The 55,057-nt window shown below is 67.7% G+C and carries 54 protein-coding genes, 4 tRNA genes and 1 riboswitch (1 of these 59 cut by a window edge); of the genes, 27 read left to right on the top strand and 31 right to left on the bottom strand.

Features of this window, described 5'->3' with window-relative positions; translation table 11 throughout:
• The 4 genes in view from OP497_RS10710 to OP497_RS10695 are tightly spaced (at most 39 nt apart) and all read left to right on the top strand, a layout consistent with a single transcriptional unit that may run on beyond the window.
• On the top strand, positions 1 to 915 hold the 3' portion of the coding sequence (locus OP497_RS10710) for an alpha-ketoacid dehydrogenase subunit beta (RefSeq protein ID WP_280548216.1). Its footprint begins 108 nt before the window's first position; 915 of the gene's 1,023 nt are visible here — the last part of the coding sequence; its start codon lies beyond the left edge, outside the window; the stop codon is at positions 913 to 915.
• Positions 916 to 930: 15 nt separating this feature from the next.
• Positions 931 to 1,167, top strand: a complete 237-nt coding sequence (locus OP497_RS10705; RefSeq protein WP_280548214.1) for a lipoyl domain-containing protein — start codon at positions 931 to 933, stop codon at positions 1,165 to 1,167.
• An 11-nt stretch (positions 1,168 to 1,178) separates the two neighbouring features.
• Entirely contained in the window at positions 1,179 to 1,949 is a 771-nt protein-coding gene (locus tag OP497_RS10700) for a 2-oxo acid dehydrogenase subunit E2 (protein WP_280548213.1), read from the top strand.
• Between the two features lie 39 nt (positions 1,950 to 1,988).
• Positions 1,989 to 2,708, top strand: coding sequence for a lipoate--protein ligase family protein (locus tag OP497_RS10695; RefSeq protein WP_280548211.1), 720 nt, complete (start codon positions 1,989 to 1,991; stop codon positions 2,706 to 2,708).
• Between the two features lie 163 nt (positions 2,709 to 2,871).
• Here the strand turns inward: OP497_RS10695 and OP497_RS10690 are convergent, their stop codons facing one another.
• The 7 genes from OP497_RS10690 to OP497_RS10660 form a co-directional block, all read right to left on the bottom strand.
• Positions 2,872 to 3,972 carry an aminotransferase class I/II-fold pyridoxal phosphate-dependent enzyme gene (locus OP497_RS10690; RefSeq protein ID WP_280548210.1) on the bottom strand — a complete coding sequence of 367 codons (1,101 nt, stop codon included), beginning with the start codon at positions 3,970 to 3,972 and terminating at the stop codon, positions 2,872 to 2,874.
• Positions 3,973 to 3,985: 13 nt separating this feature from the next.
• On the bottom strand, positions 3,986 to 4,966 hold the full coding sequence (locus OP497_RS10685; RefSeq protein WP_280548209.1) for a DMT family transporter: 981 nt from the start codon (positions 4,964 to 4,966) through the stop codon (positions 3,986 to 3,988).
• Between the two features lie 7 nt (positions 4,967 to 4,973).
• Positions 4,974 to 6,368 carry an FAD-binding oxidoreductase gene (locus OP497_RS10680; RefSeq protein ID WP_280548208.1) on the bottom strand — a complete coding sequence of 465 codons (1,395 nt, stop codon included), beginning with the start codon at positions 6,366 to 6,368 and terminating at the stop codon, positions 4,974 to 4,976.
• A gap of 28 nt (positions 6,369 to 6,396) precedes the next feature.
• The gene (locus OP497_RS10675; RefSeq protein ID WP_280548206.1) at positions 6,397 to 8,013 is read right to left on the bottom strand and encodes an ABC transporter ATP-binding protein; all 1,617 of its coding nucleotides are present in this window, start codon (positions 8,011 to 8,013) and stop codon (positions 6,397 to 6,399) included.
• Between the two features lie 21 nt (positions 8,014 to 8,034).
• Positions 8,035 to 8,871, bottom strand: a complete 837-nt coding sequence (locus tag OP497_RS10670; RefSeq protein ID WP_280548205.1) for an ABC transporter permease — start codon at positions 8,869 to 8,871, stop codon at positions 8,035 to 8,037.
• On the bottom strand, positions 8,868 to 9,845 hold the full coding sequence (locus OP497_RS10665) for an ABC transporter permease (protein ID WP_280548203.1): 978 nt from the start codon (positions 9,843 to 9,845) through the stop codon (positions 8,868 to 8,870). The genes OP497_RS10670 and OP497_RS10665 overlap by 4 nt, the downstream gene beginning before the upstream one ends.
• Positions 9,846 to 9,917: 72 nt before the next feature.
• Positions 9,918 to 11,471: an ABC transporter substrate-binding protein gene (locus OP497_RS10660; RefSeq protein ID WP_280548202.1), complete on the bottom strand. Its 1,554-nt coding sequence runs from the start codon at positions 11,469 to 11,471 to the stop codon at positions 9,918 to 9,920.
• Positions 11,472 to 11,646: 175 nt separating this feature from the next.
• Between OP497_RS10660 and OP497_RS10655 the strand changes: the two genes are divergently transcribed.
• The 12 genes from OP497_RS10655 (at position 11,647) to OP497_RS10600 (ending at position 23,605) form a co-directional block, all read left to right on the top strand.
• Entirely contained in the window at positions 11,647 to 12,333 is a 687-nt protein-coding gene (locus OP497_RS10655; RefSeq protein ID WP_280548201.1) for a GntR family transcriptional regulator, read from the top strand.
• Positions 12,334 to 12,420: 87 nt separating this feature from the next.
• Positions 12,421 to 13,266, top strand: a complete 846-nt coding sequence (locus tag OP497_RS10650; protein ID WP_280548200.1) for an AraC family transcriptional regulator — start codon at positions 12,421 to 12,423, stop codon at positions 13,264 to 13,266.
• Positions 13,267 to 13,350: 84 nt separating this feature from the next.
• Positions 13,351 to 14,424: a TRAP transporter substrate-binding protein DctP gene (dctP, locus tag OP497_RS10645; protein ID WP_280548199.1), complete on the top strand. Its 1,074-nt coding sequence runs from the start codon at positions 13,351 to 13,353 to the stop codon at positions 14,422 to 14,424.
• Between the two features lie 193 nt (positions 14,425 to 14,617).
• Entirely contained in the window at positions 14,618 to 15,079 is a 462-nt protein-coding gene (locus OP497_RS10640) for a TRAP transporter small permease (protein WP_280548240.1), read from the top strand.
• On the top strand, positions 15,076 to 16,353 hold the full coding sequence (locus tag OP497_RS10635; protein WP_280548198.1) for a TRAP transporter large permease: 1,278 nt from the start codon (positions 15,076 to 15,078) through the stop codon (positions 16,351 to 16,353). Before OP497_RS10640 ends, OP497_RS10635 begins: the two co-directional genes overlap by 4 nt.
• Before the next feature lie 11 nt (positions 16,354 to 16,364).
• Positions 16,365 to 17,399 (top strand): histone deacetylase family protein, encoded by a 1,035-nt coding sequence (locus OP497_RS10630; protein WP_280548197.1) that lies wholly within the window; start codon positions 16,365 to 16,367, stop codon positions 17,397 to 17,399.
• A gap of 26 nt (positions 17,400 to 17,425) precedes the next feature.
• A complete protein-coding gene (locus OP497_RS10625) occupies positions 17,426 to 17,782 on the top strand; it encodes a RidA family protein (RefSeq protein WP_280548196.1) in 357 nt (118 codons plus the stop codon).
• Position 17,783: 1 nt separating this feature from the next.
• Positions 17,784 to 18,725 carry an ornithine cyclodeaminase family protein gene (locus OP497_RS10620; protein WP_280548195.1) on the top strand — a complete coding sequence of 314 codons (942 nt, stop codon included), beginning with the start codon at positions 17,784 to 17,786 and terminating at the stop codon, positions 18,723 to 18,725.
• Positions 18,722 to 19,852 carry a class II histone deacetylase gene (locus OP497_RS10615; protein WP_280548194.1) on the top strand — a complete coding sequence of 377 codons (1,131 nt, stop codon included), beginning with the start codon at positions 18,722 to 18,724 and terminating at the stop codon, positions 19,850 to 19,852. The genes OP497_RS10620 and OP497_RS10615 overlap by 4 nt, the downstream gene beginning before the upstream one ends.
• Before the next feature lie 45 nt (positions 19,853 to 19,897).
• A complete protein-coding gene (locus tag OP497_RS10610) occupies positions 19,898 to 20,866 on the top strand; it encodes a branched-chain amino acid transaminase (protein WP_280548193.1) in 969 nt (322 codons plus the stop codon).
• Positions 20,867 to 20,948: 82 nt separating this feature from the next.
• Positions 20,949 to 21,968 (top strand): DUF4105 domain-containing protein, encoded by a 1,020-nt coding sequence (locus OP497_RS10605; RefSeq protein WP_280548192.1) that lies wholly within the window; start codon positions 20,949 to 20,951, stop codon positions 21,966 to 21,968.
• Positions 21,969 to 22,255: 287 nt separating this feature from the next.
• Positions 22,256 to 23,605, top strand: coding sequence for a Na+/H+ antiporter family protein (locus OP497_RS10600; protein ID WP_280548191.1), 1,350 nt, complete (start codon positions 22,256 to 22,258; stop codon positions 23,603 to 23,605).
• Between the two features lie 60 nt (positions 23,606 to 23,665).
• Here the strand turns inward: OP497_RS10600 and OP497_RS10595 are convergent, their stop codons facing one another.
• From OP497_RS10595 to OP497_RS10580, 4 genes are all read right to left on the bottom strand, one after another.
• Positions 23,666 to 24,400 (bottom strand): RNA methyltransferase, encoded by a 735-nt coding sequence (locus OP497_RS10595; RefSeq protein ID WP_280548190.1) that lies wholly within the window; start codon positions 24,398 to 24,400, stop codon positions 23,666 to 23,668.
• A 225-nt stretch (positions 24,401 to 24,625) separates the two neighbouring features.
• On the bottom strand, positions 24,626 to 26,269 hold the full coding sequence (groL, locus tag OP497_RS10590; RefSeq protein ID WP_280548189.1) for a chaperonin GroEL: 1,644 nt from the start codon (positions 26,267 to 26,269) through the stop codon (positions 24,626 to 24,628).
• Positions 26,270 to 26,332: 63 nt separating this feature from the next.
• A complete protein-coding gene (locus OP497_RS10585; protein ID WP_280548188.1) occupies positions 26,333 to 26,626 on the bottom strand; it encodes a co-chaperone GroES in 294 nt (97 codons plus the stop codon).
• A 211-nt stretch (positions 26,627 to 26,837) separates the two neighbouring features.
• The gene (locus OP497_RS10580) at positions 26,838 to 27,377 is read right to left on the bottom strand and encodes an FxsA family protein (protein ID WP_280548187.1); all 540 of its coding nucleotides are present in this window, start codon (positions 27,375 to 27,377) and stop codon (positions 26,838 to 26,840) included.
• Between the two features lie 216 nt (positions 27,378 to 27,593).
• Between OP497_RS10580 and OP497_RS10575 the strand changes: the two genes are divergently transcribed.
• Complete coding sequence (locus OP497_RS10575; protein ID WP_280548186.1) at positions 27,594 to 28,355, top strand: SDR family oxidoreductase; 762 nt, start codon at positions 27,594 to 27,596, stop codon at positions 28,353 to 28,355.
• Positions 28,356 to 28,429: 74 nt separating this feature from the next.
• Here the strand turns inward: OP497_RS10575 and OP497_RS10570 are convergent, their stop codons facing one another.
• Complete coding sequence (locus OP497_RS10570; protein ID WP_280548185.1) at positions 28,430 to 28,720, bottom strand: ComEA family DNA-binding protein; 291 nt, start codon at positions 28,718 to 28,720, stop codon at positions 28,430 to 28,432.
• 214 nt (positions 28,721 to 28,934) lie between these two features.
• Here OP497_RS10570 and pyrF point away from each other — a divergent pair, with 214 nt between their 5' ends.
• Positions 28,935 to 29,636: an orotidine-5'-phosphate decarboxylase gene (pyrF, locus tag OP497_RS10565; protein WP_280548184.1), complete on the top strand. Its 702-nt coding sequence runs from the start codon at positions 28,935 to 28,937 to the stop codon at positions 29,634 to 29,636.
• 6 nt (positions 29,637 to 29,642) lie between these two features.
• Here pyrF and lapB read toward each other — a convergent pair whose 3' ends face one another.
• Genes lapB through OP497_RS10550 form a run of 3 tightly spaced genes read right to left on the bottom strand, consistent with a single transcriptional unit; the run spans position 29,643 to position 31,481 of the window.
• Complete coding sequence (gene lapB, locus OP497_RS10560; protein WP_280548183.1) at positions 29,643 to 30,827, bottom strand: lipopolysaccharide assembly protein LapB; 1,185 nt, start codon at positions 30,825 to 30,827, stop codon at positions 29,643 to 29,645.
• A gap of 1 nt (position 30,828) precedes the next feature.
• Positions 30,829 to 31,134, bottom strand: a complete 306-nt coding sequence (locus OP497_RS10555) for a LapA family protein (protein ID WP_280548182.1) — start codon at positions 31,132 to 31,134, stop codon at positions 30,829 to 30,831.
• Positions 31,135 to 31,184: 50 nt separating this feature from the next.
• Positions 31,185 to 31,481 carry an integration host factor subunit beta gene (locus OP497_RS10550; RefSeq protein WP_040187190.1) on the bottom strand — a complete coding sequence of 99 codons (297 nt, stop codon included), beginning with the start codon at positions 31,479 to 31,481 and terminating at the stop codon, positions 31,185 to 31,187.
• Between the two features lie 201 nt (positions 31,482 to 31,682).
• Between OP497_RS10550 and OP497_RS10545 the strand changes: the two genes are divergently transcribed.
• Both OP497_RS10545 and OP497_RS10540 read left to right on the top strand, forming a co-directional pair.
• Entirely contained in the window at positions 31,683 to 31,976 is a 294-nt protein-coding gene (locus OP497_RS10545; RefSeq protein WP_280548181.1) for a succinate dehydrogenase assembly factor 2, read from the top strand.
• A 49-nt stretch (positions 31,977 to 32,025) separates the two neighbouring features.
• Positions 32,026 to 32,334, top strand: coding sequence for a hypothetical protein (locus OP497_RS10540; protein ID WP_280548180.1), 309 nt, complete (start codon positions 32,026 to 32,028; stop codon positions 32,332 to 32,334).
• 31 nt (positions 32,335 to 32,365) lie between these two features.
• Here the strand turns inward: OP497_RS10540 and nadB are convergent, their stop codons facing one another.
• From nadB to uvrY, 8 genes are all read right to left on the bottom strand, one after another.
• The gene (nadB, locus tag OP497_RS10535) at positions 32,366 to 33,946 is read right to left on the bottom strand and encodes an L-aspartate oxidase (protein WP_280548179.1); all 1,581 of its coding nucleotides are present in this window, start codon (positions 33,944 to 33,946) and stop codon (positions 32,366 to 32,368) included.
• Positions 33,927 to 35,087: an FUSC family protein gene (locus OP497_RS10530; RefSeq protein WP_280548178.1), complete on the bottom strand. Its 1,161-nt coding sequence runs from the start codon at positions 35,085 to 35,087 to the stop codon at positions 33,927 to 33,929. Before OP497_RS10530 ends, nadB begins: the two co-directional genes overlap by 20 nt.
• Positions 35,088 to 35,145: 58 nt before the next feature.
• A tRNA-Leu gene (locus OP497_RS10525) sits at positions 35,146 to 35,232 on the bottom strand.
• Positions 35,233 to 35,265: 33 nt separating this feature from the next.
• Positions 35,266 to 35,339: transfer RNA gene (locus OP497_RS10520), tRNA-Cys, on the bottom strand.
• Positions 35,340 to 35,469: 130 nt separating this feature from the next.
• Positions 35,470 to 35,544, bottom strand: a tRNA-Gly gene (locus OP497_RS10515).
• 61 nt (positions 35,545 to 35,605) lie between these two features.
• Positions 35,606 to 36,157 carry a CDP-diacylglycerol--glycerol-3-phosphate 3-phosphatidyltransferase gene (gene pgsA / locus OP497_RS10510; RefSeq protein WP_280548177.1) on the bottom strand — a complete coding sequence of 184 codons (552 nt, stop codon included), beginning with the start codon at positions 36,155 to 36,157 and terminating at the stop codon, positions 35,606 to 35,608.
• Positions 36,158 to 36,223: 66 nt separating this feature from the next.
• The gene (uvrC, locus tag OP497_RS10505; protein ID WP_280548176.1) at positions 36,224 to 38,038 is read right to left on the bottom strand and encodes an excinuclease ABC subunit UvrC; all 1,815 of its coding nucleotides are present in this window, start codon (positions 38,036 to 38,038) and stop codon (positions 36,224 to 36,226) included.
• A 68-nt stretch (positions 38,039 to 38,106) separates the two neighbouring features.
• Complete coding sequence (uvrY, locus tag OP497_RS10500) at positions 38,107 to 38,754, bottom strand: UvrY/SirA/GacA family response regulator transcription factor (protein ID WP_280548175.1); 648 nt, start codon at positions 38,752 to 38,754, stop codon at positions 38,107 to 38,109.
• A 227-nt stretch (positions 38,755 to 38,981) separates the two neighbouring features.
• On the opposite strand from uvrY, the gene OP497_RS10495 reads away from it, so the two are divergent.
• The 3 genes from OP497_RS10495 to OP497_RS10485 all read left to right on the top strand — a co-directional run bounded on the left by OP497_RS10495 (position 38,982) and on the right by OP497_RS10485 (position 43,985).
• Positions 38,982 to 39,057: transfer RNA gene (locus OP497_RS10495), tRNA-Ala, on the top strand.
• 190 nt (positions 39,058 to 39,247) lie between these two features.
• Entirely contained in the window at positions 39,248 to 42,766 is a 3,519-nt protein-coding gene (locus tag OP497_RS10490) for a DEAD/DEAH box helicase (RefSeq protein WP_280548174.1), read from the top strand.
• 115 nt (positions 42,767 to 42,881) lie between these two features.
• Positions 42,882 to 43,985, top strand: coding sequence for a DUF4236 domain-containing protein (locus OP497_RS10485; protein ID WP_280548173.1), 1,104 nt, complete (start codon positions 42,882 to 42,884; stop codon positions 43,983 to 43,985).
• Between the two features lie 45 nt (positions 43,986 to 44,030).
• Here the strand turns inward: OP497_RS10485 and OP497_RS10480 are convergent, their stop codons facing one another.
• The 7 genes from OP497_RS10480 to argF form a co-directional block, all read right to left on the bottom strand.
• A complete protein-coding gene (locus OP497_RS10480; protein ID WP_280548172.1) occupies positions 44,031 to 45,080 on the bottom strand; it encodes a proline racemase family protein in 1,050 nt (349 codons plus the stop codon).
• The gene (locus OP497_RS10475) at positions 45,077 to 46,210 is read right to left on the bottom strand and encodes a zinc-binding dehydrogenase (protein ID WP_280548239.1); all 1,134 of its coding nucleotides are present in this window, start codon (positions 46,208 to 46,210) and stop codon (positions 45,077 to 45,079) included. The genes OP497_RS10480 and OP497_RS10475 overlap by 4 nt, the downstream gene beginning before the upstream one ends.
• A 316-nt stretch (positions 46,211 to 46,526) precedes the next feature.
• Positions 46,527 to 47,330, bottom strand: coding sequence for a thiazole synthase (locus tag OP497_RS10470; protein ID WP_280548170.1), 804 nt, complete (start codon positions 47,328 to 47,330; stop codon positions 46,527 to 46,529).
• Positions 47,330 to 47,539: a sulfur carrier protein ThiS gene (gene thiS, locus OP497_RS10465; RefSeq protein WP_280548169.1), complete on the bottom strand. Its 210-nt coding sequence runs from the start codon at positions 47,537 to 47,539 to the stop codon at positions 47,330 to 47,332. The genes OP497_RS10470 and thiS overlap by 1 nt, the downstream gene beginning before the upstream one ends.
• The gene (gene thiO / locus OP497_RS10460; RefSeq protein WP_280548168.1) at positions 47,536 to 48,633 is read right to left on the bottom strand and encodes a glycine oxidase ThiO; all 1,098 of its coding nucleotides are present in this window, start codon (positions 48,631 to 48,633) and stop codon (positions 47,536 to 47,538) included. Before thiO ends, thiS begins: the two co-directional genes overlap by 4 nt.
• A gap of 62 nt (positions 48,634 to 48,695) precedes the next feature.
• A riboswitch (TPP riboswitch) is annotated at positions 48,696 to 48,818 on the bottom strand.
• An 81-nt stretch (positions 48,819 to 48,899) separates the two neighbouring features.
• Positions 48,900 to 49,205: a hypothetical protein gene (locus OP497_RS10455; protein WP_280548167.1), complete on the bottom strand. Its 306-nt coding sequence runs from the start codon at positions 49,203 to 49,205 to the stop codon at positions 48,900 to 48,902.
• Positions 49,206 to 49,474: 269 nt separating this feature from the next.
• Positions 49,475 to 50,395: an ornithine carbamoyltransferase gene (gene argF, locus OP497_RS10450; protein WP_280548166.1), complete on the bottom strand. Its 921-nt coding sequence runs from the start codon at positions 50,393 to 50,395 to the stop codon at positions 49,475 to 49,477.
• A gap of 191 nt (positions 50,396 to 50,586) precedes the next feature.
• Here argF and grxD point away from each other — a divergent pair, with 191 nt between their 5' ends.
• Positions 50,587 to 50,931 (top strand): Grx4 family monothiol glutaredoxin, encoded by a 345-nt coding sequence (grxD, locus tag OP497_RS10445; protein ID WP_280548165.1) that lies wholly within the window; start codon positions 50,587 to 50,589, stop codon positions 50,929 to 50,931.
• Positions 50,932 to 51,266: 335 nt separating this feature from the next.
• On the opposite strand, the gene rnt is transcribed toward grxD, so the two are convergent.
• On the bottom strand, positions 51,267 to 51,935 hold the full coding sequence (rnt, locus tag OP497_RS10440) for a ribonuclease T (RefSeq protein ID WP_280548164.1): 669 nt from the start codon (positions 51,933 to 51,935) through the stop codon (positions 51,267 to 51,269).
• Between the two features lie 143 nt (positions 51,936 to 52,078).
• Here rnt and OP497_RS10435 point away from each other — a divergent pair, with 143 nt between their 5' ends.
• The 3 genes from OP497_RS10435 (at position 52,079) to OP497_RS10425 (ending at position 54,876) form a co-directional block, all read left to right on the top strand.
• Entirely contained in the window at positions 52,079 to 53,299 is a 1,221-nt protein-coding gene (locus OP497_RS10435; RefSeq protein WP_280548163.1) for an argininosuccinate synthase, read from the top strand.
• An 81-nt stretch (positions 53,300 to 53,380) separates the two neighbouring features.
• Positions 53,381 to 53,695, top strand: coding sequence for an HlyU family transcriptional regulator (locus OP497_RS10430; RefSeq protein WP_280548162.1), 315 nt, complete (start codon positions 53,381 to 53,383; stop codon positions 53,693 to 53,695).
• Between the two features lie 53 nt (positions 53,696 to 53,748).
• Positions 53,749 to 54,876, top strand: coding sequence for a DUF294 nucleotidyltransferase-like domain-containing protein (locus OP497_RS10425; protein WP_280548161.1), 1,128 nt, complete (start codon positions 53,749 to 53,751; stop codon positions 54,874 to 54,876).
• Positions 54,877 to 55,057 lie beyond the last annotated feature (181 nt).

Below are 55,057 nucleotides of genomic sequence, written 5' to 3'. Positions count from 1 at the left end.
GTGGGCCCACTCGGCGGCGTCTTCGGTAACACTCGGGGCCTGCATGAGGAGTTCGGGGCCGAACGTGTGCGCGATACCCCGATCTCCGAGACCGCCTTTATCGGCGCCGCAGTGGGAGCGGCCTCCGATGGCATGCGCCCCATCGTCGAGTTGATGTTCGTCGACTTCTTCGGCGTTTGCATGGACGCCATCTACAACATGATGGCCAAGAATACCTACTTCTCCGGCGGCAAGGTCAAGGTGCCGATGGTGCTGATGACCTCCACCGGTGGCGGCTATTCCGACGGCGGCCAGCACTCCCAGTGCCTCTATGGCACCTTCGCCCACCTGCCGGGCATGAAGGTGGTAGTGCCGAGCAACGCCTATGACGCCAAGGGACTGATGACCGCGGCGATCCGCGACGACAACCCGGTTGTCTTCATGTACCACAAGTCGTTGCAGGGCATGGGCTGGCTGGGCACCGAGAAGGGCGCCACTGTGGCGACGCCCGAGGAGAGCTATACCGTCGAGATCGGCAAGGCCTCCGTGGTCAAGGAAGGCGGCGACCTTACCCTGGTCAGCCTGGGTGCCGGCGTGCATCACTGCCTGCGCGCCGCGAAGGCGCTGGGCGAGGAGGGCGTCGAGGCCGAGGTGGTCGACCTGAGGAGCCTGGTGCCGCTGGACCGCGAGACGGTTCGCGCCTCGGTGGCCAAGACCGGTCGACTGATCGTGGTCGACGAGGACTACCACAGCTATGGCGTCAGCGGCGAGATCATTGCCAGCGTGGTCGAGCACGACACGTCCTGCCTGAAGGCGTCCCCCCGGCGAGTCGCCTACCCGGATATTCCGATCCCCTTCGCGCCGACCATGGAGCAGTGGGCGCTGCCCAATGCCGACAAGATCGTCGATACCTATCACCAGATGATGGGCCAATAACAGGAGACACCGCTGATGAGTACCGCGATTACCGTACCGGAGGATCTCTGGGAAGGCGACAATGAGGGCGTGATCACCGCCTGGCTGGTCGATGATGGCAGCCAGGTGAAGCAGGGTGACCTGGTGGCCGAGGTGATGGTCGAGAAGGCCCAGTACGAGATCGAGGCCCCGGCCTCCGGAGTACTGACCATCGCGAAGCAGGAAGACGAGGTGGTCGCCAAGGGCACCTCCATCGCCAGCCTGGAAACCTGAGGAGTTCCTCCATGCCACTCGACACCCAGAATGCCGCCGCCCCCGAGGGGGCGGCTTACTCGCCATCTGGCGGAAGACGTGAGCCCCGCGAGATCCCGCTGCGCGGCATGCGCGGCATGATTGCCACCAAGATGCGCGAGAGCCTGCAGGCGTCGGCCCAGCTGACCCACCATGCTGGCGCCGAACTCGGTGCCCTGCAGGCCCTGCGTCGCCATTGTCGAGCCGTCGGGTTGACGCCACCCTCGGTGCAGGACCTGCTGCTGCGCCTGGTGGTGCAGACGCTGGCCGAGTTCCCGGCGCTCAACGCGACCCTGGAGGACAACCGCATCACCGAGCACCCCGAGGTGCACCTGGGACTCGCCGTGCCGCTGCCTGACGACCTGCTGGTGGCCCCGGCGCTGTTCGATGCCCAATCAGTCGAACTGGGGGCGCTGCCCGGCGCACGACGCGACCTGGTGGAGCAGGCCCTCGCCGGGAAGCTATCGGTCCGTGAGCTGACTGGGGCCACCTTCACCGTCTCTAACCTGGGGCGCTCACGGGTGCACCATTTCACGCCGATTCTCAACCTCCCCCAAGTGGCGATTCTTGGCATCGGTGGTATCGAGGCGCGGGTGGTGCCCGACGAGGCGGGCGGCGTTCGGTCGGCCGAAGTGATCGGCCTGTCGCTGACCTTCGATCATCGTGCGGTCAATGGCGCGCCGGCGGCGGCCTTTCTCGATGGTCTGGTCGAGCGCGTCGAGAGCATCGCGCCCGATGCCTTTGACCATGAACTGCGCTGCTGACCCGGGGGAACCATGGCCGTTCCGCTAGAAATCTCCAGCATGACCTTGCAATGCCCCACGGTGGAGGAGGGGCTGGCCGCCGAGGAGGCCCTGCTCGACACGGTCTGCCAGGGGGAGGCATCGATCGGCTGGCTGGCCTGGTCGCCCACCGACCGCGCCCTGGTGATGCCCCGGCGCCACGAGCGCCTGGCGGGCTTCCCCGATGCTCGGAACCGACTCGCCGCGATGGACTGGCCAGTGCAGTTTCGCGCCACCGGCGGCACGCCGGTGCCTCAGAGTCCGGCAGTGGTCAACCTGGCGCTCGCCATCCGCTGTCGGGTGGGCGGTTCGGCCGCCCACCTCGAGTGGGGCTATCGCCGCCTGGGCGATCCCTGGTGCGATTGGCTCGGTGTTCTGGGCCTGTCGGACGCCGACCTCGGCCCGGCACCCGGCGCCTACTGCGACGGGCGCTACAACGTGCGCATCGCGTCACGCAAGCTGGTCGGCACCGCCCAGCGCTGGCGGCGGGTGCGGGGCTGTCGCGACATGGCCCTGCTGGTCCATGGCGCCATGCAGGTGGACGATACCCCCGAGGCGCTGGTCGCCGTGGTCAACGCCTTCCAGGCGGCCATCGATGATCCCCAGCGCTTCTTGGCTGGGAGTCACATCGCCCTTCGTGACGTCTTGCCCCAGCTGCAGCTAGCATCCGCCATTCCCGGTCTGGTCGAACGCCTGATGACGTGGCAGGCCCCTCCTGAAGATGGCACATATTGCAAGTGAGCGTGCCAGCTGGCACTAGACGCTTGGCGGTGTCAAGCTCGCAGATGTTGTGGCCCCTGACTGCTGGACGGCTTGTGCAATCTGCACAATTTGCGTGTATAGCCTCAGTCGTAGAGAACGCAGAACCCTGCTAAGGACGCTCCCCATACCGTGTGCGCCGCGCTCACCGCAGGGCGTCTTCCAAGATCTTCAGCCGACCCGGCACCAGGGCATCCTCCACGGCGGTGATGCGCAGCACCTGGCCGAGGTCCGGATGGGCCGGGCGAGCAATCAGCCGCCCGGCCTCGAGCAGTTCGCGGTTGACCCGCTCGGCGAGCTCGGCGCTGGGCAACCGGATGCCGATGAAGTTGGTGGCGCTGGGCAGCACCTCGGCGCCGAGCGCACGGAAGTGCTTGGCCAGGCGCTCGCGGCGCTTGAGTACCGCGGCGATGTGCTCGCGGGTCTCGTCGGGATGGTCCAGCACTAGCTCGGCGGCGGCCAGGGTGAGCGTCGAGACCGCATAGTGGATGCGTACCTTCATCATCATCGCCAGGGTCTCGGGCTCGGCGATGGCATAGCCGATGCGCAGCCCCGCCATGCCGTGGGCCTTGGAGAGGGTGCGCAGGCGGATCACGCCGGGCAGGACCTCGCGGGCGAAGGGGGACTCGGCATCCTCGCGGAAGTCGTGGTAGGCCTCGTCGAGCAGCAGCCAGCAGTCGTCGGGCAGCGTCTCGCGCAGGCGGCGAATGGCCGTGTCGTCGTGCAGGTGGCCGCTGGGATTGTCGGGATTGGCCAGATAGACCAGCCGGGCCTGTTCGCGTCCGGCAGCGGCCGAGAGGGCCTCGAGATCGGGGGCGAGGCGGCCCGGCGCTGCCTCGTAGGGCACCTCGACCAGCCGGCAGCCCTGGCCCCGGGCAAAGTAGCCAAAGGTGGGGTAGGTGCCGGCGGTGGCCACCACGGCGGTGCCGGGCTCGGCCACGGTGCGCAAGGCGAGGGCAATCAGGCTGTCGGCGCCGGCGTCGACCAGCAGGGCCTCGAGCGGGATGCCCTGCTGCTCGGCGAGCCGCCGGCGGACGCCCAGCGCCTCCGAATCCCCGTAGCAGTAGGCATGCTCGACCATGGCGTCGCCGAAGTGCGCGCGCAGGGCGCGGTGGGGCATGTCGAGTCCCTCGTTGGAGCCCAGGCGGTGGGGGATCTCGCGGCCCAGGCGGCGCTCCAGCACGCGGATCCCGGGGAAGGGGTTGGTGGGACCGTCGCCGGTCAGGTGGTCGGGAAAACGGGGCATCGTGAACTCCCAGTCAGGTGTGGTCCGAGGGCATTTCGTCGCGATCGGTCGGAGGCGGATCTTGTTCAGGGCGGCGCCTGCCGAGCATGACGACGGCAATCGCCGCCAGGATCAGCAGCAGGGCTATCACCACCTGCAGCGTCAGCGGCTCGCCCAGCAGCAGGCTGGCGCTGAGAACACCGACGACCGGAATGATCAGGGTGCTGATGGTGGACTGGCCCAGGGTGAGACGGTTGACGTTACGGAACCATAGCATCTGCGCCAGGCAGATCGAGAACACCAGATGGTAACCGAGGGCCAGCCAGGTCGTGTCGAGCCAGTCGCCGGGCGGGGGCGGCGACTCTTGCCATGCCGCTAGACCGATCATCGGCACAGCACAGAGCGCGAACTGCCAGCCGGTGATCACCACGGGGTGACTCTCCCAATGACCTCGTCGCTTGATCAGCACGGTGCCAAGCGCCCAGGAAAGAGCAGCACCGAGCACGATGACGGGCCCGACGAGGTCCTCGGTCCGGGCTGCCAGCGCCGCGGGCCCGAGCAGCACGACCAGCCCCAGCTGGCCGGTGGCCAGACCCAGCCACTGGCGTGGCCTGACGCTTTCGCCGAGCAGCCCCCACGCCATCAGCAGCGCCCAGCACGGCATGGTGAAGGCGATGATAGCCGCCTGTGAGGTCGGCATGCGCAGTTGGGCAAAGGCGGTGGCCAGGTTGAAGCCGAGGATGGTGAAAAGTCCGGTGACGGCGAGCCATGGCCACTCCTGGCCCGTCACACGTAGTGGCAGGCCACGCCATCGGGCCCAGCCCAGCAGCACCAGTGCACCAGCGGTAAAGCCGATGGCGCGCAGGCTGAAGGGCGGCAGGTCGCGGAGGATGAAACGCACCGCCGGCCAGTTACCGCCCCAGAAGAGCCCGATGGCGAGGATCAAGGCCAGCGAGGCGAGTACCGGTCGGGCAGCCACCAAACGGGGCAGGCGGTCAGCGAGTAAGCGTGCCATCGAGCGTTCAGCCCTCCTCCGGAGCGAGTACCTTGTGGCGATTGAGCAGTCCGTGCGGGTCGAGGGCTCGCTTGAGGGTGTGCATCAGTGTGATCTCCTCGGGGGTCCGCGAGAGGGCAAGGTAGTCGCGTTTTTCCAGGCCGATGCCGTGCTCGGCCGACACCGAGCCGTCAAGCTCGGCCAGTGGCGTATAGACGAGCCGTTCGACGGCGCGACGGGCCGCCGGATCGTCGCTGCCGACGGTGATGGAAATATGCAGGTTGCCGTCGCCCAGATGGCCAAAGGTGACCATGCGCCCCCGAGGCCAGTCGCGGGCCAGGGCCTCTTCCAGCCTGGCGACATAGCGATCCATCTCGGGGATCGGCAGGCTGACGTCGAAGGTGAACAGCGGCGAGAGGGCCTGGATCAGCCCCTCGATGTCCTCGCGGATCGCCCAGAGGGACTGGCGCTGAGTGTCGGACTGGGCGATGGCCGCATCACTGATCAAGGCGTCTTCCAGGGCGCGCTCCAGGGCCAGGGAGAACTGGGCGCCATGGCTCTGCGGGTCGCTCCCCAGCGACTCGAGGATCACGTAGAAGGGCGCCTCGGGCGACAGCGGTGGCGTGTGCCGGCCGCTCTCCTCGGTGAGCAGGCGATAGTGGCTCTGCCACATCGCCTCGAAGGCCGCCAGGCTGCCTCCCAGGTGCCGGCCCAGATGGCCCAGCAGGCCGGTCAGAGCCTCGAAGGAAGGGCAGGCGACCAGCGCCGCCTGCACGTCCGGGGTGGGCGGCTGCAGGCGCAGCACCGCCCGGGTGACGATGCCCAGCGTTCCCTCGCTGCCGATGAACAGCTGCTTGAGGTCGAAGCCCGCATTGTTCTTGAGCATGCGGTTCATCGAGCTGACCACGGTGCCGTCGGCCAGCACCGCCTCCAGCCCCAGCACCTGCTGGCGCATCATGCCGTAGCGGATGACCCGGATGCCGCCGGCATTGGTGGCGATGTTACCTCCGATGGTGCAGCTGCCGCGGGCGCCCAGGTCCAGGGCAAACTGGAGGCCGATTGCCTCGGCGGCCTGCTGGACGCTCTCCAGTGGCGCACCCGCCTGCACGGTCAGCGTGGCACCGACCGGGTCGACGGCTTCGATGGCGGTCATGCGCTCGAGCGACACGGCCAGCTCCTCGGGATCCGCCTCGGCCCCATGCACCAGCCCGGTGAGGCCGCCATGGGTGACCACCGGCTGGCGAGCGGTATGGCAGGCACGCATCACCTCGGCGAGTTGCGAGGTCGATCCCGGTCGCACGATGGCCCCGGCGTGGCAGGGCGCACCGGTCAGCCAGTCGACCCGTCGGGCGCCGACATCCTCGCCGGTGAGCACGTTGGCGGCGCCGACGATGGTGGTGATCTCCTTCAAGAGGGCGTCCATGACAGGGGCGGGCTCCGAGTGGCGTGGGTCAGGCGGTGGCCAGGACGTGTGCCCTGCCGGGGATGGCTTCGAGCAGTTCGCGGGTGTAGGCCTCCTGTGGCGAGAGGAAGACCGCTTCGGCGGTGCCGTGCTCGACGATACGGCCGTACTGCATGACGATGATGTGGTCGCAGATCTGGGCGGCGACGCGCAGGTCGTGGGTGATGAACAGCAGCGACAACGAGAGCTTCTGCTTCAGATCCTCGAGCAGCTCGAGGATCTGCGCCTGAATGGACACGTCCAGCGCCGAGACGGCCTCGTCGGCGACGATTAGCTCGGGATTGAGGGCCAGCGCCCGGGCGATGCCGATGCGCTGGCGCTGGCCACCGGAGAATTCATGGGGGAAGCGCTCGGCCGAGGCAGCCCCCAGGCCGACCAGGTCGAGCAGATCGCCGGCCTTCTCGAGCGCCTGTTGCCGGGGCACGCCGTTGGCGATGGGCCCCTGGGCGATGGCCATGCCGACCCGGGTGCGCGGGTTGAGCGAGGCATAGGGGTCCTGGAAGATCATCTGCACCCGCTTGCGTTCGCGGCGCAGGGTCTCGCCCTTGAGACTGGTCAGATCGACGCCGTCGAGCAGCAATTCACCGCTGTCGGGCCGCTCCAGGCGGACCACGCAGCGCCCCAGGGTCGACTTGCCGGAGCCCGACTCGCCGACGATACCCACCGTCTCGCCGCGCGCCATGGTGAAGCTGACATCATCCAGGGCGTGGACCTCACGCGAGGGCTTGAAGAGGCCACCGCGGGAGCGGAAGACCTTCTGCAGGTGACGGACCTCGAGCAGCGGGGCGGTCTGGTCGGCCTCGCGGGCGGCGGGCATGGCGTTGCTGGGAATCGCCTCGATCAGCGCTCGGGTATAGGCATGCCGGGGATGCTCCAGCACCTCTCGGGCCTCGCCGAGCTCGACGATGCGTCCCTCGCGCATCACGCAGACCCGGGTCGCGATCTCGGCCACCACCCCGAAATCGTGGGTGATGAACATCACCGCCATGCCGTGGCGCCGCTGAAGATCGCCGATCAGGTCGAGGATCTGCGCCTGGGTGGTGACGTCCAGCGCCGTGGTGGGCTCATCGGCGATCAGCAGCTCGGGTTCCAGGGCCAGGGCCATGGCGATCATCACCCGCTGGCGCTGGCCGCCGGAGAGCTCGAAGGGATAGGCGCGGATGGCCTTCTCGGGCTGGGGAATGCCCACCTCGATCAGCAGCTCCAGGGCGCGGTTCTGGCGCTCGGCCGGGGTGAGGCGGTTGTGCGCCTCGAAGACCTCGCCGATCTGGGCGCCGACCCGCATCAGCGGGTTCAGCGCGGTCATCGGTTCCTGGAAGATCATGCTGATGCGCAGCCCGCGTAGTTCGCGATGCTGTTTCTCGGTCAGCGTGAGCAGATCCTGGCCATCGAACACCACCTCGCCCGCGGTGGCTCGTACCCCCTTGGGCAACAGACCCATCAGGGCATTGGCGGCCATGGACTTGCCGGAGCCGGACTCACCGACCACACACATGATCTCGCCGCGCGCCACGTCGTAGCTGACGTCCTCCACCGCGAAGTCGCGGTCGGCCCCGTGCGGCAGGGCAATGGTCAGGTGGCGAATGCTCAGCAGGGTGTCACTCATGGAGTTCTCCTTGGCCGCCGTTCATGAGCGCTCGCGGGCGAGCTTGGGGTTGAGGGCGTCGTCGAGGCCTTCGCCCACCAGGTTGAGCGCCAGCACGGTCAGCAGGATCGCCACGCCGGGAAAGAAGCTCAGCCACCAGGCCTGACGGATCACCGTGCGGGCCGCGCCGATCATGTAGCCCCAGGACATCACGTTGGGGTCGCCCAGGCCGAGGAAGGAGAGGGCGGACTCCAGCAGGATGGCCGTGGCGACCATCAGCGAGGCCAGCACGATGATCGGCGACAGGGTGTTGGGCAGGATCTGGCGCAGGATGATGGTGGCGTTGGTCTGGCCGACCAGGCGGGCCGCCTCCACGTACTCGCGGTGCCGCAGCGACAGGAACTCGGCGCGCACCAGGCGGGCCACCGGCGGCCAGCTGACGATGGCGATGGCCAGCACGATGGAGGTGATGCTGGGCTGCATGATGGCGACCAGCACGATGGCCAGGGCGAAGTTGGGGATGGTCTGGAAGAACTCGGTGAAGCGCATCAGGCCATCGTCGACCAGGCCACCGTAGTAGCCGGCGATGGCGCCCAGCGGCACGCCGATGGCCAGGGCCACGGTGGTCGAGACCAGGCCGATCAGCAGCGAGACCCAGGCGCCGTGCATCAGGCCGGCGGCGACGTTACGGCCCATGGTGTCGGTGCCCAGCGGGAAGCCGTCCGCCTCGAGCGGCGCCAGGAAGGGGCGCTGCACCATGCGCCAGGGCGATTCGGGGAACAGCAGCGGAGCCAGGATGGCCATCAGGATGATCGCCATCAGGATGATCAGGCCCACCAGGGCGCCGCGGTTCTGGACGAAGCGGGCGAAGAAGCTCATGACGCCTCCTTGATGCGCGGGTCGGCCAGGCGGTAGACGAGGTCGGTGATGATGTTGAAGACGATCACCAGGGCCGCCGAGAAGAAGAAGATGCCCAGCAGCAGGTTGTAGTCGCGTTGCTGTAGCGCCTCGAACATCAGCCGGCCGATGCCGGGCCAGGCGAAGACCGTCTCGGTGAGGATGGCCCCGCCGACCATCTGGCCCGCCTGCAGGCCGGCCAGGGTGATGATCGGCAGCAGGGCGTTGCGCAGGATGTGGCGTCGCTGGATGACGCTGTTCTTCAGGCCCTTGGCGCGGGCCGTCTTGACGAAGTCCTGCTGGGCGGCCTCGAGCATCGAGGCACGCGTCATGCGGGTGTAGATGGCCATGAAGAACAGCGCGAGCGTGGTGGCCGGCAGGATCAGGTGCTTGGCGACGTCCAGAGCGAAGGCGAACCCTTCAAGGCCGGCACCCACGGTATACATGCCGTAGGCCGGCAACCAGTCGAGATAGACCGAGAACAGCACCACGGCCATCAGCGCGACCCAGAACAGCGGGGTGGCGTAGAAGACCAGCGCCAGGGCCATGATGATGGAGCCCGAGGGCCTCTTGACCCGGGCCGCGGCCAGCGAGCCGGCGACGATGCCCAGCACCAGCGACAGCACGAAGGCGGTGCCGGTGAGCAGCAGGGTGGCCGGCAGGCGGGCCAGTATCAGGTCGAGTACCGGCACCTGCTGGCGGTAGGAAAAGCCGAAATCGAGCATGGCCACGCCGGAGACATAGCGCCACAGCTGCACGTGCAGCGGCTGGTCGAGGCCGAAGCGCTCGGTCAGCTGGCGCAGGAACTCGGCATCGGTGGCCCCGGCCTCGCCGGCCAGGATGGCGGCCGGGTCGCCCGGCGCCATCTGGATGAGGAAGAAATTTAAGATGATGATCATGAACAGCACGATCACGGCCTTGAACAGCCGTGACGCGATCAGCCTGGCATAGAGCATGCCATTACCCCCTGGCGACATGAGACGCGGTGGAACGTCGCAGGGGCGGCCGACAGGGCCGCCCCGCCTGGCTTACCTGTCGAGCCAGGCGTTCTTGAAGCCGTCATTGACGCCCACGCCCGAGGTCACCAGGTTCTTGACGTCGCAGCGGTAGATGGTCGGGAAGCCGAGCTCCAGCAGCCAGCCCACCGGCACGTCCTCCTGGAGGAGCTCCTGGACCTCGTGGTAGAGCGCCTCGCGCTTCTCCTCCGGAAAGGCCGTCGCGGCCTGGTTGAACAGCTCATCTACCTTCTCGTTTTCGTAGCCTTCGACGTTGTTCCAGGGCGAGCCCTTGTCGATGTTGCTCGAGAGGTAGGTGCGCGAGATGCCCAGCGCCGGGTCGCCATACTGATAGAGGTAGGTGAAGGCGAGGTCGTAGTCCCAGTCGCCGAGGCGCTGGTTCCAGCCGCCCACGTCGGTGGCCTCGGTGCGCACGTTGATGCCGACCTCCTTGAGGTTCTGCTGTACGGCCTCGGCCCAGCGTGTCCAGGTCTCGCCATAGGGCAGGGGCAGCAGGCGGACCTCCTCGCCGTCATAGCCCATCTCGTCGAGCAGTTCACGGGCGCGGTCCGGATCATGGTTGTAGGACGCCAGATCCTCGTTCTGGAACTTGGCGTTGGAGCCAAACGCCCCCAGCGGCACCTTGCCCAGGCCATTCCACAGTACGTTGCGGGCGAACTCACGGTCCATGGCGTACATGACCGCCTGCCGGAAGCGCTTGTCGGCGGTGGGGCCCTCGCGGTTGTTCATCCATAGCATGGCGAAGGGGCTGAAGTATTCGTGGCCCTGCTCGGTCACGCAGGTGTTGTCCAGTTCGGTGAGGCGCGGGATGTCGAAGTTCTCGACGGTGCCGTAGGGCAGCACGTCGACGGTGCCATTCTCGTAGGCGACCGCGCGGGAGGCTCCGTCGGGGATGATGTGCCAGTTGATGCCGTCGAGGTAAGGCAGGTCCTCCTCGTAGTAGTCCTCGTTCTTCACCAGCTGGATGACGGTGCCGCGGTCCCAGTTCTCGAACTTGAAGGGACCGGTGCCGATGGGATGGTTGTTGGCCGCGTTGTCGCGGAACTCGGTGCCTGCGTAGATGTGCTTGGGCACCATGGTGAAGGTCCCGGCCTCGAAGGAGAGCAGGAAGGGGCCGAAGGGCTTCTCGAGGGTGAAGGTCACCGTATGGTCGTCGACGGCCTCGATGGCGGTCACGTGCTTCAGAACCGCCCGGGCGCTGGGGTTGAGTTCGCGGTGGAAGACATCGGCGGAGAACACCACGTCCTCGGCGGTGAAGGGCTCGCCATCGTGCCAGGTGACATCCTCGCGCAGGTGGAAGGTCCAGGTGCGCCCGTCTTCGCTGACCTCCCAGGATTCTGCGAGCTGGGGCTGGGGTTCCAGGTCGGTGGTATAGCGCAGCAGGCCTTCGTAGATGTTGCCGGCGACCGTGCGGGTCGGGGCGTTCTGGATCATGCCCAGTACCAGGCCGGGCGGCTCGGGCTGGATGATGGTGTCGATGATCCCGCCGGCTTGGGGCTCGTCGGCGAAGGCGGAGGAGGCGGTGATGGCCGCGGCGGTAATGGCGATGGCCAGTGGTGTCTTCATGATGCTGTCCCCGTTGTGGCGATTGTTGTTGGTGATTGTTGTTGGCAATGGGCAGTCACCTGAATGAAGCTAGCAGGCACCGCTCAAACTGTCGACAGTCGTCAATCGACGGTCGACAAGCGACGCCCATTGGCCATACTGGGGGGGAAGCCATCCCGATACGAGTCCGAGCCGCATGCCTGCCCCCCCAGCTGCCACACCCGCCGCGTTCATCCAGCAGCGAAACCTGGTGGACCAGGTGGCCGACTACCTGACCCAGGCCATCATCGGCCAGCGCTTCGCCCCTGGCGAACGGCTGTCGGAGGTGCAACTGGCCCGCGATCTGGGGGTGAGCCGCGCGCCGGTCCGCGAGGCAGCGCGGCTGCTGGAGAGTCGCGGCCTGCTGGTCTCCCAGCCCCGGCGTGGCTTTTTCGTGCGAGCCCTGGATGCCGGCGAGCTCGCCGATATCTTCGATCTTCGACTCTGCCTGGAGCGCCATGCCATGGAGCGGCTCGCCGGGGCCTGTCCGCCCGAGGCCCTGGCGGCACTGCGCCGGCAGGTCGAGATGCTGTGCGAGGCGTCGGGCAGCGGTGACGAGAGCCGGCGCATCGAGGAAGACCTGGCCTTCCATCGCCTGCTGATCGCCTCGGCGGGAAACCGCCGTCTGCTCAGGACCTTCGAGGACCTGGCCCACGAGCTGCGGCTGTGCATCACCCTGATCACCAAGACCCACGAGGCGCCGGACTCCATCGCCGAGAGCCATCACCTGTTGCTTGATGCGTTGGCCAGCGGCGACGGGCCACGCTGTCGCGAGGCCATCGATTACCACATCGGCGTGGCACGGGACTCCGTGGTCCAGAGCATCGAGGGGTCTCGCGAGTGACCGAGAGGTCCTGGCCCCCGACTTGCTTTCCATCTTGCGTCACGCCATGTTGACGCTGTCGATGGCGACTGGAAGGCGATACCCCCGATGACCCTGCTCGATCTTCGCGCCGCCACCCTGGGCCAGGAGCACGTCGCCCATGCCCATGACCACCATCAGCTCATCCTCGCCACCCGCGGGGCCACCGAGCTCTCCATCGAGGGGCAAGGGGGGCGCATCACCGGCAGCCGGGGCTGCCTGATCCCCTGTGGCCGCCATCACGACTACCGGGGCGATGGTCGCAACCGCACCTTCGTGCTCGACATTCCTGCCGCGAGCCTGCCGGCCCTGCGCGATGGCGATGCCATCGAGCGCCTCTTCGAGAGGCCACGCTTCTTCGCCGTGCCGCCGCGTCTCAATCGCCTGGCGGCAAGCCTGATGCAGCAGCTCGAGTGCTGTCCGGCCCTGCACAGCGAGATCGCCGCGCTGCTGCTGCGGGCCCTCTATCTGCACCTCGAGTCCGCGCCGCTGCCGGCGGATGCCGGCGTGGCCGCCAGCCCGGGCTTCAGCGAGCGCCTCGACCTGGCGCGCCTGGACGCCTGGATCGACCACCACCTCGCCGACGAGATCCGTGTCGAGCAGCTGGCCGCGCTCTGCGCCCTGAGTGCCGGGCACTTCCATGCCTGTTTCCGGGAGCTGACCGGCGCGACCCCGTTGGCCTATGTCCAGCGGCGGCGACTGGATCACGCCCGTGCCCTGGTCACCCACAGTGGCCTGAGCCTCGGCCATATCGCCTCCCTGGTGGGATTTCGCGATCAGGGCAGCTTCTCCCGCGCCTACCGCCGCCGCTTCGCCGTCTCGCCCTCCCGGAGCCGCCGGGAGGGCCGGGCATTGCCGAGTCTCGGGCAAGAGCAGCGCAGTTCCGGGCAAGCAGGCGGGCCCGAGTCGACCTAGTCTGAAGGTCAGCTGTCTCGTTGTGTCCTCTGCAGGGAGGGCGAGATAGGCTCATGACAATGACAAGACGACACGAGGTTGACCATGAAAGCGAAGACACTCCCCGGCGCCCTGGCCCTGGCCGCGCTGCCCCTGGCCATCGCCAGCACCCAGGTGCAGGCCCAGTCCACGGAAATGGCCATCGCCACCATCCTCCCGGAGAACATGAGCAACAATGAGGTCTACCCGGCGCTGGTGCACTTCAAGAACCTGGTCGAGACCCGGACCGATGGCGAGGTCACCGTGTCGATCTTCGGCAACAGCCAGCTGGGTTCCGAGGTGGAGACCGCGTCCGAGGTCCAGGGTGGGCGTACCCTACAGTCCACCATCATTACCACCGGTGCCATGTCGTCCTTCTATGACGACTATCAGCTGATGACCGCCCCCTTCATCTTCGACAACTGGCGCCAGGCCTGGGCCTTCTTCGACGGGGAATGGTTCGCTGACTTCATGTCCGGCACCATCGAAGAAACCAACATGCGCTACCTGGGTACCTTCGATGACGGTGGCGGCTTCGTGGCCTTCACCAACAACAAGCGCCCGATCAAGACCGTGGAGGACCTCGAGGGGCTGAACATCCGCACCGAGGAGAACCCCGGGCACGTGGCCATCATGAAATCGCTGGGCGCCTCGGCCACGCCGCTGCCCTGGGGCGAGGTGATCACCGCCCTGGAGACGGGCCTGGCCGACGGGCAGTTCAACGCCCCGGTGCTCAATGTCACCTATAACTTCGACGAGGTGACGGACTACACCACGCTCACCGGCCACGTCTACAACAGCGCGGCCTGGCTGGTCAGCGAAGATTGGTTCCAGAGCCTGACCGAGGCCCAGCAGGAAGCCATCGTCACCTCCGCCCGCGAGGCCGTCGCCATCGGCCACGGCATGTCCGGGGCGCTGGCTACCGCCAGCTGGGTGGAGTCCTGCGAGCGCTTCGAGGAGTGCTACATCATGCCCCCCGAGGAGCGGGCACGCATGGCGGAGATCGCCACGCCGGCATGGAAGGACTGGATCGTCAACGACTTCGGCATCGAGGCTGAGACGGTCGATGGCTTCCTCGCCGAGGTCGCTCGGGTTGGCGAAGAGGTCGTCGAGAACGACATGGCCAACTATGGCCAGTGAGAGTCGCGAGTGAGTGAATGGCCCGAGTGATCCCATGGGCCAGTGAGCCGGCAGGCGCCCAGGCGCCTGCCCCTTCGGACGGTTGACCTGCTGGTCGGTCGTCGTTCCTCCGAGGTACTCCGATGCCACTCCTTCAGCCTTTGCGCCGCCTGAGTGATGCGGTGAACCAGGCGGCGATCGTGGCGTGCTGGTCATGCTGGGCATCTCCTTCACGGCCTTCCTCTACAAGCTGGCCACCGGCAGCACGCTGAGCTGGACCTACTCCCTGGCCCGGCTCTTCCTGCCCTGGATCGGCTTTCTCTCCATGACCATATCGTTGCGCTACGGCGAGCATGTGGCCATGACGCTGCTGGTGCGCAGCCTGCCACGCGTGCTGCTCAAGGTGGCGGCGGGGCTCTGCCTCGCCGTCATTGCGCTGTTCGCCTTGATGCTGGTCTGGTATGGCTGGGGCTACTTCCAGGGGGCCTCCCAGGTGTACATGGTCTCCGACCAGATCCAGATCTCCGCCAAGTTCACCGCCATCGTGATTCCGATCAGCGGGGTCATCATCCTGCTGCACCTGGTGCAGGGCTTCGACCTGCTGGAACACTTCATCGATGACGACACCGTGATCGATGAGCTCATCGAGACCGCCGACGGGGAGAACCGCCCATGACGCCCGCGATCATTGCCTTCGTCGTGCTGCTGCTGATCGGCGCTCCGGTCGCCGTGGTGATGGCCATGTCGGGACTTGCCGGCGGCTTCGCCATGGGCGGCGAGCGCATGCTCGGCATCATCGCCGACCGGATGTTCGCCGGCGTCTCCGGCTTTCTGCTGATCGCCGTGCCCTATTTCATTTTCACCGCCGAGCTGATGAATCAGGGCGGCCTGACTCAGAAGCTGATCGCCTTCAACAATGCCTTGTTCGGCCGGGTGCGCGGGGCTCTGTCTCACGTCAATATCTCGGTGTCGGTGTTCTTCGCCGGCCTGACCGGGGCGGCGATCACCGATACCGTGGCGATCGGCAAGATCATGATTCCGGAGATGAAGAAGCAGGGCTATGACGCCGAGTACGCGGCGGCGATCACCGCCTGCTCGTCAATCATCGGGCCGATCATCCCGCCCAGCGTGGTGATGGTGGTCTATGCGACCCTGCTGCGTGACATCTCGGTGATCGACCTCTTTGCCGGGGGGATCGTCCCCGGCCTGCTGATGGCCCTCGCGCTGCTCGCGGTGAGCTTCTTCCTGGCCTGGAAGCGGGGCTATCCCAAGCAGGCGCCTACTCCGCTCAAGGCGGCGGCGATCGCCTTCCTGGTGGCCCTGCCGGCGATGGTCGTGCCACTGATCATCCTCGGCGGCATCCTCTCGGGGATGACCACCATCACCGAGGCCTCGGGGTTCGCCGCCGTCTATGCCATCGCCATCGGGGTCGTCTTCTACCGCACCCTCACCTGGCGCAAGATCTGGCACGCGCTGGTGGTGACGGTGCGCTTCTCGGGGGTGGTGTTCTTCCTGCTGGCGACCTCGGCGGTGCTCGGCTGGTTCGTCACCCGCTCCGGCATCGCCCGGGACGCGGCGGGCCTGATCACCACCTTCAGCGACTCGACCTTCCTGCAGCTGTTGCTGGTCTGTGCCTTGCTGATCCTGGTCGGCACGGTCATGGACGTGTTGCCGGCGCTGGTGGTGGTGGCCCCGGTGCTGGTGCCGGCGATGATTCAGCTGGGCGTGGACCCGCTGCACTTCGCCATCCTGATGATCGTGGTGCTCAACATCTCCAACGTCACGCCACCGGTGGGGATGACGCTGATGACGGCGGCGAGGATCGCCAACGTGCCCTTCGAACGGGCGATCATTGCCTCGCTGCCGTTCTACGTTGCCTTCATCGTGGTGATCCTGCTACTGGTCATCTTCCCATCGCTCTCCACCTGGATCCCCTCGCTGCTGGGCTAAGGAACCCCCTCATGAAGCTCTTCTACCATCCCGACCAGGAACGCCACGCGCCGCCGACCTTCCTGCTGCGTGGCCGGCCGGTGGACTCGCCGGAAGGGCCGTTGCGGGCCGAGCTGCTGACCCGTGGGCTGGCGTCCATGGGCCTCTCCATGACCCTACCCACCGCGGTCGACAGTGCGCGGCTGAGAGAGCGCCTGGCCAGGATCCACGCCCCGCGCTATCTCGACTTCCTCGAAACCATCCATGCCCGCTGGCGGGCGCTGCCGGATGCTGCGGCGATCGTGGCGCCCAATGTCCACCCCTGCGGGGGCGGGCACCACTATCCCCGGCACCCTGTGGGGCTGGTGGGCTGGCACATGCATGACATGGCCTGCCCGATGACCGTCGACAGCTTCATCGGCATCTTGGCCAGCGCCGCTAGCGCCGAGGCTGCCGCCGATGCCGTGCTGACCGGCGACCCCTCGGCCTATGCGCTGTGCCGGCCACCGGGTCACCATGCCGGCCCTGAGCGAGCCGGGGGCTTCTGTTTTCTCAACAACTCGGCACTGGCCGCCACGGTGCTGCGTGAACGCCATGCGCGGGTGGCGATCCTCGATGTGGACCTCCACCACGGCAATGGCACCCAGGACATCTTCTATCAACGCGGTGATGTCTGGACCGGCTCGCTGCATGCCGACCCCGCCGACTTCTATCCCTTCTTCTGGGGCGGTGCCGATGAGCACGGCGAAGGAGACGGGCAGGGGGCCAACGTCAACCTGCCGCTGCCCCTGGGCAGCGATGGCGCGACCTTCCTGGCCACCCTGGAGCACTTGATCGAGCGCTTGGTCGCCTTTCGTCCCCAGGCCCTGGTGGTGGCGCTGGGGCTGGATGCCCACAAGGACGACCCGCTGGCCGGGCTGGCGCTGGAGACCGACGACTTCACCGCCATGGGGCGGCGCCTCGCCGCCCTGGAACTACCCACCGTGCTGGTGCAGGAGGGGGGGTACCCCACCGAGCACCTGGGCGACAACCTCGCCGCCTTCCTGGGCGGCTATACCGCAGCCTGACTGCCATCCCGACGAGAGACCACACCATGACCGTCACCTATCACGACAGCAACGCCCGCATGAGCCAGATCACCGTGCACAACGGCACCGTCTACCTGGCCGGCCAGGTGCCGTCCGACCCTTCTGCGGACATGCGCGGCCAGACCGAGCAGGTGTTGGCCCGCATCGATGACCTGCTGGCCAAGGCCGGCACCACCAAGGAGCATCTGGTCGCCGCCCAGATCTGGGTCACCAGCATGGCCGAGTTCGACCAGATGAATGCCGCCTGGGATGGCTGGGTGGCCCCGGGGCGCCCGCCGGTACGCGCCGCGGTCGAGGCCAAGCTCGCCAAGCCCGAGTGGAAGGTGGAGATCATGGTCACCGCGGCGCTGCCGGAGGCCTGAGATGCGCATCATCACTGCCGAGCAGGTGTCGGCCTCGCTGGCCTGGCCGGCGCTGGTCGAGCGGCTGGCCACCACCTTCCGCGAGGGGGTGGAGTCGCCGCCGCGACATCACCACGCCATGCATCGCCCCGATGGCGAGGCCACCATGCTGCTGATGCCGGCCTGGGAGCGGGCCGGCTACATCGGCGTGAAGATGGTCAACGTCTTCCCGCAGAACGCCGACCATGGGCTCCCGGCCATTGCCGGCGTCTATCTGCTCAGCGAGGGTGCCCATGGGCGTCCCCTGGCCTGCATCGACGGCAGCGAACTGACCCGGCGGCGCACCGCGGCGGCCTCGGCCCTGGCGGCCCGGGAACTGGCCCGGGACGATGCCGCGACCCTGCTGGTGGTGGGCACCGGCAAGCTGGCGCCCATGGTGATCGAGGCGCATGCCGCGGTACGGCCCATCACCCGGGTGCGGGTCTGGGGGCGCAACCCCGCCAAGGCCGAGCGGCTGGCCGCCGACTATGCCGACCGCTTCGACAGCGCCGCGGTCACTGACCTCGAGGCGGCGACCCGCGAGGCGGATATCATCAGCTGCGTGACGCTTTCCAGTGAGCCGCTGATTCGCGGTGACTGGCTCGCGCCCGGCACCCACCTCGACCTGATCGGTGCCTTCCGGCCGACCATGCGCGAGACCGACGCCGAGTGTCTGGCCCGCAGCGAGGTGTTCGTCGACACCTATGCCGGGGCGCGGGGCGAGGCGGGCGACATCCTGCAGGCCGTCGACGAGGGGCGCTTTGCCTTCGACGCCATCCGTGGCGAGCTCGCCGAGCTGCTGCGCGGCGAGCGGACGGGACGCTCCTCGGCCGATGCCATCACGCTGTTCAAGTCGGTGGGCGCTTCGCTGGAGGACCTGGCCGCGGCCATCGAGGTCTGGGAGCGCCAGGAGGTCCGCGAATGACGGTGGCTCGCACCGGAGCGCCGGCCGCAGGCTTCTTCTGGCATGAGCGCTGCTTCTGGCACGACCCGGGCGCCATCGGGGTCTTCTCGGCCCCCGGCGAGTTCCTGCAGCCGCAGCCGGCCTCGGAGAGCGCCGAGAGCAAGCGGCGGCTGAAGAACCTGCTGGAGGTCTCCGGCCTGATCGACGAGCTGGCGGTGCGTAAGCCGCCGCCTGCCCACCGCGAGGATCTCGAACGCTTCCATTCTGCCCGCTACCTGGCGGCGCTGGCGGCCGGCGATCGGGGCCCCGGCGGCGACGGGGGCGACTGTGCCCCCTTCACGCCCGGCAGCCTGGCCGCCGCTCGCCAGTCGGCGGGGCTGGCCATCGCCGCGGTGGAGGCCGTGGCCAGCGGGGAGCTGGCGCGCGCCTATGCGTTGTGTCGTCCCCCCGGGCACCACGCCGAGGCCGACCGCGGGCGGGGCTTCTGTCTGCTCGGCAACATCCCGGTTGCCGTGATGCGGGCGCGTGCCCTGGGCCAGGTGAGACGCGTGGCGATCCTCGACTGGGACGTGCACCACGGCAACGGCCAGCAGGCGGCGTTCTACGCAGACCCCGACGTGTTCACGGTCTCGATCCACCAAGCGGGCAACTACCCGCTGGACACCGGCACGTTCGCGGAGCAGGGGGAGGGGGTCGGCGAAGGCGCCTGCCTCAACCTGCCGCTGCCGCCCGGCTGCGGCCTCGGGGCCTACGATCACGCCATGACCGAGCTGGTGCTGCCGGCGATCGAGGCCTTCGCGCCCGAGCTGATCGTGGTCGCCTGCGGCTATGACGCCTGCGCCAAGGATCCGCTGGGCAAGATGCTGCTCAACAGTACGGCCTTCGCGCGCATGACCCGACAGGTCCGCGAGCTGGCCGAACGTAGCGGCCAGGGGCGGCTGGTGATGGTCCACGAGGGCGGTTATTCGGAAGGCTATGTTCCGCTGTGCGGCCACGCGGTCGTCCAGGCCCTTGCCGACAGCGACATCACGGTGCCCGACCCCCAGGACGAGGAGATCGCCGCCTGGCCCTATCAGGCCCTGCAGCCCCACCAACGCGAGCTGATCGACGGCTGGCGCGCGGCCTGGGCCGCGGCCGGCCGGCTCTGAGCCCGTTTTCGATGACCGATTTCTTCACAACAGGAACCCAGGCCCATGACACCGCTCTATGATCGCGACGGCTGGCTCTGGCATGACGGCGAGTGGCTGCCGTGGCGCGACGCCCGCACGCATATGCTGACCCATACCCTGCACTACGGCATGGGCTGCTTCGAGGGCGTGCGGGCCTACGCTGGCCCGCGTGGCACGCACCTGTTCCGGGTGGAGGAGCATACCCGGCGGCTACTGGATAGCGCCCACGCCCTGGATATACCGTTATCTTTCGATGACGAGGCGCTGATCCAGGCCCAACGTCAGTGCCTGGAGCGCAACGGCCTGGCCAACGCCTATCTCAAGCCAACGGTCTACCTCGGTGCCGAGGGCCTGGGGCTGCGCGCCAGGGGGCTGACCGTGCACGTGATGATCGCCGCCTGGGACCTGGGCGACTACATCTCGCCGGAAGCGGCATCGATCGGCCTGCGGGCGCTGACCTCCTCCTGGGCGCGCCACCATGTCAATATCAGCCTCTGTCGGTCCAAGACCAACGGCCACTATGTCAACTCGATGCTGGCGCTCAACACCGCCGTGAAGGCGGGTTTCGATGAGACGATCATGCTCGATCCGGAAGGCTATGTCGCCGAGGCTTCGGCAGCCAATGTCTTCCTGCTGCGCGACGGCGTGCTGCATACCCCGGAGGTGACCTCCTGCCTGCAGGGCATTACCCGCGACAGCGTGATCCGCCTGGCGCGTGAGGTGTTGGGTATCGAGGTGCGCGAGCGGCGCATCACCCGCGACGAGCTCTACATCGCCGACGAGGCCTTCGTCACCGGCACCGCGGCCGAGTTGTTGCCGTTGCGCGAGCTCGATGGTCGGCATATCGGCGCCCGGGCCGGGGCCCCGCCGCCGGATCGGCCGATCACCGAGGCGTCGCTGACCGCCCGGCTGCAGCGGCTCTACCACCGGGTCACCCGGGGCGAGCTCGGTGATGACCTGCAGGGCTTCGCTGGCTGGCTGACCGGCGTCTGAGGCGCCGGCCGCCCAGGTTGGCATCCGGCCCTGTCGGTCGTGGTAGCCTCGCGCTATCCCGCTCGCAAGGACGACGATGATCATGGCCCTGCTGGATGACATCCTGTGCCTGGCGCTGCTGCTCGCGACCCTCTGGGGGGCGCTGGCCCTGGGCCATCGCCTGGCGCTCCCACGGCACGCGCGGTGGCTGGTGGTGGGGCTCTGGCTGCTGGCGGGGGGTGTCTGGCTATGGCTGGCCTGGCAGGGCCCACGGCTGGGGCCGCTTGCCGCCATGGCGGTGCAGATGACGGCGCTGCTGGCCTGGTGGCGGCGCCTGACCCCGGCGAAGGACCTGGTGTGGGCCGAGGATGTCGCCTACCTGGCGACGGGGGACGTCGAGGGGCAGCGGCTGACCCTGCACCGGGTACGCCATTTCGACTGGCAGACCCCGGACGATGCCCGCGGGGGCTGGGAGCAGCGCGTCTACGACCTGCGTCGGCTGGTCTCGGTGGACCTGTTCGTCTCGAGTTGGGGCCGGCCGGGTATCGCCCACGTGCTGGTCTCCTTCGGCTTTTCCGGTGAGGGGGCGGCCGAGGAGGACTTCGTGGCCTTCTCGGTGGAGGTGCGGCGCGAGCGTCACGAGCGCTTCTCGGAGATCGGCGGCTTCTTCAAGCAGTACGAACTGGCGATCATCGCGGCCGACGAGCGCGACGCGGTACGCCTGCGCAGCAACGTGCGGGGCGAGCGGGTCACCCTCTACCATGTCACCCTCTCGCCCGACGCCCGTCGCGACCTGCTGCTGGCCCTGGTGGCGGCGGCCAACGATCTGGAGCGTGAGCCGCGCTTCTACCACACCATCACCGCCAACTGCACCACCCTGATGTTCGCCATGATGCGCCGGATCATCGAGGGACTGCCGCTGGACCATCGCCTGCTGCTCAGCGGCCTGCTGCCGGGCTACATCCATGACCATGGCGGCCTGGTGGACGGCTATACCCTGCACGAGCTGCGCCGTCTGGGGGATATCACCGAGCGCGCCAGGCAGGCCCATGACGCCCCCGATTTCTCCCACCGGATACGCCAGGGGGTTCCCGGCTGGACGTCGCCTGACCGCCGCCCATGAAAAACGCCACGACGCGGACGTCGTGGCGGCATGTCTCTCCTCCCTGGGCATCGTCCCGATGCCTTTCTCCCTGGGGGGCCTCCAAGCCCCCACGCGTCCCTGGCGACGTGCCCGGCAGTGTCCCTTGCCTGTCTCCCACGTTATCGCTGATCCCCGTGACAGCGGTGTGATGGCCGGGTGACGGTTGCATGACATCCCGGACGCGGCGCGCCGGCAGGCCAGGCCGCCTTCTGGTAGAATCCTGCGCCGTTTCGTCTCAATCCAACTCTTTTTTCGGGAAAGCTGTCATGAATGCAGTAATCATTGCGGTGCTGGTGATGGTGGGCCTGTCGCTGGCACGGGTCTCGGTGGTCTTTGCGCTGGTGGTCGGTGCGCTGGTCGGGGGGCTGGTCGGCGGGCTCTCCATCGAGGCGACCCTGGCGGCCTTCAACGACGGCGTGGGCGGGGGCGCCAAGGTCGCGCTGGCCTACGCCACCCTCGGGGCCTTCGCGGTGGCGATCTCGCGCTCCGGGCTGCCGGACCTGCTGGCGCACCGGCTGATCCGGCTGCTCGGCCAGGAGGCCTCGGCGAGTCGCCAGGCCACCGTGAAGTATCTGCTGCTCGGCGCGGTGCTGCTGGTCTCGATCTCCTCCCAGAACCTGATTCCGGTGCACATCGCCTTCATCCCGATCCTCATCCCGCCGCTGCTCAAGGTGATGAACCAGCTGCGCCTGGATCGCCGGGCCGTGGCCTGTGCCCTGACCTTCGGCCTGACCGCCCCCTACATGCTGCTGCCGGTGGGCTTCGGGGCGATCTTCCTCAATGACATCCTGCTGGCCAACATCAACCAGGCCGGCGAATCCCTGGGGCTGGAGATCAGCCGCGGCATGGTGCCCCTGGCCATGGGCGTGCCGGTGGCCGGCATGGCGCTGGGCCTGCTGGTGGCGGTGTTCATCAGCTACCGTCGGCCACGGGATTACCAGGCGCTGGACGTGGCCACCAGCAACGTGCCGCACCACCACCCGGAAACCCACGAGCCGCACGCCCTGGGGCTGGTGATGTCGCTGGTGGCGATCGCCGCCGCGCTGGGCATCCAGCTGTATACCGGCTCGATGATCCTCGGCGGCCTGGTGGGCTTCGCGCTGCTGTCGGTGGGTGGCATCTTCAAATGGCGCGAAGCCGACGACCTCTTCACCAGCGGTATGCGCATGATGGCGCTGATCGGCTTCATCATGATCTCGGCCTCGGGCTTCGCCGCGGTGATGACCGCCACCGGGCAGATCGAGACTCTGGTGGCCGCAAGCGTCGAGGTGATTGGCGACAACCGCGGCCTGGCGGCACTGCTGATGCTGCTGGTGGGGCTGTTCATCACTCTGGGCATCGGCTCGTCGTTCTCCACCATCCCCATCATCGCGGCGATCTTCGTGCCCCTGGCGGTGCAGTTCGGCTTCTCGCCGCTGGCCACGGTGGCGCTGGTGGGGACTGCCGCGGCGCTGGGTGACGCCGGCTCGCCCGCCTCGGACTCCACCCTGGGGCCGACCTCGGGCCTCAACGTCGACCGCCAGCACGACCACATCTGGGACAGCGTGGTGCCGACCTTCCTGCACTACAACATCCCGCTGATCGCCTTCGGCTGGCTGGCGGCGATGACCCTCTGATCGCGCTCCCTGCGAGAACGACGACGGCGGCCCGGAGGCCGCCGTCGTCGTTTCTGCCCGTCACGCATTGGGCAGGTGACTTTCCAGGGAGGCGAGCAGGCCGCGCAGCAGCGAGAGTTCCTTGCGATTCGGCCGGGCCCGGGCGAACAGGGCCTCGAGCTGATCCTCGGTGCGGGCATGGGGCTGGGTGATGAACCCGCTGTGCTGCATCACCCGCGAGAGGTGCGTCTGGAAATGGCCGAGCTGCTCGCGTGAGGGCTGGCGCTCCTGCGCCGGCCGCGAAGGGCAGTAGCCGCTGTCGGGGCGGCGCCGCCAGGCGGTGAACAGCTCGTGGGCCAGGACCTGTACCGCCTGGGAGAGGTTGAGGATGCCGTAGTCGGGATTGGCGGGGATGCTGACCTGGTGGCTGCAGCAGCGGATCTCGTCGTTGGTCAGGCCGAAGCGCTCGCGGCCGAAGACCAGCGCCACCGGATCCTGGCTGGCCTGCGCCACCAGTGCCCGGGCCATCTCGTCGGGCTCGTCGAAGTGGGGCAGCGGCAGGCTGCGCAGCCGCGCGCTGGCCCCGACGACCTGGACGCAGTCGCTTACCGCCTCCGTCAGCGAGCCGACCACTCGAGCCCCCTCCACCAGGTCCTCGGCCCCCGCGGCCAGGCGCGAGGCCTCGGGGTCGGGGAACTGCCGGGGGTTGACCAGCACCAGGTCGGTCAGGCCCATGGTCTTCATGGCCCGGGCCGAGGCGCCGATGTTGCCGGGATGGTAGGTCTGGACGAGGACGATGCGGATATTGGACAGCATGAGTCGGCTCTATGCGAGATGAGCGCGTAGTGTACTGATTGGGCGGAAAGCTGTAAGCCGTAAGCTATAAGCTGTAAGAACCCCTCGGGCTCGAGTCATTCGCCCGAGTCGTGGTCCGGTCAAGATTGTCTTCCAGCTTAAGGCTTATGGCTTATAGCTAAAGAGACCCCCGCCGGTCTCCCGGCGGGGGTCTCGATCAGGCAGTGCCTGGGGCAGGGGGCTGGTTTACATCATGCCGCCCATACCACCCATACCACCCATGCCGCCCATGTCCGGCGCGGCTTCCTTCTCGTCCGGGTCGTCGGCGATCATGGCCTCGGTGGTGATCATGAGGCCGGCAACGGAACCAGCGGACTGCAGGGCAGAGCGGGTCACCTTGGCCGGGTCCAGCACGCCCATCTCGAACATGTCGCCGAACTCGCCGGTCTGGGCGTTGTAGCCGTAGTTGCCTTCACCTTCCTTCACCTTGTTGAGGATGACGGAGGCTTCCTGACCGGCGTTGGTGACGATCTGGCGCAGTGGGGTTTCCATGGCGCGCAACGCCAGGGCGATGCCGTGGTTCTGGTCCTCGTTGTCACCCTTGAGGCCGGCCAGCTTGGTCAGCACGCGCACCAGGGCCGTGCCGCCCCCGGGCACCACGCCTTCCTCGACGGCGGCGCGCGTGGAGTGCAGGGCGTCCTCGACGCGGGCCTTCTTCTCCTTCATCTCGATCTCGGTGGCGGCACCGACACGGATGACGGCGACACCGCCGGCGAGCTTGGCGACGCGCTCCTGGAGCTTCTCGCGATCGTAGTCGGAGGAGGTCTCCTCGATCTGCGCGCGGATCTGGCCGACGCGCGCCTCGATGTCACCGTCCTGGCCGGCGCCATCGATGAGGGTGGTGTTCTCCTTGGACATGGTCACGCGCTTGGCGGTGCCCAGGTGGTCCAGGGTCGCCTGCTCGAGGGTCAGGCCGACCTCCTCGGAGATCACGGTACCGCCAGTGAGGATGGCGATGTCCTGCAGCATGGCCTTGCGACGGTCACCGAAGCCCGGCGCCTTGGCGGCCGCGACCTTGACGATGCCACGCATGGTGTTGACCACCAGGGTAGCCAGCGCCTCGCCCTCGATGTCCTCGGCGATGATCACCAGCGGCTTGCCCGCCTTGGCCACGGCTTCCAACGTCGGCAGCAGCTCGCGGATGTTGGAGATCTTCTTGTCGACCAGCAGGATGTAGGGGTCTTCCAGCTCGACCGCCATGGTGTCCTGGTTGGTGACGAAGTAGGGCGACAGGTAGCCACGGTCGAACTGCATGCCCTCGACGACATCCAGCTCGTCCTCGAAGCCACGACCCTCGTCGACGGTGATCACGCCTTCCTTGCCGACCTTCTCCATGGCGTCGGCGATGATCTCGCCGATGCGCTTGTCGCCGTTGGCGGAGATGGTGCCGACCTGGGCGATGGCCTTGGAGTCGGTGCAGGGCACGGACAGCTCCTGGACGCCCTCGACGGCGGCGGCCACGGCCTGGTCGATGCCGCGCTTGAGGTCCATCGGGTTCATGCCCGCGGTCACCGCCTTCATGCCCTCAGTGACGATGGTCTGCGCCAGCACGGTGGCAGTGGTGGTACCGTCGCCGGCCACATCGGAGGTCTTGGAAGCGACTTCCTTGACCATCTGGGCGCCCATGTTCTCGAACCTGTCCTTGAGCTCGATCTCCTTGGCCACGGAGACGCCATCCTTGGTCACGGTCGGTGCACCGAAGGACTTCTCCAGCACCACGTTGCGGCCCTTCGGCCCCAGGGTGACCTTGACGGAGTTGGCCAGGAGGTCGACGCCGCGTGCCATGCGCTTGCGTGCATCATCGGAGAACTTGACTTGTTTTGCTGCCATTTTCGTATGCTTCCTGTGAGTTCGTGAACGTCAGTATCGAGCAGTTGCGGGTCGTGTCCGGGGTCAGCCTTCGACGACGGCCAGGATGTCGGACTCGCTCATGATCAGTACTTCCTCGCCGTCGATCTTCTGCTTCTCGACGCCGAAGCCATCCTTGAAGATCACGGTGTCACTGACCTTGACGTCGAGCGGGCGGACGTCGCCGTTATCGAGGATCCGGCCGTTACCGACGGCCAGGACTTCGCCACGCGTCGGCTTTTCCTGGGCGTTTCCCGGAAGCACGATGCCGCCAGCGGTCTTCTGTTCTTCTTCAACGCGACGGATCACGACGCGATCGTGCAAGGGACGGATGTTCATTGCTCACGTTCTCCTGATGGTTTGCTGTGCCCGAGCATTGCCCGGGCGGTTTTCATCATCGACCCGCCATCATGCTGCGGGGTGAAGGCGGGGTTCGCCTTCCTTGTCGATGGCTCGGGGGTTACCCCCGTGCCGAATCCTGATGCTGTCGGTTAAGTGGGGCTCGGCATTGGGCTTTCAAGGCCCCGCGTGAAAATTTTTTGCGCCCCGCTCACCGCGAGTCGTCACGCGAGATGAACTCGCCTTCCAGGGGCGCGTCCGGTCGGTCGCCGTGCGGCTCTTCGTTCTGCTCGTCAGCGCCCCGCTCCTCGCGGGATTCCCGGCGCGGGCCGGCCTGCTGCCAGTCGGCATCGGTGCCCTGGCGTGGGCGGTAGGTCCGGGCATGCAGGTGCAGGTCCTTCATGCGTACGCCCACCCAGCCCAGCAGCCTGGCCAGCAGACGCCGCGCATTGGGGATCAAGCACATGAAGCCCAGCGCGTCGGACAGGAAGCCGGGTGCCATCAGCAGCGCTCCACCGAAGATCAGTGCTGCCCCGGTCATAAGCTCGCCCGAGGGAATCTCCCCCTGGGCCATGCGCTCCTGGGCACGGGCGAAGGTGGCCACGCCTTCTCGGCGGATCATGTGCAGGCCGATGAAACCGGTGGCGAGGACCAGCAGCAAGGTGCTCAGCAGCCCGATCTGGCTGCCGACCGAGAACAGGATGACGAAGTCGAGCAGGGCGAAGAGGGTGAAGATGACGAGAAAGGGCATGATGACTCCGCGTATGACCGTTGCGCAGGTGATGGGGGCGGGGCAGGGGAATTCAAGCCATCGCCGTGGGGCGCGGGAGTGATGGAATATCTTTCCATGATTCGCTATGGTAATGGTGCAGCGCATCATAATAAGGGTCAACTGCCGGTCCCCGAGCCGGCGATTGCCCGGCAAGCGCGCCGACAACGCGATTTCCCATCCCTTGGAGAAGCGCCCATGAAACTCGACAATACCGTTATCGCCATCACCGGCGGCGCCCGCGGTCTCGGCCTGGCCATGGCTCGGCGGCTCGGTGGTCAGGGGGCGAGGCTCGCCCTGATGGACATGGACGGCGATGCCCTGGACCATGCCGTCTCCGCCCTGCACGCCGACGGGATCGAGGCCCGCGGCTTTGTGGTCGACGTGGCCGACGAGGCGTCGGTGACACAGGCGTTCCGTGACATCGCGCCATCGCTGGGTCCGATCCACGGCCTGGTCAACAACGCAGGCATCGTCCGCGACGGCCTGCTCGTCAAGGCCCGGGATGGTAAGGTGGAGAAGACCCTGCCGCTGGAGCAGTGGCAGCAGGTGATCGACGTCAACCTGACGGGCGTCTTCCTGTGCGGGCGCGAGGCATCGGTACAGATGATCGAGGCGGGCCACCGCGGCGTCATCGTCAATATCTCGAGCATCTCGCGGGCCGGCAACATGGGCCAGAGCAACTATGCCGCGGCCAAGGCCGGGGTGGTGGCGCTGACCACGACCTGGGCATCGGAACTGGCACGCTACGGCATTCGCGTCGGGGCGGTGGCGCCGGGCTTCATCGAGACGGACATGACCACGGCAATGCGCGAGGACATGCTCGACAAGCTGACGGCAGGGGTGCCCCTCGGACGGCTCGGCCAGCCCGAGGACATCGCCGAGAGCGTGGCCTTCATCATGACCAACGACTACTTCACCGGTCGCGTGGTCGAGTGTGACGGTGGCTTGCGGCTCTAGCCGACCATTTTAGGTTGAGAGGGTGACGCCGGCCGTGCGGCCGGCGTCGTCGGCGCCAACAGACGCAGGTCTGGTCAGAAGGTCACCTGGTCGGCGAGCCCCTCCACGGTTGCCTCGCCGATGCCGCTGACCCGCGTCATCTCCTCGGCGCTCGCGTAGGGGCCGTTCGCTTCCCGGTCCTCGACGATCGCGGTTGCGCGCGTCTCCCCGATGCCGGGCAACTCGGCGAGCAGCTCGGCGCCGGCACTGTTGACGTTGATCGGTTCCATCTCCTGGGCCAGGGCCTGGCCGGCAGTGAAGGTGGCGAGGCTCAGCAGCATGACTAGCAGCAGGCCGGTCAGGCGTCGCTTGATGGCGGTGTTCATGATCACTCTCCTTGTTCCTGGGTAATCGCGGCCGACACCGCGGAGCGCCGGCCTGCCCCTTTCAAGCTAGTGGGTTCGTGGCAGAGTTCGTGTCATCGAATGCGGTCATTTCATGTCAGCGATTGCCGAAGGCGCCTCGGCGACTTTGCGGACATGCGCCGTAGGCCATGGCTGATATACTGGGCCGATCACCCGTCCCGCCAGGAGTCTGCCTGTGCCCACCGCTTCGCCCCTGATCATCGCTCTCGACTATGCCTCCCTGGATGCCGCCCTGTGCATGGCCGATCGCCTCGATCCGGCGCGGTGCCGGCTCAAGGTGGGTAAGGAGCTCTTCACCCGCAGCGGGCCCGAGGTGCTCGATGCCCTGCACGGCCGCGGCTTCGAGGTGTTCCTGGATCTCAAGTTCCACGACATTCCCCACACCGTGGCCGGGGCGATCCAGGCCGCCGCCGAGCAGGGCGTATGGATGGTCAATGTCCATGCCGGCGGTGGCCGACGGATGATGGAGGCGGCCCGCGAGCGCCTGGACCGTCAAGGGCTGGCGACCCGGCTGATCGCGGTGACGGTACTGACCAGCATGGAGGCCGCCGACCTGGCGGAGGTGGGCATCGAGGCGTCGCCTGCCGACCAGGTCGAGCGCCTGGCCGTGCTGGCCCGAGAAAGCGGCATGGACGGGGTGGTCTGCTCGGCACGGGAGGCGTCGCGCCTGCATGAGCTTTGCGGCCGCGACTTTCTCAAGGTGACCCCGGGCATCCGGCCGAGCTTCGCCGTAGCGGATGACCAGCGTCGCATCATGACCCCGGCCGATGCCATGGCGGCCGGCAGTACCCACCTGGTGGTGGGACGCCCGGTGACCCAGGCGGAGGAGCCAATGGCCGCCCTGGCCGCCATCGAGAGCGAGCTTTCCGGCGGCTGAGCGCGGCTACTGGCTCTCGATGCCGGTGATTGGCTTGGTGGTGCCCCAGTTGCGACAGCGGGGGCACTGCCAATGCAGCCGTTCACCAGAGAAGCCGCAGCGACGGCAGCGGTGCCGGGGCATGGCCTGGACCAGGGTCTGGGTGTGGCGCTGCAGCAGCGCGAGGCGCTCGTCCTCCTCGCCGCTGTCGTTGTGCCGGTAGAGGGTTAGCAGGTAGTGCATTGCGCCCAGGCTCGGGGCATGGTCGAGCTGCTCGGTGACCAGCACCAGGGCATCCCGGTCATCGCCGTGATGGTGGCGCAACGTCTCGGCCAGGCGGATGATCACGCTGGTGCAGGGTGCCTGCTCGAGAAGCTCCTGCAGGCAGCGGATCAGGCCCTCCTCGTCATCCAGCAGCTGGTAGGCGCGGGCCAGGGGCTCGAGGATGGTGGGGGTGAAGGCGGGGTCCTGGTCGGGAATCCGCCTGAGCAGCCGGATGGAGGCCTTGTACTGCCCGGTATCGTGCTCCATGGCGGCCAGCAGCAGGTTGGCGCGCACGCATTGCGGATCGGTGGCCAGTGCCTGGCGCAGGTGGCGCCTGGCCAGCGCGGGGCTGGCCGAATGACGCTCCTGTTCGGCCAGCTCGCAGAGCCAGTGCGCCGCCGCGCGGCGGATGTCGTCGTGCTGGCGGACCAGCCTGGGCAGGGCGATATCCAGCGCGGCCTGCCATTCGCCCTCCCGTTCCAGCAGGTCGACCAGCAGCCGCCTGGCCGCATCGCGCAGCTCGTCATCCTGGCTGTCGCGCACCAGGCCCTGCAGCAGGCGCTCGGCGCGGTCGAGCAGTCCCAGGGCGAGGAAGTCGCGGGAGAGCTCGAGCTGGACCCTGTCGCTCTGCCCGGCGGTCAGTGTCGGCCGGGCGAGCAGGTTCTGGTGGATCTTCAGCGCACGGTCGGCCTCGCCCCGGGTGCGGAAGAGGTTGCCCAGCGCCAGGTGGGTCTCGATGGTGTCGCTGTTGACTTCCAGCGCGCCGATGAAGGTCTCGATGGCCCGGTCCTGCTGATCATTGAGCAGGTAGTTGAGGCCGACGAAGTAGTCCCGTGCCAGCGCCGGCGGCTGTGATGTCCTGCCGGTGCCCTGGCGCTCCCGGCGGCCCAGCCACCAGCCGATGGCGACGGCCACCACCAGCAGGGCCAGCAGGAAAACATCGGGCATTCTAGGGGAGTTCCTTCATCTCCTGGACGCGCAGGCGGTCGAGCTCCTTGCGCTGCTGCTGGTTGTGCCGTTGGGCGCGGGTCAGCAGGGTGCGCAGGCGCAGGTAGACGCCGCTCATGGCGAGCATGCCCAGCAGCACGCCCATGGCCAGCGAGGCCAGCAGCCAGACGGAGAGCGAGACGGCAGGCAGCTCGATCCAGATCAGGTTGAGGGGCAGGGCCTGCTGGTTGTTGACGGCAAAGAGGATGCCGATCAGCAGCACCGCCAGCAGGATGATGGCCAGGATCAGGCCTTTTAGCCAACGCATGTGCTTGTTCCCATGTCGGTTGAAGGAGAGACGGCGTCGCGGGGCGCCGCTTAGTAGCCGAGCGCGCGGCTGGCATCCACCTGTTCGCGCAGCTCCTTGCCGGGCTTGAAGTGTGGCACGAACTTGCCGTCGAGTGCGACAGGTTCCCCCGTCTTGGGGTTGCGACCCACCCGGGGCTCCCGATAGTGCAGCGAGAAGCTGCCGAAGCCGCGGATCTCCACGCGTCCCCCCTCGGCCAGGGTGTCGGTGATGTCGTCGAGGATCAGGCGTACCGCCGCCTCGACCTCCTTGACCGACAGCTCCGGCTGTCGCATGGCGATCTGTTCGATCAGTTCGGACTTGGTCATTGGCTCTACTCCATGCGGTCCTGCCTGGGTCGACGCGATCCCGGCGTTGTTGTTTTTCCAAAGCATACTGTGCAAGTCTCGATAAAACAACGCACTACGACCTTTTCTCGCGTTGGCAGGGAGTGAAGGGCCGGCGGGCTGCCGGCGGGGCGGGGCTCGGGTATACTGGCGCGACACTCATCCGACTCAACGAGGCCGATCTTGAACGACGATTCGTCACCGGAAGCGACACTGCGCAAGCGCCTCTACTGGCACTCGCGTCGCGGCATGTGGGAACTGGACCTGCTGCTGATTCCCTTCCTCGAGCAGTGCTATGGCGATCTGGACGAGGCGGACCAGGCGGCCTTCCGGTCACTGATCGAGGAGGAGGATCAGGACCTGTTCGCCTGGCTGATGCGCCGCGAGTGGCCCGTGGACCCGGCGCGGCGGCGCATCGTCAAATTGATCGTCGAGCATGCCGAGACCACCGACAACGATCGCTATCGCAACCTCTAGGCTGTCGCTAGCCGCGCATGGGCTCTCGGCTGCGGCGGTTGCCGGTCTGGTGGCAACGGTAGCACCGTCTTGGGCCGGTGGGCTCGCGGCGGTGGCGCTGGGTGGGGTGCTGGTCACGCTGGCCAGGCAGCGCCCGCGTGGCGAGCTGCGTGGCACGCCGAAGGCGGCGGGTGGCGTGGACTGGTCCTGGCGCGACAGCGCCGCCCGGGCCTGGCGCCCGGTGAGCCTGCGCTGCGACTACCTCGGTCCCTGGCTGATCGGGCTCAGGGTCGAGGGGCGGCGCCTGTGGCTGTGGCCCGACAGCAGCGACACCGAGTCGCTGCGTCGCCTGCGCCGGGAGTTGCTGCCGCTGCCCTGAAGGCCCCGACCACCGCTCAAGGGTCGCGGGATCAGATCGCCTCCAGGGCCTGCAGCCGGATCCGCGAGGGTTGCGGGGTCGCGTCGCCGTGGATCGGGCAATCCGGGTTGAAGTGCAGGCCGCGGGACTCGCGCCTTGCGCGGGCGCAGGCCACGCTGAGGCGCGCCAGGCGCAGCGCATGCCAGAGGTTCGCCAGGGGTACCGAGGGCGCGGCGTCCCTCATCCGGGGGGCGAGACGCCGATGCAGCTGCGCGAGGCCGCGGGCGGCCACGGCCAGCCCCTGGTCGGTGCGCACGATGGCCACGCGGGCACTCATCAGTTGGCGCATCATCTCGCGGATCTCCTCGATGTCGTCCAATGAGACCCGCTGCTGGCCCCAGTATGCCGGGGTCGGCTCGGTACCCGGCGGCGGTTCGGCGCTGCGCAGCCGTCGTGCACAGCTGCGGGCGTAGACCAGGCACTCCAGCAGGGAATTGCTGGCCATGCGGTTGGCCCCGTGCAGGCCGGTGCAGGCCACCTCGCCGATGGCGTGCAGCCGCGGGACCGTGGTGGCGCCCGCGAGATCGGTGGTGATTCCGCCGCAGCTGTAGTGGGCGGCCGGCACCACCGGAATCGGCTGGTGCACGATGTCGAGCCCGCGACTGGCGCAGTGGGCGTGGATGGTCGGGAAGTGGTGGCGGATGGCGGCTTCGCCGAGGTGGCGGATGTCCAGGTAGACATGGTCGCTGCCGGTGCGCTGCATCTGGGCATCGATTGCCCGGGCCACGATGTCGCGGGGCGCCAGCTCGGCCCGGGAATCCACCGCCGGCATGAAGCGCTCGCCCGCGGCGTCGATCAGCAGCCCGCCCTCGCCACGAACCGCCTCGCTGACCAGGAAGGCGGGGCCCTCGGGGTCATAGAGGCAGGTGGGGTGGAACTGCTGGAACTCCAGGTTCATCAGTTCGGCGCCGAGTTCGGCGGCCATCATCATGCCCTCGCCGCTGGCCGGCTGAGGGCTGGTGGTATGGCGATAGAGGCCGCTGGCCCCGCCGGTGGCGAGCACGGTGTCCTCGGCCAGCAGTTCATGCAGCCGGCCAGCGGCGTCCAGGCAGCGTGCCCCACGGCAGTGGTCCTCGCCGTCGCCGATCAGGCCGATGGCGGTGAGGTCGCCGCGCAGCGTGATCCCGGGGTGGGCGTCCACGTGCTGCCGCAGGGTCTCGACCACGGCGCGGCCGGTGGCATCGTCGGCGTGGATGATGCGTCGTGCGCCATGGCCGCCCTCGCGGGTGAGGTGGTAGGGATAGCCGGCATCGGCACTCGCGTCCGGCGTGAAGGGCACGCCCAGTGACAGCAGCCACTCGATGGCCGACGGCCCCTGCTCCACGGTGAAGCGCACCGCCCGCTCGTCGCACAGGCCATCACCCGCCACCAGGGTGTCGGCCACATGGGCCTCGATGTCGTCCTGGGGGGAGAGCACGGCGGCGATGCCGCCCTGGGCCCAGCGGCTGGCGCCCTGGTCGTCGCTGGCCGGTCGCAGCAGCGTGACCCGGCGATGGTCGGCCACCTCCAGTGCCAGTACCAGTCCGGCGACCCCGCCGCCGATGACCAGCACCTCATGCTTGCCGTCTATCATCTGCCTTTCCTTCTTGCGTTGGGGCTCGCGCGATGGCCGAGGGATCCTCGGTGAGACCGTGGTGGGGCGCCCGGCGACGCAGCCGCCGGCTGGGAAGGCGTTCGAGGCCGCCCAGGCGCTGGGTGAGGTCGGCGGTCAGGCGCGCCAGTTCCCGATTGAGCCACAGGTAGCCACTGGGGCTGAAGAGCATGCGGCCATCGGCGGACCGGGCATTGCCGGCCAGTTCGGCGTGGCGCTGCAGCTCGAAGGGCGTGATGGTCACGTCGACCGGCTGGCCGGTGCGCACCTGGAAGGCCAGGGTGCTGATGCCGCGGGCCAGGGTGTGCTGCTCCTCGCGGAGTCCGCTCATGGCGTCGATGCGCTCGTGCCCGTCGCGGCTGGTCCAGTGGGTCTCGAGCAGCAGCTCGATGGTGGAGAGCATGCGCCGCTGTAGCGAGATCAGGTCGTCCAGTTCGTGGCGGCTCAGCCGTCGCTCACGATGGATGGCATCCACCAGGCCTCGTTGCTTGACCAGCAGGCTGCTGGTGGCCTTGAGCAGCTCGCGGGCATCGATGTCGGGGGCTGCCGTGGCCGAGGTATGGGCCTGGTAGAGGCGGGCCATGCGGTCCAGGTTGTCGGCCAGCATGAAGCGCATCATGTCGGTGGCTTTCTGCGGCAGTACCAGCACCGTGACGGCGATGCCCACCAGGGTGCCGAGCAGTACGTCGAAGGCGCGCCACAGGGCGATATCGAGTTCCTGGGTGCCGTCGCCGACCACCAGCAGCAGGCTGATCGTGAACATCAGGCCACTGTAGCCGTGCCGGTTGCTGAAGGTCAGCCAGGTGGCGGTGGCGATGCCGGCGAGGGTAGCGAGGGGGACGAGCGGCGGCCAGGGCAGCGGCAGCAGGATCAGCAGCAGCCCCCAGCCGGCACCGAGCAGGGTGCCCAGCAGGCGCTGGCGCCCCTTGTCGAGCACGCCGCCGATGTGCGGCAGGTTGCCCATCACCATGATGGTGCTGACCAGCGCCCAGCCACTGTGCTGGATGGCAAAGAACTCGATGACGGCGAAGGTGAGGCACAGGGCCAGCATGATGCGCAGCACATGCAGCTTGCGCCGATGCTGGTAATTGACGTAGGGGTCGCGCAGGCGCGGCAGGATCATGTCATGGCGTCCCGTTTGAGGGTCGCGCCCGACGCTTGCCGGAAGGGTGCGGGAAATCTGGTGCCCGGAGCCGGGCTCGAACCGGCACGGTGTTGCCACCGAGGGATTTTAAGTCCCTTGCGTCTACCAATTTCGCCATCCGGGCGGCACGGTTCCGAGCGGGCAGCTAGGGGGATGATGGAGGCTGGAGTCGGAATCGAACCGGCGTGCACGGAGTTGCAGTCCGCTGCATAACCACTCTGCCATCCAGCCTCATGAGTCGTGCCATTCGTGGGGAATGGAGCGGGAAACGAGATTCGATGGGGCTGCCATCAGTCGGACCGGCGCACCGGCTCGCGACCCTCGCAGTCGCACGCATTGACTCTTGTTACTTCTTCGAGTCTGGAGCGGGAAACGAGATTCGAACTCGCGACCCTCGCCTTGGCAAGGCGATGCTCTACCACTGAGCTATTCCCGCCTGACTCGAGAGCGAATTATACGGATAAGTCGGTGACTGTCAAACACTTTTCGCCACCCCCTCAGCGCATCGAGCTGCTCAGGTGCGGCCATGCCGACTTGAGGTAGAGGAACATCGACCACAGGGTCAGCAGCGCCGCCAGATAGAGGGTCGCCACGCCCAGCAGGGCCAGGGGAGTGCCGGGGGTGAAGGCCAACAGCACCAGCAGGGCGACCATCTGCAGGGTGGTCTTGACCTTGCCGATCCACGAGACCGCCACCTGGCCGCGCTTGCCCATCTCGGCCATCCACTCGCGCAGGGCCGAGATGACGATCTCGCGGCCGATGATCACCAGTGCCGGCAGGGTCAGCCAGATGGCCTCGTAGCGCTCGATCAGCAGGGCCAGGGCCACGGCCACCATCAGCTTGTCGGCCACCGGGTCGAGGAAGGCGCCGAAGGGCGTGGATTGATCCCAGCGCCGGGCCAAGTAGCCGTCGAGCCAGTCGGTCACCGCGGCCAGCGCGAACAGGCTGGCGGCCAGTGGCATGCTCCAGGCGAAGGGCAAGTAGAACAGCACCACCAACAGCGGAATGAAGAGGATTCTGGCCAGGGTGAGCAGGTTGGGTATGTTCATCGCGAGGTGCAGTCCTTGCCTTGGGAGATACCGGAAACCCCCTCATTCTATCCGTCGGGGCCCAACTCATCCATGCAGGGCGCGATGAATCGTCTCGGCCATTGTGGCGCTGATGCCGGGGACCCGGGCCAGCTCCTCGCGGCTGGCCTGCCTGACCCCCTGCAGGCCGCCGAAGAAGCGCAGCAGCTCGCGTCGGCGGCGCGGCCCCACGCCCGGAATGTCCTGCAGGGTGGACGTGCGCCGCGTCTTGTCGCGCCGTGCCCGATGGCCGGCGATGGCGAAGCGGTGCGACTCGTCGCGAATGTGCTGGATCAGGTGCAGGGCCGACGAGGCGCCGTCGAGGTCCAGGCGGCGATCGACGGTCTCGACGAACAGCGTCTCGAGCCCCGCCTTGCGCGTGGTGCCCTTGGCCACGCCGAGCAGGGTGACGCCGCTGACGCCCAGTTCGGCGAACACCTCCCGGGCCATGTTCAGCTGCCCCTTGCCGCCGTCGACGATCAGGATGTCCGGGCGTTCGCCTTCGCCCTCTTTGATCCGCTTGAAGCGGCGGGTCAGTGCCTGGCGCATGGCGGCATAGTCGTCGCCGGCGGCCACGCCCTCAATGTTGAAGCGCCGGTAGTCGGACTTGCGCGGCCCGTTCTCGTCGAACACCACGCAGGAGGCCACCGTGGCCTCGCCATGGCTGTGGCTGATGTCGAAGCACTCCAGGTGGCGGGGGGTGTCCTCGAGTTTCAGGGCCTCGCGCAGGGCCGCGAAGCGCTTCGAGAGCTGGGTCTGGCTGGCCAGTTGGCTGGCCAGTTGCTGTTCGGCATTGGTGCGGGCCAGCTCCCGCCACTGGGCGCGATGGCCGCGGACCTGGCCGGTCAGGCGAATGCGCTTGCCGGCGCGTTCGCCGAGTGCCCGGGCGATCAGGTCGGCATCCGGTACCGGGTGGCTGGTGATCACTTCCGTCGGAATCTCCCTTGCCTGGCCCAGGTAGAACTGGCTGATGAAATCGCCGAGCAGTGCCTCGGGGCCCAGGTCGAGCCCGTTGGCCGGGGCATGGTGCCGGGCCCCCAGCAGGCGGCCCTGGCGTATCGTGAGCACCGAGATGCACAGCGCCCCGGGGCGGCTGGCCAGGGCGAAGACATCGGCATCGCCGCCGCCGGTGTCGACGAACTGGCGCTGCTGCATCTGGCGCAGGTGCTGGACCTGGTCGCGCAGCCGGGCGGCCTCCTCGAAGTCGAGGCGCGCGCTGGCGGCCTCCATGGCGTCGCTCAGCTCGCGGGTCACCGCATCGCTCTTTCCCTCGAGGCACATCACCGCATGCTCCAGATCGCGTCGATAGTCCGCCTCGCTGATATGGCCCACACAGGGGGCGCTGCAACGCTGGATCTGGTACTGCAGGCAGGGCCGGGTGCGGTGGGCGAAAACGCTGTCTTCGCAGTTGCGGATACGGAAGATCTTCTGCATCAGCGACAGGCTCTCACGCACGGCGCCGCTGCTGGGGTAGGGGCCGAGGTAGCGGCCGTCGTCGCGGCGCACCCGGGCGCGCTTGTACTCCAGGGCGGGGAAGGGGTGGCGGTCGGTGACGAAGAGGAAGGGGTAGGACTTGTCGTCGCGCAGCAGGATGTTGTAGGGCGGGCGCAGCTCCTTGATCAGCGTCTGCTCGAGCAGCAGGGCCTCGGTCTCGCTATTGGTCACCGTCACCTGGATGTCGGCGATGCGGCCGACCAGGGCCTGGGTCTTGGTGTTGAGCGCACCGCGAAAGTAGCTCGCCAGACGTGCCTTGAGGCGACGCGCCTTGCCGACATAGAGGGTCTCGCCGTGCTCGTCGAGCATGCGGTAGACCCCGGGGGATTCGCTGACGCTGCCGAGGAAGTCGCGGGAATCGAAGCTCATGGAAACGGCGTGCCGGGAACGGGAAGCGGAACCCCCATTCTACCAGATCGGGACCCTCGGCAAGGCGCTCAGTCGGCGTCGCTGAAGCCGTCGACCAGGCCGTGGCGCAGGCCGAGGTGGGTCAGCTCCACGTCGGAGGTCACGCCGAGCTTCTCGAAGATCCGGTAGCGATAGGTGTTGACGGTCTTGGGGCTTAAGAACATGCGGTCGGCGATGTCGGCGACGCGCTGGCAGTTGACGACCATCAGCGCGACCTGGAGTTCGCGCTGGGAGAGCTGGTCGAAGGGATTGTCCGTCGCATCGATGCGCGACAGCACCAGCCGCTGGGCGATCTCGGGGCTGACATAGCGCTTGCCGCCGAACACGCAGTGGATCGCCTCGACCATCTCGTCGTGCTGGCAGCCCTTGCTGATGAAGCCATGGGCCCCGGCCTCGAGCAGGCGCTGGGCAAAGGTCTCCTCGATGAAGGCCGTCAACACCAGGATGCGGATGTCGCTGGCGAAGCGGTTTATCTTGCGGGTAGCCTCCAGGCCGCCGATCCCCGGCATGCGGATATCCATCAGCACGATGTCCGGTTCGAGCTTGCGCGCCTTGGTGATGGCCTCCTCGCCATCGGCGGCTTCACCGACCACGCGGATCCCACGCTCGGCATTCAGCAGGTGGGCGATGCTGATCCGTACCAGGTGATGGTCATCGGCGACGAGAACCCTGATCAACGCAGACGCTCCTGAAAACGTGGTGGGTGAGTGCCGTTCCGAGACGGGTCCTGGCGAAGAGGTCGCCAACAAGCCGGCCGGCACGAAATCAGTCCCGTTAGGGTGGCACATCCCGTCCCTAAGAGGAATTGGCACGAGGCAGAAGAGTGAAATTGGTACCCCTGAGGTTGACGTATCCGCTAGGACTGCGTAATATTTGCCTCGTTCTCGCAAGGCGGGAGCGGCGTGGGGCCTTAGCTCAGCTGGGAGAGCGCAACACTGGCAGTGTTGAGGTCAGCGGTTCGATCCCGCTAGGCTCCACCAACAAGACATCTCGAATCAGCCGCTTAGCGCACCCCGCTAGGCGGCTTTTTCGTGTGCCCGCCCTCGCTCGTGACGCGGTGCCTGATGATAGGCGGCATCCGGTATTTTGGTGGTAGCGCTGAGGCCTGTTGCGATTGCCTGACGTGTTCGGTCAAATGGCATCCTTGTATCAACACGTCGAGGAGCCTCCGTGTCAGATTCCCGCCTTGCCGATCACACCATGACGATGTGTCGTGCTCTCTATCAGACTGACTGGCAGAGCTTTTTCGATCCTGGAGCCCTTGAGCGCGGCAGACGCTATGCCAAGCAGGGCCGGGTGATGGATGGCCTTGGCCTGGAGCTCGACGCCGATATGATCGTGCTGACGGCACAGGTCATGGGCAGCCGGAAGCAGGCCTACCATACCGAAGTGGCGATATACGTGGACGTTTCCGATGATGCGCTCTTTAGCGACTGCAGCTGCCCGGTCGGCGTCGGTTGCAAGCATGCGGTGGCGCTGATCCACACCTTCCTGGACGAGATGGGTGAGGGGCCGGCAGCCCTGGCTGACGTAGCGTCGGCGCAATCTGCGCTGCCCGAGTCGGCCGGAACTCCCGACAATAGTGACAAGCTGGAGCGCAGCTGGGAGGCCTGGTTGGCACAGTTGGAGAACCCGCCAGGCCCTGTACTGGACGGAGAGCGTATCGGTGAGGAGTATCGGCTGGGGCTGTTCCTGGATACCTCGACCCGTTTTGCCATCGAGCCGGTGCTCAAGGTGTTGCCGGTGTGGCTGCGCCCCTCGCGTCAAAGCAAGCGCGGCAGTGGGTGGGTTTCACCGCGGGTGATCGAGGCGCGTAGTGCGGGGGAGCTGGTACCAGCGCCCGAGGCTGGTTGGAACCCCGAGCAGGAAGAGGCGCTTGACCTGCTGCTGCACGGTGAAATCGACACTCTCTGGGGAAGTGACCATCGCCAGTGGGCGGTGGTATCGCACGCCTTCCAGGCGCGCGCCCTCTGGTCGCTGCTGGACAGCGAGGTGCCGCCGCTGCTGTTCTTTCGCAAGCAAACCGGCCAACAGCTCGAGCCGGGCCCCGGCTGCCGGCTGGCGCCGAGCTGGCAACCCGATGCTCAAGGCGTGCAGCACCTGCGGGCCGATACCGATCCGGAGGGGCTGCTGTCGGCGGATGCGATCATGGCCAGGGCAGGGCGTGAGCTCTGCTATCTCGATTCCGAGCGTGGCCGTTTCGGCCGCCTGGAGGGTGACCCTGAGCTGCTGGTGAGGCTGCGTCGATCGCCGCCATTGCCGCCCGAGATGAGCGAGTGGTTGGGCGAGCGGCTGCGCGGGACGTCGGCGCTGGCTAGCCAGTTGCCGGCGCCGAAGCGGGTCGAGGAGTGCGTTCTGGAGGACGTTTCACCGCGTCTCAAGGTCACCATGCGGGTAGCGGAAGGCCAGCTGGGCTTCCGCGACGGGGTGCCACTGCCGCGCTGGATCCGTGTAGGTGCCGGGGTCGTGAGCTTCGACTACGACGGCGTTGAGGTGGCCCCCGAGGCGGGTGATACCGCTCAGGCCTTTCGCGATGGCCAGCGGCTCACCATCCAGCGCGATCCCGAGGCGGAGGTGGCGCTGATTCACGGCCTGCCACCGGGCATGGTGACCCTGGAACGGTTGCATGAGATCGAGGCGGTGCCGGCCTATCTGGATCTGCCGCCCTGGTCGCTGTTGCTGCCCACCCGCGGCGAGCCGCCGGCCAGCGCCGCCGAGTGGCCGACCCATCTGGCAGGAACAGAAGGCTGGTGGGAGATGCTTGCCAGGCTGCGCGAGGCGGGTTGCCTGGTTGAGCTCAGCGAAGCGTTCCCCCCGGAGCCGCGCTATCTCGAGCCGGAGGCCTGGCACGGCGAACTGGAACCGGCCGGCAACGGCTGGTTCGATCTGGCGCTGGATATCGAGGTAGAAGGCCAGCGCATGAACCTCCTGCCGATCCTGCGCCATCTGCTCAAGGATCCGGATTTTCCGCTGGAAGCGCCGCGAGACGAACCCCAGGAGGCGAGTTGGGCGTTGGCACTGGATGACCAGCGCCGCTTGGTATTGCCGCTTTCCCGGCTGCGGTCGCTGATGGCGCCGATTCTCGACTGGCTGAATGATGAGAGTGACCCTGAGGCGGCGCTGCAGCTGCCGGTGAGCGCGGCCGAGCGGGTCGCGCCGCTGGCCGAGCACGAGCGCTGGGCAGGGCGCGAGGATGTGGCGGCGCTGGCCCAGCGGCTCAAGGCACTGCCGGCCAGCTTGCCGGCGCCGGCAGGCTTCATGGGCGAGCTACGCGACTACCAGGCCCGCGGCATCGCCTGGCTGCGCTTTCTCTCCGAGCTCGGCACCGGCGGCATCCTGACCGACGACATGGGCCTGGGCAAGACGGTACAGGTGCTGGCGCATCTGCTCGACGAGCGTGTCCGCGGCGCGCTGGAAGGGCCGGTGCTGGTGGTGGCGCCGACCAGCCTGGTGGGCAACTGGTGCGCCGAGGCGGCGCGCTTCGCCCCGGGGCTGGAGGTGCTGGCCCTGCAGGGCGGCAAGGCCCAGCGCCAGCATCAGATCGAGAAGGCGCTGCCTCACGCCGACCTGGTGGTGACCACCTACCCGCTGCTGATTCGCGATGTGGCGCGGCTGCGCGAGATGGCGTTCGGCCTGTTGGTGCTGGATGAGGCCCAGGCGATCAAGAACGCCGCCAGTCAGACCGCACGCGCCGTGCGCGAGCTCGACGCGAAACGGGCGCTGGCGATGACCGGTACGCCGCTGGAGAACCATCTGGGCGAGCTGTGGGCCCAGCTCGATGCGGTGGCGCCAGGGGCGCTGGGCAGCCAGCAGTGGTTCGGCCAGCATTTCCGCACGCCCATCGAGAAGGATGGCGACGTGGCGCTGAGTCAGCGTCTCTCGCGGCGCATCGCGCCGCTCATGCTGCGCCGTACCAAGCAGCAGGTGCTCACCGAGCTGCCCGACAAGACTGAGAGTTGCCGCGAGATCACCCTGGCCGGCAGCCAGCGCGAGCTCTACGAGAGCCTGCGCCTGGCCCAGCATCAGCGGGTCCAGCAGGCCATCGCCGAGCGCGGCCTGGCCGGTTCCGGCATCGTGATGCTCGATGCGCTGCTCAAGCTTCGCCAGGTGTGCTGCGACCCGCGGTTGGTCAAGCTGGAGAGCGCGCGCCAGACGAAGCGCTCGGCCAAGCTGGAGCAGCTGCGCGAGCTGCTGCCGCCGCTGATCGAGGAGGGGCGGCGCATCCTGGTCTTCTCGCAGTTCACCGAGATGCTGGCACTGATCGGCGAAGCCCTGGAGAAGGATGGCATTCCCTTCACCACCCTCACCGGCGACACCCCGGGCAAGACCCGTACTCAGCGGGTGGCGCTCTTCCAGCAGGGCGAGATTCCGGTGTTTCTGATCAGTCTCAAGGCCGGCGGTACCGGCCTCAACCTCACTGCCGCGGATACCGTGATCCACTACGACCCCTGGTGGAACCCGGCAGTGGAGGCCCAGGCCACCGGTCGCGCCCACCGCATGGGCCAGCAGAACCCGGTGTTCGTCTACAAGCTGGTGTGTGCCGGCACGGTGGAGGAGCGTATTCTTGAGCTGCAGGCGCGCAAGGCGGACCTGGCCGCCTCGATCCTGGAGAGCGGCAGCGAGCGTAGGAGCGACGGCCCGCTGTTCGACGAAGAGGACCTGGCGCTGCTGTTCGCGCCGGCGGTGTAGCAGGTCAGGCCCCCGGCTTCGTTGCTAAGTGCGTGCCTGGCCGACATCCACCGTTACGCACGATGAACAGTGCAGTACCCTGTAGCTCGGGTCCGGTCATCAGGGAGAGGCCATCGTGGGGTATCGCTTCCAGCGTCACATTCGTCTCGCACCCGGTGTGCGACTCATTACCTGCAAGCTGCGTCCCGGGCACTCGGTCGGACCGCCCGGCATTCGCCTGCAGCTGGCCACTGGTGAGGGGGCCGAAGGCCTTCCGGTGCAGCTCGATATCGCCGCCAACGGGGAGATCCGCTATCGGCATCCCGATGGCCGACGGATCCCCGACGCCGAGGCCCGAGTGCTGCGGCGCCATGGCGAGGCGAAGATCCGGGAAGCGCTCGAGTCGCACTGCGAACAACTTAATGCCGATCTCGACCGGCTCGGCCGCCTGCACGAGCAGACGCCGCCACCAGGGGCCGCCGGCTATCAGCCGCGCAGCTACCCGGTGTCTCCCCCCTCGCCGGTGACCCTGGAACAGCCCGACTGGCGGCATGCCCTCTGGCCGGCTGCCCGGGTACGGCTCGATCGTGAGAACGCGCGCCGCGAGGCGTCGCATGCGCAGGCCTATCGTGCCTGGGAATGGGAGAAGGCCGAGTTCGATGCCCGCGAGTTCGAGCGTCAGCAGCGCGAAGAAGTGGCGGCCTGGGACGATCCCGACGCCATGCAGCAGACGCTGGTCGAGCGGCTGGATGAGCTCGCCTGGCCGCGTGAGACGCTGGTCGACTTCGACCTGAGTGATGACTGTCGCACCATTGTCCTGGACATCGATCTGCCGAGCGAAGAGGAGCTGCCCGACCGCTACTGGACGATGCCCGCCAAGCGCCTCAAGCTCTCGCCGCGCAAGCTCGGCGTCACGCGGCAGCGCGAGCTCTATCGGCGTCACGTGCACGGTGTGGCTTTCCGCGTGCTGGGCACGGTCTTCGCCCGGCTGCCGCGAATCGAACGCGTGCTGCTCTCCGGCTATCGCCGGGTCAAGGACCCGACCAGCGGTGAGCTTCGGGGCCAGCACCTCTTCAGCGCCAAGGTCACCCGCGAGGCGTGGGAGCGCGTCGACTTCGACCGACTGGCGCAACTCGACCCGGCCCAGGCCTTGGCGGTCTTCCCCCTGCGGCGCGAGATGACCCAGTCCGGCACCTTCCGCGATATCTCGCCCTTCGAGCTCGACTGGCGTCGGCGCTGACGCCGGCCACACGCGCCGGCGAGTCTGTCGCCCGCCGGGCGGCGTTCACTCGGACGAGGCCTGGCCGGCGCTGAGGATATGGTGCAGGCTGGCGCACGCCACCAGGGGGTCGTCGCAGTTGACCACGATGTCGGAGCGGGCCAGCACGTAGCTCTTGCCGGTGATGGTGTTCTCCACGACCGTATGGGGCCCTTCCTGTCGCGTGCCGGTGAACTCGCCGATGAAGCCGGTTTCGCGCAGCGAGACGGTTTCCAGCTTGTCACCGGGCTCGATGGTGCCCTCGTGGCGCATCAGCGCCAGGCGCGCCGAGGTGCCGGTGCCGGTGGTGCTGCGGCAGATCACGCCGGGATGCACGTAGGTGGTCGAGCGGGAGCGGTAGAAGTCGTCGGCGACCTGTTCGACGGGGCCCATGAAGTGCAGGAAGGGCAGCGGACCCACGTCGCCCAGGGTGTAGTGGGAGAAGCCGCGTTCGGCCTGGATCGCCTCGACGATCCGGTGGGCGCAGTCGGCGAGTTCCCGCTCCTCGTCGCGGTTGAGGTGGAAGCCCAGTTCGGCGGCGTCCACCAGGGCGTAGAAGCCGCCGCTGTAGGCGACGCTGTAGGTGACGTCGCCGAGGCCGGGCACATGGATGCTGGCACGGTAGGTGTCGATATAGCTGGGCAGGCCCCCGCAGGTGATCGACTCCACCACGCCGTTCTCGATCAGGGCCTCGATCTGCACCAGTCCCGCCGGCGACTCCAGCTTGAAGCGCTGGCGTCCCTCCTGCTTGGGCACTAGGCCGCTCTCCAGCACCGCCGTGGCGGTGCAGATGGTGTTGGAGCCGGAGTAGATAGGGTAGCCCATCACCTCCATGATGATGTAGCCCACCTCGGCGGCCGGGTCGGTGGCGGGCACGAGCAGGTCCACCGACATCTCGGGAATGCCGTAGGGTTCCTCCAGCAGCAGCCTGCGCAGGCCATCGGCGTCGTCGCGCAGGTAGTGCATCTGCTCACGCACCGTGGCGCCGGGCAGGGGCTCGATGCCGCCGACCACGATGCGGCTGACATCGCCGCCGGCATGGGTGTCGATCAGTTGCAGGGTCAGTGCCGGGCTCATGAGTGTCCCTCCAGGGCGAAGGGCGCGCCATGCTCGTCCCACTGGCTGTCGGGGACGATCACGATCTTGCCCAGGAAGTTGCTACCGCGGCTGACGAAGTAGCGCTCGGCGGCGTGCAGGTCGGAGAGCCGGAAGGCGGCGTGCAGCACCGGCTTGAGCTCGCCTGCACGGATCCAGGCGATCAGCTGCTCGGCCTCCTCGCGGGTGCCGTGGGAGACGCCGAAGATCTGCACCTGGTAGAGGTAGATGCGCGTCCACAGAATCTCCGAGATGTTGCCGCCGCTGGCGCCGGCGATGGAGAGCCGCGGGTAGGTGGTGCGCGCCTTCATGTCCTGGATCATGGTGTCGATGAAGCAGTCGGTCATCTCGCCGCCGACCAGGTCCATCACCGCGTCGATGGGCGCGCCCCCGGTGGCCTCGAGCACCCGTTCGGCGAAGCCCTCGAGGTCGCCGCGGTCGATCACCGCCTCGGCGCCCAGCGCCTTCAGCGCCGGTGCCTTCTCCTGCTGGCTCACCGCGTAGGGAATCGCACCGACGATGCGGCACAGCTGGATCAGCGCGGTGCCCACGCCGCCGCTGGCCCCGCTGACAAGAATCCGTTCTCCCGCACTCACCCGAGCCGACGTCATCATATGGTAGGCGGTCTGGTAGGAGCACATGCCCAGGGCGGCGAGCTCGGCGTCGCTGAGCTCGGGGTTGGGCACGTGGTGGAACTGGTCCGAGGGCACGACGACGTATTCGGCGAAGCCGCCGTCGGCACCGTGGCCGTAGTAGTCCGGGGTCAGGTTGATGTCGCGTCGGGCATCGGGGTAGAGGTTGAAGTCGAGCAGGCCGCGCTCGCCGATCCGCGAGGCCTCGACCCCCTCGCCTACCGCCACCACGCGCCCGGCGATGTCGGCACCTTGGATGCGTGGGAAGGTCAGGGTCGGTGTCCCGCCCATGGCAAAGGAGGTCACCTCGCCCTTCTTCACCGGATAGAGCCCCTCGCGGGCCTTGCGGTCGGTGTTGTTCTTGGCGGTGGCCGTGACTTTCACCAGCACCTCGCCGGGCCCCGGTCGTGGGGTCGGCACGTCGTCGTGGTAGACAAGCCTGTCGACGTCACCATGCCCGGTCAGCAGCATGGCGGCCATGGTATCGGGAAGGGTCTCGCTGCTCACTGGGTGCCTCCTTTCGTCTACGGGGTCGACTGGGTTAGACGATAGCAGACTTCCCCGTCCCGACGTCATCCCCTCTGGCCAGGGCAATCGCAGATGGAAGTAATGCTCGAGGCTGTTCCGGCGACAGGCCCCGGAGCGCCGGACCGTCGGGGAGGCGCTGTGAACCCCTCCCTGGGCGCTACCGACGCCATCCCTGGCGTAGGACCTCCCCTTCGACCTGTCCCCGGCGCCTCTCGCATTGGCTAACTGCAATTGCCCTGGCGTCTAACGTCAGGCGGCCACGTCGGGCTTATCCGCCGTCGCGGTGCCAGAAGGGCTGTCCCACCGTCGGCGTGCTGGGGCTGGCGGTCTGGCGCTGCTGCATCAGTCCGGCCAGGTAGGCCTTGCGGCCAGCGCGGATGGCCTCGGCGAAGGCCTCGGCCATCAGCGGCGGGCGATGGGCGCGGGCCACGGCGGTGTTGATCAGCACGCCGTCGAAGCCCATCTCCATGGCTTCGGCGGCCTGGGATGGCGCGCCCAGGCCGGCATCGATGATCAGCGGCACGGCGAGGCGCTGGCGCAGGGTCTCGAGGGCGTAGCGGTTCATCAGCCCGCGACCGGTGCCGATGGGCGAGCCCCAGGGCATCAGCGCCTGGCAACCGGCGTCGCGCAGGCGCTGGCAGAGCACCAGGTCGTCGGTGCAGTAGGGCAGCACCTTGAAGCCCTGGTCGATCAGTTCCCGGGCCGCCTCCAGCAGACCGAAGGGGTCCGGCTGCAGGTTGTAGTCGTCGCCGATCACCTCGAGCTTGATCCAGGGCGTGTCGAAGAGCTCGCGGGACATCTGGGCCAGGGTGATGGCCTCCCGGGCCGAGCGGCAGCCGGCGGTGTTGGGCAGCAGCCGGCAGCCGCTGTCGCGCAGGATCTGCCAGAAGGCGTCGCCGTCGCCGGCCGCGGGGTTCTGGCGGCGCAGGCCCAGGGTGACCATCTCGCAGCCTGAGGCCCGGATCGCCTCCTGCATCACCGTCGGCGAGGGGTAGAGGGCGGTGCCGAGCAGGAAGCGGCTGGCGAAGGCCTCGTCGTAGAGCGTCAGGGTGTCGTCGTGTAGCGCGTCCATCAGCCACCTCCTACCGGGGCCACGATATCGATGCGGTCGTCGTCCTGCAGGACCCGCCCGGCATAGGCGGAGCGGGGCACGAACTCGCCGTTGACCGCCACGGCGACCCGGCGGTCGGCGTAGTGCCAAGCGTGCAGGGCGTCGGCGAGCGGAGTGCCGGCGGGAAGGCGGGCGGTCTCGTCGTTGAGGCGCAGGGTGATCTCGTTCATGCAGTGGCCTCCTGCGGCGGGTGTGCCGCCAGAGTGTCGGCGAAGGGCCGGTCGCCGTGGTCCCGGATCCCGGCCAGCAGGTGGCAGACCACGGCCGGTGCCAGCAGGTAACCGTGCCGGAACAGGCCGTTGGCGGTGATCAGCCCCTCCTGGTGGGTGACATGGGGCAGGTTGTCGAGGAAGGCGGGACGCAGGTTGACCCCCTGCTCCAGGATGCGCGCCTCGGCGAAGGCCGGGGACAGGGTGTAGAGGGCGCTGCCCAGCTCCAGCGAGGACTGCAGCGACATGGGCGAGCGGTCCTCGCTCTCGATCTGGGTGGCCCCGATGACGAAGCGATCCCCCGGCTTGGGCACCACATAGAGCTGGTAGCGCGGGTGCATCAGCCGTACCGGCCGCGAGAGCCGGATCTCGGCGGTCTGCACGTGCAGGGTCTCGCCGCGCACGCCGCGCAGGCTCGGGTGGCGCTGCCGGGCGCCGGTGCCGCGACAGTCGACGACCAAGTCGAAGCGCCGGCGGCCGTTGGCGGTGACGACCTCGCCGGGGAAGGTCTCCACCGGGCAGTGGGCATGGCACTCCCCGCCCAGGGCGCGGATCTCGTCCAGCAGGCGGGTGAGCAGGGTACGGTTGTCCAGGTGGGCCTCGTCCGGCAGGTAGAGGCCCTGGCGGAAGCCGGGCGCCAGGTCGGGCTCCAACCGATGGATCTCACCGGCGTCGAGGGCCCGGCAGGGTGAGCCGCCGCCCAGCGCATGGTCGAGGTCGCGGCGGAACTGGGTGAGTTCGCCCAGGTCCTGGGGATGCGCCACCATCAGGCTACCGTGCTGTTGCCACAGCGATGGGGCGTCGAGGGCCTCGAGCCACGTCGGCCACTGGGCCAGGGCGAAGCGGCCCATGTCGTGGACGCAGCGCTCGGAGATCGCCGTCTCGCAGAGCGGGGCGACCATGCCGGCGGCGGTCCAGGCGGCGGCGGGCGGGGTGTCCAGGTCCCCGGCGTCATAGAGAGTGACGGCGTGGCCGTCGGCGAGCAGCTGCCAGGCGACCAGGCGCCCCAGCAGGCCGGCGCCGGCGACGGCGATGTGATCGGTGGTGGTTGTCAAGATAGCGGCCATCCTGCAGGAGACATGGCTGACCAGGCGGGATGGCGACAGGGGGCACGCAGGCGTGACATGCGCTTGTTCCCTCCGCAGGCATCAACCTGATCAGGTTCAACGGGTTCGGCCGTACCGATCTCAGCCCCCGTGCACGGCTTGCTGCGCGTACCGGGGCTCCCCGACAAGTCCTGCCAACTTAACCAAAGATGCCCGGGCACGCAATCTCGTCGCGTGCCCGGGCATCAATCAGTGTGGATGGCGTCCACTCCGGCTCAGGCGCAGTCGGCGGCCCCCTCGCCGAACATGTCGAACAGCAGCTCGCGGCCGAGGCCGGTCAGCACGAAGCGCTGCTGGTCGTTCCAAGTGGCGGCCTGGCTGGTCTCGAGGATGTGCTGGCAGGGCGCCCAGTCACGGTCGGCATCGCCGAGCGCCTTCAGGGCGGTGCGATCGAGGCCGCGGTGCGGGACGGTGACCGTCTCGAGGACATGCCCCTGGCGATAGAGCAGGGCGGCCATGTTGGAGAGGCACTGGCGCAGGCTACGCTGCATGCCGGTGGTACTGGGGGTGTCGTGTGTCATGCTGCCGCATCTCCTTGAGGGATTATGCTGCAGCGCATTATACATGCGACGAAGGTCGATGTCATACCAAGGTCTAAGATGTTCTGGTCTGCCGCAGACGGTGGCAATGCTCGAGGCTATTCCGGCGACAGGCCTTCGGGGAGGCGCTGTGAACCCCTCCATGGGCGCTACCGACGCCATCCCTGGCGTAGGACCTCCCCTACGACCTGTCCCCGGCGCCTCTCGCTTCAGTTAACTGCAATTGCCCTGCTAAGACGCTATCCCCCATCTCAGCCTTCCACTCGCCCCAGCAGCAGGAATTCGATCAGCGCCTTTTGAGCATGCAGGCGATTGCCGGCCTCCTGCCAGACCACCGCGCGCGGGTCATCGAGCAGGGTCGTGCTGATCTCCTCGCCGCGGTGGGCGGGCAGGCAGTGCAGGAAGAGCACGTCGTCCTTCGCCCGGTCGAGCATCGTCTCGCTCACCTGGAAGCCGGCGAAATTGGCCTCGCGCCTGGCCTGCTCCTCTTCCTGGCCCATGGAGGCCCAGACGTCGGTGGTCACCAGGTCGGCTTCAGCCACGGCCTGCAGGGGGTCGCGAAGGATGCTCACCCGGTCGCCGGCGGCGGCGAGGATGTCCTGGCGCGGCTCGTAGCCTTCCGGACAGCAGATGCGCAGCTGGAAGTCGAACTGCCGGGCGGCGTTGATCCAGGAGTGGCACATGTTGTTGCCGTCGCCGATCCACACCGCGGTGCGGCCCTTGACGCTGCCGCGCAGCTCGGTCCAGGTCATCACATCGGCGAGCAGCTGGCAGGGGTGGTAGTCGTCGGTGAGGGCGTTGATCACCGGCACCTTGCTGGCGGCGGCATACGCCTCCAGGCCCTCGTGGGAGAAGGTACGGATCATCACCGCGTCGACCATCTCCGCGAGCACCCGCGCGGTATCTGCGATGGGTTCGCCGCGGCCGAGCTGGGTATCGCGGGGCGAGAGGAACAGCGCATGGCCGCCGAACTGCGCCATGGCGGTCTCGAAGGAGACCCGGGTGCGGGTCGAGGACTTCTCGAAGATCATCGCCAGGGTGCGGTTGGCGAAGGGCGTGTAGGTCGGCCCGTGGGTCTTCAGGCCGTTCTTGATCGAGATGGCGCGCTGGATCAGGTAGCGCAGCTCGTCCGGACTGAGGTCAAGCAAGGTGAGGAAATGGCGGGTGGCCATGGTGTCGCTCCACGGGAAAAAACGACCATCCTAGCCAGCCCACGGGGGATGCGCAACGCGCCCGTCATCAGTAGAATGGCCCTCATCCACAAGGCCGACCAGCATACTCGGGTATTGCCCGGGCGCTTGCCGGCCTCGATCTATCGAGGCCCGGGCCATCGAGACCCGGCCACACGAGAAAGGGAGATGTCATGAGCACCACCGTCGAGAACATCCAGCGCCAGATCGGCGAGAACCCCATCCTGATCTACATGAAGGGCACCCCCCAGCTGCCGCAGTGCGGCTTCTCCGCCCAGACCGTCCAGGCCCTGATGGCTTGTGGCGAGCGCTTCGCCTTCGTCAACGTCCTGGACAACCCGGACATCCGTGCCGAGCTGCCCAAGGTGGCCAGCTGGCCGACCTTCCCGCAGCTGTGGGTCGAGGGCGAGCTGGTCGGCGGCTGCGACATCGTGGTCGAGATGCATCAGAACGGCGAGCTGGAAAAGCTGGTCAAGGAAGCCGCCGCCAAGCACAACCAGACTTCGTCTGGAGCTTGAAGCCATAAGCTTGAAGCTTGAAGAAAAAAGTTCTTCGCAAATTGGCGTGAAAACAGCGGGAATGTCGCGTAGGCCGGATAAGCCGGAGGCGCATCCGGCGTGACGATGGTGCCCTCGCCATGCCCGGTGCGCTGGCGCTTACCGAGCCTACGGGGTCAGATGGCCAGCCGGTATCGTGCGGTCAACGATCACGCCAGTCTGCGATGAACCAGAAACAACACCCCCGTAGCAGTGCTGCGGGGGGTTGCTATTGGGGGCAAGCTTATGCTGCTTTCCAGCTTCCAGCTTCCAGCTTCCAGCTTCCAGCTTCCAGCTTCCAGCTTACGGCTTACGGCTTACGGTTCCTCGTCCAGCCCCTGCTCCTTCTGGGCCAGGGCCCAGCCGCCCAGGTCCTTGTAGCGGTTGACCATGGCACAGAACAGCTCGGCGGTGCGCTCGGTGTCGTAGCGCGCCGAGTGGGCGGCGCTGTTGTCGAACTCGATGCCCGCGGCGCGACAAGCCCGGGCCAGCACGGTCTGGCCATAGATCAGGCCGCCGAGCGATGCCGTGTCGAAGCTCGAGAAGGGATGGAAGGGGTTGCGCTTGATGCCGCAGCGGTTGACCGCCGCATTGAGAAAGCCGTGGTCGAAGGCGGCATTGTGGCCGACCAGCACGGCCCGGGTGCAGCCATGGGCCTTGATGGACTTGCGCACGGGTCGGAAGATCTCGCCCAGTGCCTCGGCCTCGCTGACGGCCACCTGTCGGCGCAGCGGGTCATCCAGCCGGATCCCGGTGAAGTCCAGCGCCGACTGCTCCACGTTGGCCCCTACGAAGGGGGTGACATGGTAGGCATAGGTGGCGTCGGGGATCAGGTTGCCGTCCGGATCCATGGTCAGGGTGACTGCGGCGATCTCGAGGATCGCGTCGCCCTCGGGATTGAATCCGCCGGTTTCCAGGTCCACCACCACGGGCAGGAAGCTGCGGAATCGCTGCGCCATGAGTTCGCGGGCGATCGCCTCGCTCATGCACCCCTCCTTGTCTGGGCCATCGTGTCTCGAAACCGCGAAAGTCTAGCAGCTTGCCCTCCGCGAGTCGCGTCGCCGGTATTCGCTGCAGGCTCGGCGCGCTATAATCGCCCCTTCGAGAACGTTACTAGAGGAGCCTCAGCATGTCCGATGTCAAGAAGGTCGTGCTCGCCTATTCCGGCGGCCTGGACACGTCCGTCATCGTCAAGTGGTTGCAGGAAACCTATGACTGCGAGGTCGTGACCTTCACTGCCGACATCGGCCAGGGCGAGGAGGTCGAGCCGGCCCGTGCCAAGGCCCAGGCGCTGGGCGTCAAGGAGATCCACATCGAGGATCTTCGCGAGGAGTTCGTGCGCGACTACGTCTACCCGATGTTCCGCGCCAACACCCTCTACGAGGGCGAGTACCTGCTCGGCACCTCCATCGCACGCCCGCTGATTGCCCGTCGCCTGATCGAGATCGCTAACCAGTCCGGCGCCGATGCCATCTCCCATGGCGCCACCGGCAAGGGCAACGACCAGGTGCGCTTCGAGCTCGGCGCCTACGCGCTCAAGCCAGGCGTCAAGGTGATCGCGCCGTGGCGCGAATGGGACCTGACCTCCCGCGAGAAGCTGATGGCCTACTGCCAGCAGCACGACATCCCGGTGGACTTCTCTTCCAAGAAGAAGAAGTCGCCGTACTCGATGGATGCCAACCTGCTGCACATCTCCTACGAGGGCGGCATTCTCGAGGACCCCTGGGCCGAGGCCGAGGAGGACATGTGGCGCTGGAGCGTGTCGCCGGAGGCCGCGCCGGACACGCCCACCTATATCGAGCTGACCTTTGATCACGGCGACATCGTGGCCATCGACGGCGTGCCGATGAGGCCCCACGAGGTGCTCGAGAAGCTCAACATCCTGGGCGGCGACAACGGCATCGGCCGCCTCGACATCGTCGAGAACCGCTATGTGGGCATGAAGTCCCGCGGCTGCTACGAGACCCCGGGGGGCACCATCATGCTGCGCGCCCACCGCGCCATCGAGTCGCTGACCCTCGACCGCGAGGAGGCGCACCTCAAGGACGAGCTGATGCCCAAGTATGCCGAGGTGATCTACAACGGCTACTGGTGGAGCCCGGAGCGCCGCATGCTGCAGGCGGCCATCGACGAGACCCAGAAGAACGTCTCCGGCGTGGTGCGCATGAAGCTCTACAAGGGCAGTGCCACCGTGGCGGGCCGCAAGTCCGACGCCTCGCTCTTCGACGAGTCCATCGCCACCTTCGAGGACGATGCCGGCGCCTACGACCAGAAGGATGCCGAGGGCTTCATCAAGCTCAACGCCCTGCGCCTGCGCATCGCCGCCGGCAAGGGCCGCAAGCAGGACTGAGACCGACCTGCATGCCTTCCTCGACGCCGGCCTGCCGCCGGCGTCGTCGTGTCGAGGGCTGCCACAAGCGAGGAGAGCACCATGTTCAAGAAACTGTTATCCGGCCTGTTCGGCGGTGGCGAGGGCAAGTCCGGCAACGCCGCGGCCGCCGAGCCGGTGGAGTACAAGGGCTATTTGATCATCTCCGAACCCGCCGATCAGGGCGGCCAGTACCGCGTCAGCGGCTGGATCCGCAAGCCGCTGCCTGCCGCCGACGGAGAGGACGGCGAGATGCTCGAGCATCGCTTCGATCGCTCCGACATGCTGCCCGGTCGCGAGGCCTGTGACGCCTTGATGATCAGCAAGGCACAGCGCTTCATCGACGAGGTCGGCGACGAGATGTTCTCGCCGCGCTGAGACTCGCTTTATACTTCAGGACATGCCGATCCGTCCCGTGACCCGGAGTCGCCATGCGCCTGCTGCACCGCTCCTCGCCCTGGCGAGAACTCTTCTCCACCGATGCGCTGCCTGACCCCGGCGGCTGGCCGTCGCTGCTGGCCCCCCTGGGCCAGGCCTTGGTGAGCCTGGGGCCTGCTCCCTCCCTGGCCGAGGCCCACGCCTGGCAGGGCCAGCTGGTGGAGGCCCTGGACCGGCTCGATCTGCCTGCCTGGCGCATCAGCCAGCTGATCAGCGACCACAACGACTGGCTCTATCGGCGCGCCATCACGCTCTCCCTGGAGGAGATGCGCGGCCTGGGCTGGGGGGCGCCGCCGGTGGCCTGCTGCGTGCTGACCCTCGGTTCGGGGGCGCGCCATGAGAGCCTGCTGGCGCCGGACCAGGACAACGCCATGATCATCGCCGACTACCCCGACGAGCGGCATACCGAGATCGACGGCTACTTCCAGTCCCTGGGCGAGCGCTTCACCGCGCGCCTCGATGCGGCCGGGATCCCGCTCTGCCAGGGCCATGTCATGGCCCGCTGGCCGATGTGGCGCAAGCGGCTCTCGGAGTGGGCGGCACAGCTCGAGATCTGGACCGCGGAGCGCCGCGTCAAGCGGGTCCAGCAGGCCAATATTCTGCTCGACTTTCACCCGGTCCACGGCAACGCCGCACTCGCCGAGGCCCTGGCCGATCGGGTGGCCCGGCTGCTGCCGGGCGCCCACCTCTTCCTCGATGAGATGGCGAGCCTGCTCGATGAGCTGCCGCTGGCCCTGGACCGGCTCGGCCGGCTCAGCGGCGACGGCGAGGGTGCCCCCCATGAACGGGCCATCAACCTCAAGCGCCAGGGAATGCTGCCGCTGGTGAATGCCGTGCGCCTGCTGGGCGTGCGCCACGGGGTGCGCCCGCCGGATACCCGCTCGCGACTGGTGGCGCTGGTGATGCAGGAGGCGCTCGACGCCGAGCACGCCCGAGCCCTGACCGCGGCACACGAGCGGCTGCAGGCGCTGATGCTCGACGAGCAGCGCCGGGCCCTGGCCGAGGGGCGCAGCCCCGATGGCTGGGTGGACATCGCCCGCCTGGGTGAGGAGCAGCGCCTGCTGCTGCGCCATGACCTGCTGCAGATCCGCGCGCTTCTGAGAATCGCGCGCAAGCCGTAACCGGGCTTCGCCCGGAGCTGTAAGCTTTAAGCTGTAAGAACAAACCCTTGCTATCACATAGCTGAGCGGCAGCACTGCGGCTTACGGCTTACGGCTTACGGCTTACGGCTTACGGCTTACGGCTTACGGCTTACGGCGTCGCGACGGGGACGTACAGCATCAGGCTGCCACCGACCAGCCG

The organism is Halomonas sp. 11-S5, from assembly GCF_029889825.1.
In the GTDB taxonomy this organism is placed as follows: domain Bacteria; phylum Pseudomonadota; class Gammaproteobacteria; order Pseudomonadales; family Halomonadaceae; genus Halomonas.
This window is presented reverse-complemented; position numbering and strand designations above follow the sequence as displayed.

Bases quoted from the DNA above. Each gene is read 5' to 3' on its own strand.
- OP497_RS10530 (WP_280548178.1), bottom strand. From the start codon at position 35,087: ATGATCCTGCCGCGCCTGCGCGACCCCTACGTCAATTACCAGCATCGG.
- OP497_RS10680 (WP_280548208.1), bottom strand. From the start codon at position 6,368: ATGGACGCCCTCTTGAAGGAGATCACCACCATCGTCGGCGCCGCCAAC.
- OP497_RS10660 (WP_280548202.1), bottom strand. From the start codon at position 11,471: ATGAAGACACCACTGGCCATCGCCATTACCGCCGCGGCCATCACCGCC.
- OP497_RS10705 (WP_280548214.1), top strand. From the start codon at position 931: ATGAGTACCGCGATTACCGTACCGGAGGATCTCTGGGAAGGCGACAAT.
- OP497_RS10685 (WP_280548209.1), bottom strand. From the start codon at position 4,966: ATGGCACGCTTACTCGCTGACCGCCTGCCCCGTTTGGTGGCTGCCCGA.
- dctP (WP_280548199.1), top strand. From the start codon at position 13,351: ATGAAAGCGAAGACACTCCCCGGCGCCCTGGCCCTGGCCGCGCTGCCC.
- OP497_RS10675 (WP_280548206.1), bottom strand. From the start codon at position 8,013: ATGAGTGACACCCTGCTGAGCATTCGCCACCTGACCATTGCCCTGCCG.
- thiS (WP_280548169.1), bottom strand. From the start codon at position 47,539: ATGAACGAGATCACCCTGCGCCTCAACGACGAGACCGCCCGCCTTCCC.
- argF (WP_280548166.1), bottom strand. From the start codon at position 50,395: ATGGCCACCCGCCATTTCCTCACCTTGCTTGACCTCAGTCCGGACGAG.
- OP497_RS10480 (WP_280548172.1), bottom strand. From the start codon at position 45,080: ATGAGCCCGGCACTGACCCTGCAACTGATCGACACCCATGCCGGCGGC.
- OP497_RS10585 (WP_280548188.1), bottom strand. From the start codon at position 26,626: ATGAACATCCGTCCCTTGCACGATCGCGTCGTGATCCGTCGCGTTGAA.
- OP497_RS10570 (WP_280548185.1), bottom strand. From the start codon at position 28,720: ATGAACACCGCCATCAAGCGACGCCTGACCGGCCTGCTGCTAGTCATG.
- pgsA (WP_280548177.1), bottom strand. From the start codon at position 36,157: ATGAACATACCCAACCTGCTCACCCTGGCCAGAATCCTCTTCATTCCG.
- OP497_RS10455 (WP_280548167.1), bottom strand. From the start codon at position 49,205: ATGACACACGACACCCCCAGTACCACCGGCATGCAGCGTAGCCTGCGC.
- OP497_RS10700 (WP_280548213.1), top strand. From the start codon at position 1,179: ATGCCACTCGACACCCAGAATGCCGCCGCCCCCGAGGGGGCGGCTTAC.
- OP497_RS10580 (WP_280548187.1), bottom strand. From the start codon at position 27,377: ATGCCCTTTCTCGTCATCTTCACCCTCTTCGCCCTGCTCGACTTCGTC.
- OP497_RS10600 (WP_280548191.1), top strand. From the start codon at position 22,256: ATGAATGCAGTAATCATTGCGGTGCTGGTGATGGTGGGCCTGTCGCTG.
- OP497_RS10655 (WP_280548201.1), top strand. From the start codon at position 11,647: ATGCCTGCCCCCCCAGCTGCCACACCCGCCGCGTTCATCCAGCAGCGA.
- OP497_RS10605 (WP_280548192.1), top strand. From the start codon at position 20,949: ATGGCCCTGCTGGATGACATCCTGTGCCTGGCGCTGCTGCTCGCGACC.
- nadB (WP_280548179.1), bottom strand. From the start codon at position 33,946: ATGATAGACGGCAAGCATGAGGTGCTGGTCATCGGCGGCGGGGTCGCC.
- OP497_RS10620 (WP_280548195.1), top strand. From the start codon at position 17,784: ATGCGCATCATCACTGCCGAGCAGGTGTCGGCCTCGCTGGCCTGGCCG.
- OP497_RS10555 (WP_280548182.1), bottom strand. From the start codon at position 31,134: ATGCGTTGGCTAAAAGGCCTGATCCTGGCCATCATCCTGCTGGCGGTG.
- OP497_RS10665 (WP_280548203.1), bottom strand. From the start codon at position 9,845: ATGCTCTATGCCAGGCTGATCGCGTCACGGCTGTTCAAGGCCGTGATC.
- groL (WP_280548189.1), bottom strand. From the start codon at position 26,269: ATGGCAGCAAAACAAGTCAAGTTCTCCGATGATGCACGCAAGCGCATG.
- OP497_RS10550 (WP_040187190.1), bottom strand. From the start codon at position 31,481: ATGACCAAGTCCGAACTGATCGAACAGATCGCCATGCGACAGCCGGAG.
- OP497_RS10610 (WP_280548193.1), top strand. From the start codon at position 19,898: ATGACACCGCTCTATGATCGCGACGGCTGGCTCTGGCATGACGGCGAG.
- OP497_RS10615 (WP_280548194.1), top strand. From the start codon at position 18,722: ATGACGGTGGCTCGCACCGGAGCGCCGGCCGCAGGCTTCTTCTGGCAT.
- OP497_RS10695 (WP_280548211.1), top strand. From the start codon at position 1,989: ATGACCTTGCAATGCCCCACGGTGGAGGAGGGGCTGGCCGCCGAGGAG.
- OP497_RS10630 (WP_280548197.1), top strand. From the start codon at position 16,365: ATGAAGCTCTTCTACCATCCCGACCAGGAACGCCACGCGCCGCCGACC.
- OP497_RS10475 (WP_280548239.1), bottom strand. From the start codon at position 46,210: ATGGCCGCCATGCTGCTGACCGGGCATGGTGACGTCGACAGGCTTGTC.
- OP497_RS10640 (WP_280548240.1), top strand. From the start codon at position 14,618: ATGCTGGGCATCTCCTTCACGGCCTTCCTCTACAAGCTGGCCACCGGC.
- OP497_RS10635 (WP_280548198.1), top strand. From the start codon at position 15,076: ATGACGCCCGCGATCATTGCCTTCGTCGTGCTGCTGCTGATCGGCGCT.
- OP497_RS10430 (WP_280548162.1), top strand. From the start codon at position 53,381: ATGTTCAAGAAACTGTTATCCGGCCTGTTCGGCGGTGGCGAGGGCAAG.
- grxD (WP_280548165.1), top strand. From the start codon at position 50,587: ATGAGCACCACCGTCGAGAACATCCAGCGCCAGATCGGCGAGAACCCC.
- lapB (WP_280548183.1), bottom strand. From the start codon at position 30,827: ATGCCCGATGTTTTCCTGCTGGCCCTGCTGGTGGTGGCCGTCGCCATC.
- OP497_RS10690 (WP_280548210.1), bottom strand. From the start codon at position 3,972: ATGCCCCGTTTTCCCGACCACCTGACCGGCGACGGTCCCACCAACCCC.
- OP497_RS10470 (WP_280548170.1), bottom strand. From the start codon at position 47,330: ATGGACGCGCTACACGACGACACCCTGACGCTCTACGACGAGGCCTTC.
- rnt (WP_280548164.1), bottom strand. From the start codon at position 51,935: ATGAGCGAGGCGATCGCCCGCGAACTCATGGCGCAGCGATTCCGCAGC.
- OP497_RS10625 (WP_280548196.1), top strand. From the start codon at position 17,426: ATGACCGTCACCTATCACGACAGCAACGCCCGCATGAGCCAGATCACC.
- OP497_RS10595 (WP_280548190.1), bottom strand. From the start codon at position 24,400: ATGCTGTCCAATATCCGCATCGTCCTCGTCCAGACCTACCATCCCGGC.
- uvrC (WP_280548176.1), bottom strand. From the start codon at position 38,038: ATGAGCTTCGATTCCCGCGACTTCCTCGGCAGCGTCAGCGAATCCCCC.
- OP497_RS10435 (WP_280548163.1), top strand. From the start codon at position 52,079: ATGTCCGATGTCAAGAAGGTCGTGCTCGCCTATTCCGGCGGCCTGGAC.
- OP497_RS10650 (WP_280548200.1), top strand. From the start codon at position 12,421: ATGACCCTGCTCGATCTTCGCGCCGCCACCCTGGGCCAGGAGCACGTC.
- OP497_RS10670 (WP_280548205.1), bottom strand. From the start codon at position 8,871: ATGAGCTTCTTCGCCCGCTTCGTCCAGAACCGCGGCGCCCTGGTGGGC.
- OP497_RS10575 (WP_280548186.1), top strand. From the start codon at position 27,594: ATGAAACTCGACAATACCGTTATCGCCATCACCGGCGGCGCCCGCGGT.
- OP497_RS10425 (WP_280548161.1), top strand. From the start codon at position 53,749: ATGCGCCTGCTGCACCGCTCCTCGCCCTGGCGAGAACTCTTCTCCACC.